Here is a 57,671-nt window from a genome sequence, read left to right as displayed (position 1 = left end):
GTATTAATGGCTCGGTATTGGACTTTCTTAAGTTGAAGCGCCATGAGCCCATATTCATGCTGATTCCGTCTGTGTGATCGATCTCAACGGCATGATCTTGGTAGTGCGATAACACGCAAGCCATGACCTGCTCTGGGTCTGAGACTCTTCGATTGATCTCCCCGGAAGAGGGGAATCTATCTATACTAGTACTCGTTAATTGGTGAAGAGATTGTTGAGTTTTCGACATCAGCTCGATAACCAATAGCCAAGGAATCATGCCTGAATCGCAATATCCAAAATCACGAAAATAATGGTGTGCGCTCATTTCGCCCCCATAGACGGCATTCGTTTCACGCATCTTCTCTTTGATCAGTGCGTGTCCTGCTTTAATTCCAATCGCTTTTCCACCATGCGTTTTTACGATTTCAATTGTGTTCCAGGTCATGCGCATATCGTGCAATACAGTCGTGTTAGGCTGTTTGACCAAGAATGCTTCAGCAAGCAACCCTACAATGTAATAACCCTCGATGTAATTGCCTTGCTCATCAAAGAAAAAGCATCGGTCGAAGTCTCCATCCCAAGCAATTCCAAGGTTGGCAGAATGCTCTAAAACGGCATCTCGAGTGGCTGCTTGGTTCTCTCTAATCAAAGGGTTTGGAATACCATTTGGGAAGTTTCCATCAGGGTTATGATGAACTTTGATGAAGGTGATAGGGACACCGAGTTCGTTAAATTTATTATCTAAAGCATCAATGACATGTCCTGCAACACCGTTCCCAGCATTAACCACAATCTTCATCGGTGACAGCTTTGATGGGGTTATGTACGAGAGTAGGTGCTCGACGTACGGAGCAAGAATACTGTTCGATCTACTAGAGTTACTTGGTTGTGCATGAACGAACGGTAAATTGCAGTTCAGCTCTTGATTAAGTTCTTCAATGCGTCGTTTGATTTCATCTAAACCACTGTTTTTACTGATAGGGCTAGCGTCTACACCGACCATTTTCATGCCGTTGTAATTGATTGGGTTGTGGCTGGCTGTGATTTGTATTCCGCCAATCGCTTTTAGGTAACGAGTCGCAAAGTAGACCTCTTCAGTGCCAGTCATACCTAGATCAATGACGGTAATCCCTGACTCGATTAAGCCTTTGGTCATGGCTTCTTGTAATGACAGGGAGGTTTTGCGGTTATCACGACCAATCACTACCTGCGCCAAACCATCGAGTGAGGTTTCAGGCTTAGCGGATAGGACGTATTCGCCAAATGCCTTACCGAGCAGGTAGGCGAGTGGCTCATTGATTTGTTTACCAATGACGCCGCGGATATCGTTGTTCTTAAAGCAGTTTAGGTCTAATGTTGGTTTCATCGATTTGTCGCTGCTTTATTTCGTTTGGTTGTGCTTTGATGAGTGGACTTGTTGCTTGCGCACGTCTCGCCTATAACTGTCTTGATATCGAATGATGTCGCCTTCACTTAAATGACTGCCTGTTTGTACTTCAATCATCTCGAGTGGGAGATCCCCTGGGTTCTCTAGGCTGTGAATATGACCTAAAGGGATGTAAGTGGATTGATCTTCTTCAACCAGATAGGTTTTCTCATTGTTGGTCACTTTCGCAGTACCCGCCACGACTACCCAATGTTCCGCTCTATGGTGGTGCATTTGTAACGACAACTTGTGACCGGGTTTAACGGTGATACGTTTAACTTTGTCGCGCTTGCCTAGGTCGATAACATCGTATTTACCCCAAGGTCTAAACACCTCACGATGATGCACATGTTCTGTGCGACCCGCTTGATTTAGTTGACTGACAATCGATTTAACACCCTGAACCTTGTCTTTATTTGCAACCAATATAGCGTCTTTGGTTTCGACAATAATCAGGTTGTCGACACCTACCGTCGCAACCAGCTTATTTTCAGCATGGATGTAGTTGTGTTGAGAGTCGACGGTTAACACATCACCTTCAATGACGTTATTGTGCTGATCTTTTTCGCTTACATCCCAGATCGCGGACCATGAGCCAATATCGTTCCAGCCGACATCCATCGGGATCACCGCGGCGTGCGAGGTCTTTTCCATCACGGCGTAATCGATTGAATCACTTGGACTGCTTTTGAATGCTTCAGCGTCTATACGGATAAAGTCGAGGTCGGTATTTTGCGTTGCAAGAGCGAGTTTACAAGCCGCTACTATCTCAGGGTGGTGTTCGGCGAGTTCTTCAACATAGCGTGATGCCTTAAACATGAACATGCCACTGTTCCATAAGTATTGTCCTGAGCGGATGTACTCTTCGGCTGTTGCTGTGTCTGGCTTTTCTACAAAGCATTCTATGGCGAAGGCGTGATTGATTGGCTGCTCTGTTCCATTAGTATCAGTTTGAGCACTGGAGGAAAGAGGCTCTCCCTGCTTGATATAGCCATAGCCAGTCTCTGGGGAGCTAGGTGTTATACCGAATGTCACCAGCTTGCCTTGTTTTGCATAATCAACACCACGACTAATCGCTTGTTGGAATTCAGAGGTTTTCGCGATGTGATGATCAGCAGCCAGCACTAACAAGATAGGGTCGGATGCGCTTTGTTCATTAAGCGGTGGTTTACTTAAAGCCTTTAGGGCGGCAAGCGCAATGGCTGGGGCTGTATTTCTACCGACTGGCTCTAGCAGAATACCACTATGTTGAATGTTAGCTGATCGAGCTTGTTCAGCGGCAATAAAGCGATGCTCTTCATTACAGATAATGAATGGGGCATCGCATTTACTATCCATCAAGTGCTCTTCAAGGCCTTGCAGGCGTTGAAGTGTGTGCTGAAGCATTGACTGGTCGCCGGCAATATTGAGAAATTGCTTAGGGTAAATCTCGCGAGACAGTGGCCAGAGACGACTTCCGGAGCCGCCGGCTAGAATGACAGGTAAAATCATAGCGTGGTAATTAGGTGCATTAGAATACTGCTATCATATTACCACGCTTCACGCTTATTACTTATCGATAACCAAGAAGGATATGACTATCGATGACCTTCCGTAGGGGAGTTCAACATGTCTTTGGGATCGCTAATATTCTGATTATCACCTAGGCTTTGAACGCTGTTATGATCTTGAACATTAGAAAAGTCTTGAGGGTCAATCTTGAGTGTCTGTGTTGGGAACGCGATGTCTGCATTGTGTTTATGAATAATCGCCAGAACCTGTAACAGAACGTCTTGCTTCACTTTGTGGTACCTGATCCAGTTGACTGTTTTTGTGAAGGTATAGATAAAGAAGTTGAGCGTTGATGGCCCAAATTTGTCAAAGTTAACGATCAACGTCTGTTTGGCATCAATATCTGGGTGGGTCTCGAGCATGGTTCTTACATCATCAACAATGAGCGCCAATTTGTCTGCATCTTGATAACGAAGACCAAAGGTTTCATTGATTCTACGATTCAACATTCTCGATGGATTCTCTACCACAATACTACTGAACACCGAATTTGGCACGTACAAAGGACGCTTATCAAAAGTGCGGATGAGCGTCATGCGCCAACCAATGCGTTCGACAGTGCCTTCGATTTGACGATCGGGAGAACGTATCCAATCACCGACTTTAAAAGGGCGGTCGAAGTAAATCATCATGCCACCGAAGAAATTCGACAGTAAGTCCTTAGCCGCTAAACCGACGATCAAGCCACCAACACCACCAAAGGTGAGTAAGCCGGAAAGACTGAGCCCAAATGCCTGCATAATGGTTAGGCCGCCCATCACCATAAAGAACAAGCGAGCGACTTTCGCTATCGCTTGTACAGTGGTTTCGTCTCTGGTTTTTTGCTCTAAGACATAGGCTTCAGTGTTAGTGATCATTCGTAAGGTAAACCAAACGAATGTACAGATAATCAATATGTGTTTAAACGTTTTTAACCAATTGATTTCATTGCCAAACTGGTCTTGAAGTATTAGCCCGATAGAGACTGTAGCAGGCCAACACCAAAGTAATGTGCTGACAGGGGTTTTTAGTGCTTCTAGCAGTAGATCGTCCCAGTGGAATGGGGTTTTCTGAACCAGAATTTCTAAGCGATTATGGATAATTCGCCAAGCTACCCAAGCGAGAAAACTCGCAATAGTGATGAATAGGACGCTGTTTGCCCAATCACTATGGCTCTGGTTGATGTAGGTTTGTACTTGGGTTATGAATTCATTCATTGTGTGTGCTGCCGCAGAAATTATGAATTGGAAATTAGCAGAAACTCGAGTTGTTCTCTACCTTTATAAATCAAGCGATTATGACAATAGTATAACCTTATTCTTGCAGAACTAACTTTTTTTGAGATAGAAACTAATGTAGGTTTGGCTATCCCGTGTAATTAAAATTTCTAAACAGGATTTCAAATGAGCGACAAACAATATGCAGTTATCGGTTTAGGGCGATTTGGTCTGTCTGTTTGCAAAGAGCTACAAAGTTCAGGGGCACAGGTACTGGCCGTCGATATTGATGAAGAGCGAGTGAAAGAAGCGGCGGCTTTTGTTTCACAAGCGATTGTTGCGAACTGTACAAGCGAGGAGACAGTTAAAGAGTTAAGACTCGACGATTACGACATGGTGATGGTGTCGATTGGCTCTGATGTTAATTCCAGTATTCTGACTACTCTGGTGGTAAAAGAGTCAGGCGCAAAAGCTGTTTGGGTAAAGGCGAACGATAAGTTTCACGGCAAGATTCTCTCTAAGATTGGTGCTGACCATATCATCATGCCTGAACGAGATATGGGCATTCGTGTTGCGCGTAAAATGTTGGATAGACGCGTTCTTGAGTTTATCGATCTTGGCAGCGGTTTAGCGATGACGGAGATTGTTATTGGTTCTAATTTGTTGGGTAAGAAACTTGGCGACCTTAAGCTGTGTAAAGAAAATGGTGTTGAAGTACTTGGCTTCAAGCGAGGACCGAACCTAACTAAAGCTCCAGAACTGGATGTGAGTTTAGAAATTGGGGATGTGGTGATCATCGCTGGGCCGAAAGAGACCTTATCTAGAAAGCTACGCAATTGGTAATTGGCAATAAGGTAACAGTATGAATTCGTTAAAACGAAAAGGTACTTTCTACACGCTTAAGAGTGATAAAAAGCCACGTAAAGGCTCTGAACCTAAGATTATCCTTACGAGCTTCTTAGGCGTACTTATCCCCTCTGCAATATTGTTGACGATGCCTGTATTTTCTGTGACAGGCCTAAGTTTTACGGATGCACTGTTTACAGCAACCTCGGCGATCAGTGTGACAGGATTAGGTGTTGTCGATACCGGTGAGCATTTCACCTTGGCGGGTAAAATCTTACTGATGTTCTTGATGCAAGTCGGCGGGTTAGGGCAGATGACTCTATCTGCGGTACTGCTTTACATGTTCGGTGTTAGGTTAAGCCTTAAACAACAAGCACTCGCGAAAGAAGCGCTTGGCCAAGATCGTAAGATTAACCTTCGTAAATTGGTTAAGAAGATCATCATCTTTGCATTAGTGGCTGAATTTATCGGTTTTGTATTGCTCTGCTTCCGCTGGGTACCTGAGATGGGATGGTCAACGGGCAGTTTTTATGCTCTATTTCATGCGATATCTGCATTCAATAACGCAGGTTTTGCACTGTTTTCAGACAGTATGATGAGTTTTGTTGATGATCCGCTGGTGATCTTCACCTTAGCTGGCTTGTTTATTTTCGGTGGGCTAGGCTTCACAGTCGTCGGCGACCTATCGAGTAACTGGCGTAAAGGTTTTCGACATCTTCATTTACACACCAAGATTATGCTAACCGCCACTCCGACTCTATTGTTGGTAGGTACGGTATTGTTCTGGCTGCTAGAAAGAAATAACTCAGCAACCATGGAAGGGTTATCGACTCAAGGACAGTGGCTAGCCGCATTTTTTCAGTCGGCAAGTGCTCGTACTGCTGGCTTTAATAGTGTGGATTTGTCTCAGTACACACAGCCTGCGTTGCTGGTAATGATTGTACTGATGTTGATTGGTGCAGGTTCTACCTCAACAGGTGGTGGTATTAAGGTTTCGACCTTTGCAGTAGCCTTTGTCGCAACGTGGACCTTCCTCCGTCAGAAAAAGCACGTGGTGATGTTTAAGCGCACTGTGACTTGGCAAGCGGTAACAAAGTCATTGGCCATTATTGTGGTAAGTGGGGCGTTATTAACCACCGCGATGTTTTTGTTAATGCTTACTGAAAAGGCAGCGTTTGATCGAGTCATGTTTGAGGTGATTTCAGCCTTTGCAACGGTTGGCTTAACCGCTGGCTTAACCGCGAACCTGACTGAGCCAGGTAAATACATCATGATTGTTGTTATGGTGATTGGACGTATCGGTCCTTTGACCTTGGCTTATATGCTAGCTCGCCCAGAACCTTCCTTGTTGAAATATCCAGAAGACACGGTGTTGACTGGTTAATTAGGTTCACGGGCTGATAAATAAAGCTCTGTAAATAAAAACAAAGCCAGCGATATGCTGGCTTTGTTGTTATAGGCTGTTCGTTAAATGCTGAATGCTTAGCCCTCAAACATCTCAACGTATTCCTCATAGCCTTCTTCTGCTAATTTATCCGCTGGGATAAAGCGCATTGCGGCTGAGTTCATGCAGTAACGTAAGCCTGTTGGTTTTGGACCATCTTTAAATACATGTCCCAAGTGAGAATCACCAAACTTACTGCGAACCTCTGTTCTTGGGTAAAGCAGTTTGTAGTCAGTAGTTGTGACGACATAAGCCTCGCTGATTGGCTGTGTAAAGCTCGGCCAGCCTGTGCCTGACTTGTATTTGTCTTTTGAAGAGAACAATGGCTCCCCAGTTACGATATCAACGTAAATACCTTCTTGCTTGTTATCCCAGTATTTGTTGTCAAATGGGCGCTCAGTAGCGTCTTCTTGCGTTACATCGTATTGAAGTGCTGTAAGCTTCGCTTTGATCTCTGCATCAGACGGTTTTACGTATGTTTTAGCATTCGCTGTCGCATTCTTACTGTCGATGATCTGACGTAGTGTTTTAGGGTTGTCCTTTCTATCATCACCGAAGATCTTATCTAGGTACTGATCGCGGCCAGAAGCATAGCGGTAGTAGTTATAACGAACCTTACTCTTCTTGTAATAATCTTGGTGGTAATCTTCTGCTGGCCAGAACTTCTCAAATTTTATCAGTTCTGTTTTTAGTGGTGCACCAAAGATATTAGCTTTGTCGATCTCCATCATGAAGTTCTGAGCAACATCTTTTTGTGCTTGGTTATGATAGAAAATAGCCGGTCGATAATGACGGCCTCGGTCTACAAAAGAGCCTTTGTCATCGGTTGGATCGATGTGTCTGAAGAATTGGTCAAGAACCTGTTCATAGCTAACAACATCAGGGTTGTAAGTCACGTTTATCACTTCGATGTGACCCGACTTGCCTGAGGATACTTGTTTGTAGGTTGGGTTTTCTAGTTCACCGCCAGAATACCCAGAGATAACGTCGGTGACGCCTGTCAGCTTTTCTAGGTCGGATTCTGTACACCAAAAACAACCACCCGCGAGTGTCGCGATTTCACTATTACCTGAATTAGCTGTTTTATCCATTGTATTGGCAGTGCCAGTCTGGCTTACAAACAGCGAAATCAGTGGTAGCGCAACCACGAGTGATACCAATATTTTAGATAATTTATTCATAGATACCTCATCTTGACGTTCTTCTCATTCGATTTTGAATGTACGAATAGAGACAGGTTTTAGATGGAAAAAATTGCATCATTCATGAAAAAAATATGTTATCGAGAAAATCTTGCTCATAAATGCCGCCAGTAGTAGGGTGTAGGCATTGATGTAAAATAATAGATAATGATGACGTTTTCGTACATCTAAGGAACAGCATGCAAGCAGAAGTTAAATGGGTCGAAGGTTTTAAATTCTTGGGTCAATCTCAATCAGGCCACTCTATTGTCATGGATGGCAGCGGCGGTGCTACTGCGCCAAGCCCGATGGAAATGGTGTTAATGGCTGCTGGTGGCTGTAGCTCTGTTGATGTAGTGGACGGTTTGAAATCTGCGGGTCAAAGCATCACTGGTTGCAATGCAAAGCTTGAAACCAAACGTCGTGAAACAGCGCCGAAAATCTTTACTGTGATTAATATTCACTTTGAAGTGTCTGGTGACAACCTTGATCCTGAGCAGGTCGCTAAGGTGTGTGCGGATTCATTCGAAAAGTACTGTTCTGTATGTCTAATGTTGGGTGCTGGCGTAGAGATGACTCATAGTTGGGAAATCGTCTAGTCTTCTGGCTGTATAGCTTGGCTTTGAGTCGTTACTTTTCGGCTTATGAGCAAACATAGATAAAGAAAGGGAGGAGCACTTAGCAGTGCTCCTCCCTTGTTATTAAGGAAGTCGTTATTACGTTAGAATACGATTATTCCACTGTTTCAATGATAACTTCTTCAACTTGAACATCTTCTTGGTACTCGAAGCTTGGGATTGTTGCTTCCACACGACGGTTTTGAGCACGACCTTCAGCCGTATCGTTTGATGCGATTGGGTTTTCTTCCCCTTCACCAGAAGCGGTAATGCGATCAGCTTCAATACCTTGCTCTTCGATGTATGCTGCTACTGCTGCCGCACGTTTCTTAGAGATCATCATGTTGTACTCAGCTGCACCTGTTGAATCTGTGTGACCAACAATGTTAACGGTAGACTGAGGGTATGTTTGTAAGACTTCCACAATTGGCTGTATAGCGGCTTTACCTTCGTCTGAAAGTTCTGTGCTGTTAGTCGCAAATGTACCTTGAGAGAAACTCTCAGTTTGCGCTTTGGTAACCACTACCTCCGCTTCCTCTTCAACGACCACAGCTTCTGGCTCTGTGATTGGTTCAGAAGGTGCTTGAGTTACAGCCGCCGCAGAAGCTGCAGCCGCTGATGCGGTTGTATTACCCGTGCCGAAATTGTAGCTAAGACCTACTGTGACAAGGTTGGAGTTTAGGTCTTGGATGATCTTATCGTCAAAATCATCGAAGTATTGGTATTCCACTCTCAGCGCCCAATCGTCTGAAAGCTGTTTCTCGGCACCGATACCTAAGGCTAAAACAACGTCGTCTTCGTCATCGTGCATGATGTAAGCAGGACCTGCTTTAAAGAAGATATCAAACTCTTGTTTAATCGCTAGTCGATACATTGGGCTTAAAGAAATGGCTACGATAGAATCGCTGTATCTTTGAGTCGCTCCGTTGTTGTTAAAGCTGGTGTCATAATCACCTAAGTAATCTGCATTCAATTCTAGAGCAATGTTATCGGTAAAGTTGTAACCACCGTAAATACCGCCCGCCACTGAATCATCTTCACAATCAATGTTGTCGACACAAGCGCTATCTAGCCAACCCATGCCAACTTTTGCGCCTACGTATGTCGTTGCGGCAATTGATGGAGCAGCAGCGAAACCTGAAGCAGCTATCACAGCACACATGATTTTTGACAATTTTTTCATAATCTTATCCTTGGATTAACTCTTATTGTTATCTGAATGAGCCTTTAAAGCGACGACTTACTGATTGGGACACTGCAACAGTAGATCGTTCAAGGCGTAGATTCAGGTCGAACCTATCTTGGAACTGTTATTACATTGTTAGTACAGTTGCTTATTATGGTCAATGAAATTGTTAAAAATTATATATTTAAGGTGCTATTTACAGAGGTTTTTGTCAATTAATTGCTGTCTCAAATGTTGGAAACGAAGAAAACTCGTATCATTTTTAGGCGATACGAGGTTTCATTTTCATGTGTACGGAATGTTTGGTTGGGTAATCTAGGTGATTACCGTTATGGGCGCTCACCAGCTAACAAACGTTTTTCAATATCTGCAATGACACCTGGTAGGTCTGCAATGGTATCGATCAAGTAGTGCGGGTTTGATTCGTTTAGCCTAACGCTTGCTTTTTCACGTGCAGCTGTAAGTGTTGTCTCGTCTGCATCTAAATATTCTTGATACGTTAAGCCTGCTTCGTTACCTGATAGTACAAGGCCTACTGTCCACATACCTGCGTTGTGACCTTCATCGATCCCAGGTGCTGCATCATCCACTTTCACACATGCTGAAACGCTGGTTACGCCAAGGTCGATTACGTTTTTAAGTGCCATAAATGGAGCAGGGCGACCGCCTTGAGGTAGGTCATCGGTTGCTACGATGTTGTCTGGGTGGTAACCGTAATCTGCAGCAGCAGGGATTAGCACATCCATCACTTCACGTGGGTAACCTGAACAAGATCCGATCTTCACGTTCTTCTCTTTTAGGTTATTGACCACTTCTATCGCATTCAAAATAGGTGCTGCGTGATCGGCTACTTTCGCTTTTTGAAGAGGCATGAATGCCGCGTAGATCGCGTCAACGTCTTCACTTGTCATGGAGCGTCCGAACTGAGCCTTCCAACGAGCGTCAACAGCTGGAATTCGACCCACTGCTTGGATGTGGTCCCATTTGCCGATCCCCATAGGTTCACGCGCTTCAGCTAAGTCGATGTCAAAGTCGAAACCTTGTTTGAATGCTTCAACGAAGATGCTAGTTGGAGCAAACGACCCAAAATCAACGATAGTGCCGGCCCAGTCAAAGATAACCGCTTGGATAGGTGATGTTGTATTCATAGTCGTGTCCTATTTCTGTTCTCTCCCAACTCAGGTTGTTCTGGGAGATGAATGATTGTTTTAGGTTATTGGTTACTTGAAATTATTGCTTCAAGGCATGCTTTTAAAGGTGGTTTAAAGGTATTCAAAGTCTTTGCAGATTTTTGCTATCGCTTTTTCGAATACAGACAGAGCGACTTGTAGTTCGCTGCGGCTGATGATCAATGGTGGGCTCAACTGAATCACATTACCTTGTGACACCTTAAAGCTCAGGCCATCGTTTAAACATTGGTAAAGTACTGCTTCCGCTTCATCGAAAGCTCGGGTTTTGGTGATATGATCGGTGACCAATTCCACCCCCCAGAGTAGACCGATGCCGCGAACGTCACCAATGACTGGGTATTTCTCTTTCATTTGAAGCAGTTGTTCACGCACGAATGCGCTGTCCGCTTGTACTTTTTCAAGTAGATTTTCTTGCTCAATCACTTCCATCGTAGCCAGTGCCGCTGCGCAGCCAATAGGACTTTTCTCGTGGGTGTAGTGACCAAGTGATACTTGCGCTGCCGTGTTGTATTTGTCTTTAGTGACCATGGCTGCAATTGGAACCAAGCCCCCGCCAAAACCTTTACCGATACAAAGAATGTCAGGTTCGATATCAAAGGCCTGGTGAGTGAACCATTCGCCACTACGACCCAGACCGTTTGGAATGTCGTCGATGATCAACATGACGTTATGCTTATCGCAGATCTCACGGATGCGCTTCCAGTAAGCTTTGCTTGGAACCTGAACGTCTGTGTTACGCACTGCTTCGGCAATGAAGGCTCCAATGCCACCTTCTTTTTCAATCACATACTCTAAATAGTCGGCATAGTGAACGTCGCATGCAGTTTCGTTTGCATTGACTGCGCTATTCTCGTTAAACGGGAAAGCGCCACGATAAGAGACGGCTGGTGGAATGCGTTCTACGCCAGCCATTAACGGGCCCATGCCTTCGCGGAAACAAGCTTCACCACCCACTGAAATTGCGTCCAGTGACGCGCCATGGAATGAGTCCCACAGTGAAACGACCTTGAAGTTGTTGGTGACATGTCGAGCCAGTTTGAGTGCCATGCCGATAACCGAAGTACCACCCGGTGCAAACAACACGCGGTTCAACTCACCACCGCAGATCTGTGTCAGCTTTTCAGCGCATTGAACGGCTGTTTCATTGGTAAAGCGACGTGGTGAAAACGGCAATGAAGCCATTTGTTGAGTCACTTTATTAATGATATGTGGATGGCCATAACCCAATTGATGAACATTGTTACCGTGAAAGTCCATGTACTTCTTGCCCGTCGCATCTTGAATGTAGATGCCTTCAGCTGCTTCAAGTGTGTTTAGGCAAGGCGTTGACATGGCTTGATGAAGAAACACGTCAGCATCACGCTTTAACATTACTTGAGTCGCATCATCGTTTAGCGACTCGTTCCATTTCTCACGCGCTGGCGTGGTGTTCACATCGCCTTCGCTTCGAAAGTATGTCGCCTTTAGAACAGAATCTTGATTGGCCATCGTCATTATTTGATGTCCCAGTACATAGCATTCTTAATTGCGCCAATTAGAGCTTCAATGTCTGACGGATACACTTCACCGATGTTACCGATTCGGAAGCAGTCGGCGTTTGAAACCTTGCCCGGGTAAATCACAAAACCTTGTTCTTTCAAACGGTCATAGAATTCCTTGAATTGGTAATCGCTATGAGTTGGAGAATAGAAAGAGGTGATAATCGGTGAATGAAGTTCATCATTTAACAGAGGTTCAAAACCAAGAGAGCGCATACCTGCAACCAGTGTGGTTTGGTTTGTTTGGTAGCGATTATGACGAGCTTCGATACCACCTTCCTGTTCCAATTCAAGTAGAGCTTGATAGAAAGCACGCACTGTATGCGTCGGAGAGGTAAAACGCCATTTACCGAGGTTGCTTTCCATGCAGTGCCATTGGTCAAACAGATCAAGGCTTAATGAACGAGCTTGGCCTTTGCACTTTGCCAGTTCAGATTGCTTAGCAATAACAAAGCCGAAGCCCGGTACACCTTGGACGCACTTGTTTGCAGAGCTGATCATGTAATCGATACCTAAGTCAGCGATATCCATAGGGATGCCACCAAAGCTCGACATTGCATCGAGAATGACGGTTTTGTTGTGCTGTTTTGCCAATTTGGCAATGTCTTCAATTGGATTCAGCATGCCTGTCGTGGTTTCACAGTGCACAATCGCAACGTGAGTAATGTCTGAATCCATGGCCAATGCCGTTTCCATTTCGTTCAAGTCAGGCTGTGATGTTTCACCTGGGGAAACGACATGGCATGGAATGTTTAAGTATTCTGCGATTTGAGCAATACGAGCGCCGTACGCACCGTTATCAACAACAAGAAGCTTACCGTTGTTAGAGATAACGCTACCGATTGTTGCTTCTACCGAAGCGGTGCCGCTACCTTGCATTAATACGCTTGTATATCCCGCTTGCTTAGTCGCTAAAGTCACTAGCTTGCTACGAATCACTTCAACAACGTCTTTGTTGTATTCATCATCCCAAGTACACCAATCTTTTAACATCGCTTGGCGAACGGTTTCAGAAGTAGATAAAGGGCCCGGTGTCAGCAGTAAGTATTCGTTTCTCATGTTCAACTCTCGTGATTTTAATTTTTGGACTATACCAATATTTAGGGTTACTTTAACAACCAATTTAAACGGTCGTAAATAGCCCAAACATCATTTTCACAAAAGCTTCATATTAAAAATGGTCACTTGTCTTGAGAAAGTTTTCGATCTTTAAATTGCCATTTTTCGTTCATTTAATCGTCACAAAAGCCAGTTAGCTTAATAATCGAAATCTGGTACATACCAGTGGGAGGGGTGTGTGCCAACAACTGGAATGAATTTTTGAATATAGGTGCCTCTCGATAGGGCTTCTAGCTTTAACAACTTTAACTTTGGCAATTTTTAATTTTGGCAACTTCTCACTCTAGAGTTGGGCCTGACTGGAGAAAATGATGAAAAACCGTTTTATGAAAGGATCACTTGCAGCATTAGTCACACTATTAGCTGGTAACGCTTATGCGGCACAGGAAGTGACGGTTTATACCGCTTTTGAAACTGACATCTTAGCGAAGTACAAAAATGCTTTTGAAAGCGAAAACCCAGACATCAACATCAAATGGGTTCGTGATTCAACAGGAATCATGACGGCAAAATTATTGGCTGAGAAAAACAACCCTCGTGCAGAAGTGGTGTGGGGCCTTGCGGGTTCTTCAATGGCTCTACTTAAGGAGGAGGGCATTCTTAAGCCTTACACTCCTCAAGGTGTAGAAGCGCTGCGCTCAAACCTCAACGATCCGCAATCTACTCAAGCTTGGTATGGCAACGATGCATTCTTCAATGCGGTTTGTTTCAACGAAGCGGTAGCGAAACAACTTAACCTACCAGCACCTAAATCTTGGGATGACCTAACCAAGCCTATCTACAAAGGCCACATTGCGATGCCAAACCCAGCGTCTTCTGGTACGGGTTATATGCAAGTGTCTGCTTGGCTACAAAACATGGGTGAAGACCAAGGTTGGAACTACATGCAGAAGCTAGACCAAAATATTGCTCACTACACGCACTCAGGTTCTAAGCCATGTGTTCAAGCGGGCATGGGTGAAGTCGCTATCGGTATTTCTATGGCGAGCCGTGGCGCTAAGCTGAAAACTCAAGGCGCTCCACTTTCAGTGATTACACCTGAAGGCATCGGCTGGGAATCTGAAGCGGTAGGCCTTGTTAAGCCTTCTGATGCAGCACAACGTGTTATCGATTGGTCTATTTCTAAAGCGGCAAATGAGCTTTACATCGAAATGTACCCAGTTGTTGGTCACCAAGATGTGACAGGCAAAGCAGAGAACTTCCCTAATGTAGAAAAGAACATGGCAAAAATGGACTTCGCTCGCATGGGCAGTGAACGTGCAGACGTTCTTAAAACATGGTCTGAGAAGTTTGACGCTAAATCAGAGCCAAAATCTTAATCTATCGAGCTACTCAGTTAATTAACTATTTAGCTATTTAACTGTTTAGTTCATTAGAAGTTAGAAATCAGTAAAGGAAGGCTTCGGTCTTCCTTTTTTAGTTTTACGCCTTCAGGTTTTAAGTAAGGTACAACAAATGACAAAGCACTACTCATATTGGTTCAAGCAAGCGTTGGAACAAGAGTTCGGCAACATCAATGCGGGGCTAGATTCGGCTAAGCCGCTCCAAAAAGATGTCAACTGTGATATCGCCATTGTTGGCGGTGGCTATACGGGTTTATGGACGGCGATTTTAATCAAACAACAGCAACCCGAAAAGCATGTTGTCGTGATTGAAAAAGGCCTATGTGGTAGCGGTGCTTCTGGTGCGAACGGCGGTTGCATGCTGACGTGGTCAACCAAGTATCCGACGCTGAAAAAGCTCTATGGAAAAGAACAAGCGAAATGGTTGGTTAAGGAATCGGAAAAGGTTATATACGAGATCGAATCCTTCTGTAACGAACACAAGATTGACGCGCATCTATATCGCAGCGGAACTTACTACACGGCGACCAATGAAGCTCAAAAGGGTGGAATGGAGCCTGTTGTTAATGAGCTGGTTAAGCAGGGTATCAATAGCTGGAAGAAGTGCGACAATTCTTTGGCTGATAAAGCGGGATCTGAACGCCATATTGAGGGTTACTACTCAGAAGCTGCGGGTAGTGTGCAGCCAGCGTTATTGGCTAGAGGTTTGCGCCGAGTCGCGCTTGAACTGGGTGTCGAAATTCACGAAAACACAGAGATGACATCACTCGACTATGGCTCTCCCGCTCGAATTCAAACCAAAGGCGGGTCAGTATTTGCGGATAAAGTGATTTTGGCACTCAATGCGTGGATGCTCGATCACTTCAAAGAGTTCAAACGCAGCATTGTGGTTGTCTCTTCAGATATGGTGGTGACCAAGCCCATTCCTGAAAAGCTCAAGAAGTTTGGCCCAGAGAAAGGGGCGGCGGTGGTGGATTCGCGTATCTTTGTCCACTACTACCGAGATACCCAGGACGGACGACTCATGTTGGGCAAAGGCGGCAATAAATTCTCGTTTGCCAATCAAGTTGAAAGCATGTTTAACCAAACGACTAACTACCTGCCGATTCTCAATCAATCGTTCCAAAAACTGTTCCCTAAATTGGAACAAAGTGAATTCGATTACAACTGGTCTGGCGGCTCAGATCGTTCGGTTACCGGATTGCCATTTTTCGGTAACCTAAAAGGCCAAAGCAACATCTATTATGGGCTTGGTTATTCAGGCAATGGCGTTGCTCAAACCCGTATGGGCGGGAAGATTTTGTCAGCAATGGTGCTCGATATCGACAATGCTTGGACACGAAGCGGTTTAACTAAAGGCCCGTTAGGACACTTCCCGCCAGAGCCATTTCGTTGGGTAGGTGCGATGATGGTGCGTGATGCGGTACGAAGAAAAGAGAACGCGGAAGATTCGGGTAACACGCCATTGTGGCTAGATAAACAGTTATCCAAACTCGCAGGTGCGGCGGGCAAAGCCGACAAGGTTGAATCATAGATTAATCTTGCGTTTAAATTAGAAGTTTACATTAAGGCTCTCAGTGATTTATGGGCAAGTCACTGAGGGCTTTCAACGTTGAACGAACTGTTAATGCTGAACAAATAGCAATCCTTAATGCTTATTATATCTGCAATATAACTGTCATTTAGCTACTATAAATTTGTCACTCAACTGCAATATTCTCAGTTTAAATTTGGTATATACCATATAGAGAGTGCTGTAGTATGAGCAACCAAACTTATTTGAATATTGAAAACGTTGTAAAGCAATTTGGCCAATTTACAGCGTTAAAAGACATCTCCCTATCGATAGATAAAGGCGAGTTCGTCTGCTTCCTTGGCCCATCTGGCTGTGGAAAAACCACCTTATTACGTGCGATTGCAGGCCTAGACTTACCAACGTCAGGTTCTATTGAGCAGAACGGTAATGATACGACCTTCTTGCCACCAGAAAAGCGCGACTTTGGCATCGTGTTCCAGTCTTACGCTTTGTTTCCAAATCTCACTGTGGAAGAAAATATTGCGATTGGTCTGAAAAACCAAGGCATGTCGACCAAAGAAGCCCTTGAGACGGTTGAGTCTTGGTTAGAAACCATCGGCTTACCAACGTCTGGTCAGAAATATCCAAATCAGCTATCTGGTGGACAGCAGCAGCGTGTTGCTCTGGCTCGCGCATTGGCGTTATCTCCAGGCTTGTTGCTACTCGACGAACCACTTTCTGCGTTGGACGCGAAGGTAAGAACACACCTACGTGATGAGATCTGCCAACTGCAACGCAAGCTGGGTATCACCACTATTATGGTGACGCACGACCAAGATGAAGCGTTAACGATGGCAGACCGTATTGTCGTGATGAATCATGGTGTTATCGAGCAGGTCGGTGCTCCTCAAGAGATCTACCAAAAACCCGTCAGTCGTTTTGTTGCTGAGTTTGTTGGCAGCATGAACTTTATCCAAGCTTCTGTTGCGGCTCAAGGCAAGATGCGCATTGCTGAGTCAATGCTGCCGTTACCTGGCTTAGATAATCTCACGCCAAATCTGGGTGATGTTTTCGATATTGCCGTTCGTCCAGAGCAAATCCAGTTTGTTGATCGTTTTAGTGAATCCTTGCCAGTGAGAATCGTATCAAGCGAATTCTTAGGGGCGTTTTATCGTATTGAGTGCCAATTGCAACATGACTCAACGGCGAAAGAGATCATCGTTGATGTACCCGTCAAAGAGTTCAACCGATTGAAGCTGCGTCGCAGTGATATTCGTTACGTGGCGTTTGATCAAGAAGGCCTTAGAGCTTACCCATCGAAAAGCCTGCAAGTGATGAAAGACGAGGCGGCGTAAACAATCATGGAATCGACTCAAATGATGCAATCTAAGCTGCTAATTCAACGACGAGTACAACCTTTTCTGGCTCGGTTAAGCAAAGACAACGTAATTCTGTTTGGGCTGTTGGCCTTTTTGTCTGTGGTCATGACGTTGTTTATCCTGATGCCACTGTGGGCGATGTTGAAAAAGAGTGTTCAGAACGCAGATGGCGAATTTGTAGGCTTAGAGAATTTCGCAACGTATTTTGCGTCTCAAAGCTTATGGCAGTCGGTAGGCAATACCTTCACGCTTGGGTTGCTAGTGACAGTTGTCGTGGGCGTCTTGGCGTTTGGTTATGCCTATGCGCTAACTCGTTCATGCATGCCTTTTAAGGGGCTTTTTCAAGTACTGGGTTCTGCGCCTATTCTTGCTCCGTCACTGCTTCCTGCAATCAGTCTTATCTTCTTATTTGGTAACCAAGGTATCGCTAAAGAAGTCTTGGGGGGCAACTCGGTTTATGGTTTGATTGGTATCTCACTGGGCCTGATATTCTGGACGTTTCCACACGCCTTAATGATTTTAACTACTTCATTGAGAACCTCTGACGCTCGTCTTTATGAGGCGGCACGTGCACTCGATACTTCATCGCTAAAAACCTTCTTCATGGTGACGTTACCTGCGGCAAAATACGGTTTGATAAGTACCTTGATCGTTGTGTTTACGCTGGTGGTTTGTGATTTTGGTGTGCCAAAGGTGATTGGTGGTAGCTACAACGTTTTGTCTACCGATATCTTTAAGCAGGTAGTAGGGCAACAGAATTTCTCTATGGGCGCGGTGACTAGCATCCTATTGCTATTGCCTGCGTTGCTTGCGTTTACCGTTGACCGCTGGGTTCAAAAGAAACAAAAGAGCTTGTTTGATACTCGCTCCGTCGCTTACCAACCAGAGCCAAACACTCTACGTGATGGCGTGTGTTTACTCTATTGCACCGTAATTTCAGTGGCTGTTGTTATCGTGCTAGGCATGGCGATATACGGATCTATGGTCACTTTCTGGCCTTGGAACAAAGCGCTGACGCTAAACAACTACAACTTCGCAGAAATGAGTACTTATGGTTGGGCGCCATTCTTCAACTCCTTAACGCTTGGTGCTTGGACTGCGGTTATTGGTACTGTTCTGATTTTCTTAGGTGCATACTGCATTGAGAAAGGTCGCGCCTTCGGTCCTGTTCGTCAAGCGATGCAAATGCTCAGCGTTGTTCCGATGGCCGTTCCGGGTATGGTGCTGGGTTTGGGTTATATCTTCTACTTCAATGATTTGAGTAACCCACTTAACTTCTTGTATGGCACGATGGCGTTCTTGGTGATTAATACCGTGGTTCACTACTACACGGTAGGGCACATGACGGCGTTAACGGCATTGAAACAACTGCCTTCCGAAATTGAAGCAACAGCGGCTTCGGTAAACTTACCGCAATACAAGCTGTTCTTTAAGGTGACGGTACCTGTTTGTCTGCCGGCGATTTTAGATATTGCGACATACCTGTTTATTAATGCACTTACCACGACATCTGCGGTAGTATTCTTGTATTCTACCAATACGATTCCAGCGTCAGTATCAGTACTGAATATGGACGATGCAGGTCAAACCGGTGCAGCAGCAGCGATGGCGGTGATGATCATGATATCTGCAGCGAGTGCGAAGTTGATTCATATGCTAATCAACAAGTTATTCGATAAGCGCACCCAAGCTTGGCGTAAACGCTAGCGAACCACTTATATTGCAGTTGGCCAAGGAGTGGCTGACGACAAGAACAAGAATGAAAGGAAATGAAGTGCAGTACGTAAAAATCAAAGATGTCATCGTAGAGCAGATAGAGTCGGGGATGTTAACACCACGACAGAAGCTGCCTGCGGAACGTAAGCTGGCTGAATCGTTTGATACGACTCGAGTTACCTTACGCGAAGCCTTGTCTTCACTTGAAGCGGAAGGGCGCATTTATCGAGAAGACCGACGTGGTTGGTTTATCTCTCCCGAGCCGCTTCGTTACGATCCAACACAAACGCTGAACTTCACCAATATGGCTCTATCGCAGAATCGACAGCCGAAAACTGAGTTGGTGGCGGCGAAAGGAATGTTAGCAACCAAGGAGGCGACTCGGCTTCTTGAGTTACAACCTTTCTCGGACGTTTATCGAGTAGACAGAGTTCGTTATCTTGAAGATAGGCCGGTTGTGTATGTGACCAACTACATTCGACCAGAGTTGTTCCCTAACTTGCTTGATTATGACTTGTCTAAATCGTTGACGGACATCTACCGCGAACACTTTGGTGTGGTGTATCAGAAGATCCGTTACCGAGTGAGCACAACGTCTTTACTTGGCGAGACAGCGCAAGCCCTGCGTGCGACTTCTGGCTCACCTGCAATGGTTGTTGAGCGTGTTAACTACAATCAAAACGGCGATCTGATTGACTGTGATATTGAGTATTGGCGTCATGACGCGATCAGTATTGAGTCAATCGCGCAGCTAGAGCGCTAGTCATACGTTAGAACGTTAGCATATCTGCAATTATGCAGGATTGCCCAATTGAAAAGTTCAAAGGTCTCTTATTCGGAGGCCTTTTTATCACCTGTTGTCAGCCGTTGTGCTAATTCATCTATAATTTAGGAATGAAATGGAATTCTCTGCCATCGTCATCGTGATAATTTCGGCTCTGCTTCATGCGGGTTGGAATGTTCTAGGTAAATCTAATCAAGGTTCGGGGTCGTCTTTTTTCCTTGCTTCTGGCTTTGCCGCTGCCGCGATCTTGACTCCTTACCTAATTTGGTATGTTGATAACGTTGGATTTTCAAACATCTCATTTCCATTTTGGCAATTGGTTTTGTTGAGTGGGATTTGCCAAATTGTTTATCTAATTGGGCTAGGTGCTGCATATAAACAGGCCGATATTGGGGTGATTTACCCGATGGCACGAGCGCTGCCCGTGTTGATGGTGGGTTTAGGCACGGTGTTGATAGGCTATGAGCTGTCACCTAATCAATGGTTTGGCTTCACCTTGATTACCTTGGGTTGTTTGTTTGTACCACTTAAGAAGTTTTCAGATCTTAGGTTAAAAGCGTATCTCAACCTTGGCGTACTGTGGGCGTTAATCGCGGCCATTGGTACCACGGGCTATTCCATCATTGATAAAGAAGCGCTTCTGTTACTCGATCCTTTGAGCACACCAGTTATAACTAACAAGCACACCGCGATTTTCTACCTAGGTATCCAGTTCTGGGCAATTGTGATTCCGTTGAGTGTTTGGTTATTCGTAACCAACCAAAGAATCGAGTTTACTAATGCTTGGATACTGCGAAAGAAAGCCACGCTTGCAGGCATTATGATGGCTTCGACCTATGGCTTAGTGCTGTTTGCGATGACCATGACTGAAAATGTCAGCTTGGTTGTTGCTCTTAGGCAAGTGAGTATCATTTTCGGCGTAGTGATGGGGATCTACTTTTTAAAGGAAAAGTGGCACGCGACTCGCGGTGTAGGCGTATCTCTAATTATTGCTGGCTTAGTTATCTCATTGACTTAAAAGATCGCCTGAGTGATTGGGGATTTGTGAATAGGTATCTCTATTAAGTTAAATGAAAAAACGCCCTTAGCGAAACAAACTTCGTTAAGGGCGTTTTCTCTTTATCTAGTAAGAAGCTGTAGGTAGTAAAAGACTTACCCCGCTAAATCTTGAGCATCTTGCTGTTTCAACACTTTGTGGCCATCTTCAGTGACACCACGTTTCCAGTAGCTGCTGATGTAGATGTTCTCTTTCGCGACTTCTTTTTCGTTGCGGAAGTATTGTCTTAGCTCACGCATGCTTTCAAATTCACACGCTGTCCATATTGAAACCTGACCTTCTAACCATTCTGTGTTGCGCACGGTTTGTGAAAGTGACTCTGAGGTTTCATCTTCAATCAACCAGGTTACTTTGATACCTTGAGGAGTCTCAAGTACCTGCTTATCTGCTGCTGAGTTGATCTGAATGATAGCGTGCCCCGTTGCTGTTTCTGGGAGCGTTTTTACTTTTGCAGAAAGCGCAGGTAGGGACGTCATGTCTGCAACTAAGAAGAACCAGTCTGACTCTAGGTTAAGCCCCTGAATTAAACCAGGACCAGCCACTGAAATAGTGTCACCCACTTTCGCGTTCATTGCCCACCTTGCAGCAAAGCCACACTGCAAATCTTTAGTGATGTGACGAACGAAATCGACTTCAATCCACTGCTCTACAGGATTGTACTGACGAATGGTGTAGGTACGCATGGTTGGGCGCTCACCTTCGTTTAGCTGGCTTAAATCAGTCGTGCCAAGTGGCGAGAATAAAAGCTTGATGTAGCCGCCGGCACATTCTGTTGGGTATTTACTTAATCCCTCACCGCTAAGCGTTATGCGCTGCATGTTTGGAGTAATTGTTGAGGTTTGAGTAACGGTTAATGTGATAGGGCTAGGCTTGCTCATATAAGGCTCTCTTAGATTTGGATTTCCACATCATAATCCTGAACTAAAAAACACTCAATACTAATAGTTATCATTTACTTTTATTTACACATGTACTACCTAACTTATACGACAGATCCTATTGAGAAACGGATCCTACAAAAAAGAGCCCTTTAGAAAACTAAAGGGCTCTTAGGATTGGTTTGACTCAGGGAACAGAATTAGCTGTTTGCTTGCTCTAGTTCAATCGTTTCTTCAGCGGCTTTCGCAGCTTCTAGCATCTTACGAATAATGAACGATGCTGCCATTGCGATACCTACCATCACGACGGCAAGAACAGTCAGCATTTGGAAGTAATCACCGTAAACCGTTTGCACGATCTCTTGTGTGATCTCTTGACCTTTCTCTAGTGCAATAGACGTTGAGAATACCGCGCCAACAATGCCTGATAGTGCGATAGCAACAGAGAACAAGCTTACTGAGAAGTTTTCAATGTGCTTAGGTGCAACAGACAGGATGAAGGCTACAACCATTGAACCTACAATCACTTCACCGAATGCTAGGAAGAAGTGAATCGCTAGGAAGACTTCTGGGCGGATCAGAACATCGTCACCAACTGTCGTTACTGCCATCGTAAGGATACCGAAAGCGATAGCCGTAAGGATGAAAGAGAAACCGACTTTGGTTGCAGTTGAGAAGTTAATGTTTTTCTTTTCTAGGCTAGAGAAGATACCCGCGATGATAGGACCAGCAACCATACACCATAGTGGGTTCATTGCCATTGAAGCTTCAGGTGCAACAGGGATAAAACCAAATAGATCGCCACGCATTGTGTTGATCGCTACCATTGTCATCGAAGTCATCATCTGACCGTAGTACACGAAGAAACATGTCGTCAGGAATGTGATGATTAAAATAGTGCCCATTTTCAGCATGTCTGATTTCTTCGATTTCAACATCAAAGAAACAAAGTAGACGATTGCTGCACCGCCAATTGCGTATACGATGTTTTGGCCAATATCCATGTTCGAGAACATGAAGAATACCAAGCCAATCATAGCGGCAGAAAGACCAAGGAACGCTGCCCAGTTTTTAGTGCTTACTGGTTTTTGGTCGATTTCAGCACTTGCTTCAACAAGGCCTTTGCGAACAAAGGTCATCATCAGAAGCGCAGCACCGGCTAGAACCGCTGAAAGAAGGAAACCACCGTGGAAACCAACAACAAGTACTAGCATTGGGAACAGGTATTGGCCTAACAGAGCACCAATATTGTTTACTGAGTAGTTGATTGGGTAGCAGTTCTCAAAATCTTCTTGAGTTTTGAACGTGCGTTTGTAAAGACTTGGGTAAGAAGGGGACATCAAACCACGTGCATAACTTGCTAACGCAATACCACATAATGCCATCGGAACATTGGTTGCTGCTGCACCAAGTACCAGTAGAACGTAACCACTTGCGAACCCTAGGAAGGCAATGGTTAAAGATCGGTAAGCGCCTAAAAACTTGTCGGCGATAAAGCCACCTGCGATAGCAAATAGCGGTCCGATTGCAGAGAAAGCACCAACAACCATCATGGTGTCGGCTTCATTGTAGTTCAGATCTTCAAGGAAGAAACGAGTCAAGATCACCATGACGCCATAGAACGAAAGTCCGAACATCATTTGGCAGAACATCATTGATTTGTTTAATCTATTCCACATTATTTTATTCTCACGTTTGTATTAATATGTAGTGTAATTACCCGATTATAATATCATTAGTAGTAATACATAAACTGAAACATCTATCCCAAACAGAACTATACTCGATATATCTTTTCTTATGAGTGCATTCATATTTCTCATGAATGAGATTTGCAACGTTAGATTTTGCAAGTGGATGCATGGCGGTATGAAATTTAGCCATCATCATTTGTGGCTAAGTAATGAACTAATAAAGGGAAAGTTAGAGGTAGTCATTCTGTAAGTTATTTTGAGTGAGTATCACTTTCAATTAGCTGTTGGGCTTTAGCCAATAAAAAAGCCAGCTTGGTGGCTGGCTTTGTTGAGATATTGAAAACTAAGTTTACAAGAATGCTGTCTCTATAGAGGCTTTCTCCACTCGTGTTCCTGTCTTTTATTCACAAGGTGGTGCCATGTGGATCACGGCTAGGCCGCCTAGAGAAGTTTCACGGTACTTCTTGTTCATGTCTTTACCTGTTTGATACATGGTCTCGATAACCTTGTCTAACGAGATAAGACACTTGCTGGTACGTTTCAATGCCATGCGCGATGCATTGATCGCTTTCATTGCACCCATTGCGTTACGTTCGATACATGGTACCTGTACTAGTCCGCCGATTGGGTCGCATGTCATGCCGAGAGAGTGCTCCATCGCGATCTCAGCTGCAATACAAATCTGTTCGTTGCTACCACCACGTAGGGCAGTTAGGCCTGCTGCGGCCATTGATGAAGAAACGCCGACTTCACCCTGACAACCTACCTCTGCGCCAGAAATCGAAGCGTTGGTTTTGTATAAGATGCCGATTGCGCCAGAGACTGCCAAGAAGTCTTTAAGCTGCTTAGTGTCTAGCTCTTTGATGAAACGATGGTAGTACATCAAAACCGCAGGAATAACGCCAGCCGCACCATTAGTAGGTGATGTCACGACCTGACCGCCCGCTGCATTCTCTTCACTCACGGCAAAGGCAAATAGGTTAATCCAATCCATGATCTCCATTGGATCGTTTTCAATCGAGGCATTCGCTTCAAGCTTTTTAAGCAGAGCAGGTGCTCGACGAGTGACTTCTAGGCCGCCATCAAGGATGCCTTCCGTGTCAAAGCCACGCTGCATACACAGAGACATCACCTTCCAAATTTGGTCGGCTTTCTGGTCAATCACATCCATACCTTGGAATGAAACTTCGTTACGTAGAATTAAGCCACCAAGGCTCAGTCCTTGTTGTTCGGATAGTTCAAGCAACTGATCAGCAGAAGAGAAAGGGAACTCAACTTGAGTTTCTGCTTCCTGTTTGCCGTTTTGTAGCTCATCAGCGGTTGCGATAAAGCCACCACCAATCGAGTAGTAGGTTTCCATATCCAGAAGGCTGCCGCTTTCGTTAAAGGCAGAGATAGTCATACCATTTTCATGCAGCGGAAGGTTGGTCTTGTGGAAGAGCAGATCGCTTTCTACATCGAAATAAATTTCATGGTTACCGCTAACCAATAGAGATTTATCTTCAATCGCCTTACGCATTGCTTGGTTAGCACTGGTGATTTTAATGGTGTCGGGGCGGTTACCTAGCAAACCTAACAAGGTCGCTCTGTCTGTGTGGTGACCAATACCCGTCAATGATAACGAGCCGTATAAGTCGATTTGAATACGCTTCACTTGCTTAAGCTGAGCATCAATTTTTTGGGTAAAGTTAAACCCAGCGATCATTGGTCCATTTGTGTGGGAGCTGGATGGTCCAACCCCAATTTTGTAGATATCAAAAATAGACAGCATAGTAACTTCCTGTGAAGACGGTTCGATGGACGAACTCTGTGTAAAATTTGTATTTGGTTAGTTGCACTTCTTTGAGTGAACCTGTTCTGTGGGTGAAACAGTTATGCGATAGAGCGTATTCATTGATTGAAAGGGCTCTTTTATCGACTAGTGCTAACAAGCATAGAGCGATGAAATACAAGAGCGTGCTATGTTTGCTGTAAAGCGACACGTTTATTCTTGTATTACCTAAGATGTCGCTATCAATAGTGAGCATTATTGCGAGCAACATATAAGAATTTCAAAATACTTTTGTTAACAAGTATTGTATACATAATTCACTCCATCTAATCCCCAAAACGAGACTTGAACATAAAATGAGCATTAATCACCTCCTTATTGTGCTGGGTAAGCGACTTAATGAGAATAAATTGACTGATGAAGGAATCAGTCGAGTTGATGCTCTGGTTGAATATCTTGCTGAGCTTTTGGTAGAAGAGTCGAATCAGCAAACTGCGGTTGCATTTTGTGGTGGAGTGACAAAGGGCCAGACAATCTCCGAAGCTGATGCAATGCACGCGTATTTTCGAAATCTGGAAAGTCAATGTGAAGTTCCGTTTATGCTGAGTGCAGTTTTACTAGAACAGCTTTCGACAAATACAGTAGAGAATATTCAAAACCTAGCTTCGGAAATGATTGACAGTGGATTGTTTACTCGTGGGCAGAGTGTACGGGTAACATTCATTTCTAATGACTATCACTTGCAACGTATTTTTGACATCCAGATGTTGATGGACGAGCAAGGTTTGCTTAAGGTTCTAGTCGAGAAGTGTTCTGCACTTGGGGTAGAGCTGCAAATAGATCGTCAGCTAGAGGCTCATGTTGCGGTGCCATATCCTCATCAAAGTACTCAAGGGCAATTGTTTCTATTGATGGATGTACTGACGACCTACCGAGTCTATCTTGAAGGTGTCTCTGCGGGCGCATTTGAGAGAGACTTGGAGTCCGTAAGGCGTGAGCCTGAAAGGTTGTCCTTGGAAGCACTGATAGCCGCAAAGGAACTCGTTGGGCGTTCATCTCACTTTGAAATTGTGGACAGTTTACTCCCAATATTGGAGCGCTGTATCCAGCAAACTCCTGTCGATACTGACATAAAAAAAGTCAGGGAATATCTAGCACTGCTAGATACTAACCTGACTTTATTGAACCGTTATTTAGACCCGGAATCGGATCTCACACATCGCTGGTGGCGATAGGTGATTATTTCTTTCTCGTGATGCCAATAACGGCCTTTAAACTCGCAAAGGCAATCAGACAGTAAGCTCGAAGCTTTGTGCCTTCTTCTGCTCACGCGAACGTAATCACCGCCCGTCACATTGGCCAAAAGGCTCATGTGTTTTTTTACAGTGATTAACTTTGGTTTTCTGAATCTTGCTCATGGTTATTGCGGTAGTACTCCCACTGTTCAATGCGCTCGCCGTCATCGAATACACAGTAAGTTGTACGCTGATTGTTTTCAGTAACCGTGTCTAATTCACCGTCCTGTTGAACACAATAAACCGCTGCTGGGTTAGCGACTGAAACACGTTGGCCCTCGCTATATTCTGCATAGTCGTTTGCACAACCGCCTAATACAACGGCACATACAGCCATCAAACCAATTTTCTTCATGTCTATCTCCTACGTGATAACTCTATAATCGAATGCGTTAAGTTCTACAGAACCAAATGAGAAGCTCTATGAAATTAGTATATTTTAGATTTCAGAAAAGGTTGTCCTAATTTGGTCAAGATATTGAAATAGGTTGATATTTCTTCATGTTTAACGACTTTTTGAGTGTTAGATCAAGCTAAGTGGATTCAAGTTACCGTAGGAATATCTCCGTCCGATCCGTTCTGGTTAGCGGTTGTGAACCTCGAATCTATTGATGATTATGATATGATGCCGCCAAATTCAGTAGAGCAGTCAGAATCATGAGACACCTAAAAACAACCATCCATCCTGATATCGACCATCTAGACAATAAAACGGTCTATAAGCGCAACGCTGCCCGTGCCATTGTGTTAGATGGTGAAGACATTCTGATGCTGTATACAGAGCGTTATCACGACTACACCATTCCTGGTGGTGGTTTGGATGAAGGGGAAGATGTGATCGCAGGTATGGTTCGTGAACTCGAAGAAGAGACTGGCGCGAAGAATATCCATAGCATCAAGCCGTTCGGCATTTTTGAAGAGTTTCGTCCTTGGTACAAAGATGATGCAGACATGATGCACATGATTTCTTACTGCTACTCATGCAAGATCGATCGTGAGCTTGGTGAAACGGCTTACGAAGATTATGAAGTGAAAAATGGGATGAAACCGGTGTGGATGAATATCCATGAAGCGATCGCTCATAACGAAAAGACCATGGCAGAGAGCCCTAAGAAGGGCATGAGTATTGAACGTGAAACCTTTTTGCTGCATTTGATTGCCAAAGAGATGCTTTAGCCGTTATCAATACTAGCCTGCTAAGCTATTTATTTGCCGCCACTTTTGGCGGCAAAGTTGTTTCTAGCAATGCTAAAACTTAATACCCGAAACTAATTATTGAATATGGTTGATATTGTCAACTAAGTGTTTTTGATGTATCTTTACCTCAGCGATGAACCTATCTAGCTTAACTGCCCGGTTATATCGTTAAATCTCGCTGTGAGCCTGCCCTAAACAAAGAATACTATGAATAAAAGACAGTTTATTGCCCATTATCTGCGCATGAATCGCACCTCGTACTTATTGGCGATTGTGTTCATCTTTCTCGTCAACTGGTTACAAGTAGAGATCCCTCGCTATATCCAATTGGCGATAGATTTGATTGATGATGCCTCTTCAACTGGCCACCAACAGCTTCAAACCTATGTTTGGATTGTGGTCGGGATGTCGGTTGCCATGGTGGTGGTGAGAATTCTGTCTCGTATCTATGCGCTTAATCCGGGGCGAATTACAGAGGCCGCACTTAAAAGTACACTTCTACAAAAGTTGAATCGCTTACCGAGCAGCTTTCACGAACGCTTTGCTTCGGGTCGACTGATCTCGATTATCAACAATGACCTTAGTGGCATTCGACTGCTGTTTGGTGTCGGCTTCTTGCAGTTCTTCAATGCCTTGCTTGCGTTGTCGTTGACGCCTCTTTACATGTGGCGTATCTCACCAGAATTAACGCTTTATTCGATCATTCCTATCTCAATCGCTTTTGTGATTTTCCGTGTGGGCTTCAAGCGTATGAAAATACTGCATTTAGAGCACATGAAGCGTCTACAAAACCTGTCTGCTCAGCTAATGAGTTACCTGTCTGGGATTGATCTCATTAAGAGCCAGCAGATGTCACCTTGGGTGAAAGCCGAAACTGAAAAGCTGAACCAGTTATTGCTTGAATGCCGCCTTAAAATTACACGCATTCAAGTCTTCTTTATGCCGGTACTCGACTACGCCAATGACCTGATGAAAATCATCATTCTTGGGCTTGGTGGCTACATGTTAATGAGACAGGAACTCACACTTGGTGAGATTACCGCCTTTCTGACTTACTCGGTTTTGCTCGCTATGCCATTGATGCAACTTGGCAGAATCGCGACCATTTATCAGCGTGGCATGGTAGGTATTCAAAGTGCACAAACCATTCTTAATGCCAAAGTCCCGGAGCTTGATGAAGATAAGCTGACTGAACTAGATGTTGAATCACTGAAGGGAAAAACGTTTTCTGTTCGCAACCTCAGCTTCAGCTATTCAGGTGAAGAACGCGTGATTCTCGATGACATCAGCTTTGATATTCCAACAGGTAAGAAAGTGGGTGTGTTAGGCGGGATCGGAGCGGGTAAAACGACATTAGTGAACTGCTTAAACCACCACTTGGATGTACCACAAGGTTCTGTTTTCCTTGGTGAAAGAGATGTCACTAGCTTCTCACGCAGTGACTTACGCCGTTACGTGAAAACCGTGACTCAAGACCCTTACCTGTTTTCAGCAACCGTCGAAGACAATATCCGCTTTGGTAGCCTAGATACCGATTTGGCAAAGAGTCAGGTTGATGAAGTGCTAGAGCTCAGCCAGTTGGCTAGTGATGTGACACGTTTTGAACACGGCGATCAAACCTTAGTCGGTGAGAAAGGGATCATGTTGTCAGGTGGTCAGAAGCAGCGCTTAAGTATTGCGCGTGCTTTATTGCAACCCACCGACCTGATCATCATGGATAACGTTCTATCGGCTGTCGACTATGAAACAGAACGTAAGATCTTGGAAGGTTTGTTTAAACGTTTGGAAAATCAATCGGTTCTTGTGGTTTCACACCGCGTTAATGCCCTTGAATATATGGATGAAGTCATCGTGTTGAACGAAGGTAAAGTGATCGCGAAGGGCGACCACGCCACGTTATTGAAAACCTGTGATTACTATTACGATACATGGCAACTACAGCAGAATGAAACGGAGGCAGCAGCATGTTAAAAGGTGTTGATCTCAAATACCTCAAGCACTTTTTTAAGTTTGCTAAGAAATACAAAGGCTCTGCGATTCTGGGCATCGCTATGCTTCCTCTTTCTGTCATCACGAGCTTGTTGTTCCCTTGGCTGATCATTCAAGTGATCGATGTTCACCTGAGTCATGGGGATATGGATGGTCTGCTCGAATACGTCTTCTATCTCGTTGCCGTGCTGGTGGCGAGTTATGTGGTGGATACCACCTATTCGTACAACCTTCGTAAAACTGGGCAATACACGATAACTGACATGCGCTCAGTGTTGTTTGCTCGCGTGCTCAAACTGCCACGCAGCTATTTTGATAACACACCGATTGGCGTAACGCTTTCACGATTAACCAGTGATTTGGAAACCATCGGCGAGACGTTTGTTCAGTCGGTTGTCGGGCTAGTTAAAGACAGCATCAATACCATTGCTCTGTTGGTGATGATGTTCTTCATTGATTGGCAGTTAACGATGATTGTATTGATCATTATGCCGCCAGTGATGTATTTGACGGTGTATGTGAGAAACCGACTTCGTGCTCTCTATAAGGTGACTCGTTCTTCTCTCGCTCGCGGTATTGGCTTTTTACAAGAAGTCTTATTTGGCATGAAAACCGTTCAGATGTACCGAGCGGAAGAGCAAGTCGAGCAACGCTACCAAGGCTATACCGATGAGTTTTTAAGAGCGCAGAAGAAGATCAATAAATACGATGCGATTTTGTTCTCGTTTATCTCTGGCATCACCTCCATCACTATCGCGATTATGATCTGGTATGGCTCTGAGCAAGTGTTAGAAGGGGCGCTCACCTTGGGTGTGCTGATTGCGTTCATCAACACCTTAGAGAAAGTGTTTGTTCCGATTCGTGACTTTACTTCGCAGATCGCTTCGATTCAGAGTTCATTTGCAGCGTTTGACCATATTGAAGAGCTGTTTGTTGAGCCGACTGAAGAAGAAGGGCGCAACCTGTTGTCATCTAACAAGGTTGAGAAGCAGCTTGAACAGTTTGTGAGCCTAGAGTTTAAGAACGTAAGCTTCCGCTACAAAGACGACTCTCCCTACGTTCTAAAGAATGTCTCGTTTGTATTGGAGAAAGGGCATCAAATCGCGCTTGTGGGTTCGACGGGCTCGGGCAAGTCGACGATTCTGCGTCTGATCTCTAAAGCCTACCAAGACTATGAAGGCAGCATTTTGTTGAATGGAATAGAGCTGTCACAGATCTCAAGTGAAGACTCTGCTCATTTGTTCTCAATGATGATGCAAGACGTGCACTTATTTGAAGAGACCATCCAATTCAATATCGCGCTGGGCAAAACGCATCTATCTAGAACTGAGGTTGAACAGGCGGCGCGCTATGTTTATGCCGATAAGTTTATTGAACAATTGCCACAAGGTTATGACTTCCACTTGGAAAAGAACGGCTCTAACTTGTCTGTAGGGCAAACGCAGCTTATCTCGTTCGCTCGAGCGGTTGCACAGGGTGGTCAATTGATGATGCTTGATGAGGCGACCAGTTCGGTAGATTCAATCACTGAAGACCTGATTCAAAAAGCAATGCAGCGCCTTTTCAAGGAAAAAACCGTGATTGCGATTGCACACCGTTTGAGTACCGTTCGTCACTCAGATACGATTTTGGTGTTGGAAAAGGGTGAAATTGTTGAGCAAGGTAATCATCAACAGCTGGTGGCACACAATGGTATTTATGCTGGCTTGTTACAAGAATCGATTGTAGAAACGGGCGATTCTCAAGTAACGGTTGCCTGATCACCTCAAATCAGGTTTACCGTTATCGATACTATGAATTGGTGTTGCTTATGTTTCACCAATTTCTATTCTTTTCTAGTATTCCCAGTAGCTTAGGGAAAATAAAACATATTTTACGATTATTAATATGTTATGATCTCCCTACTACTAAAGGGGTGTCTTAGGGCATCGGGATGTATGCAAGCAAAAAGAACCGGCTTGTGTCAGTCACTTTCTGGCGAATATGGAATCGAAAATGTTGTTGGAAGAAGTTGTAGAAATTATCGAATTAACCGACTCAGACCATTTATCTCAAGCAATGGAACTGTTTAACGAGCATGGTTTTGTTGATGCTGAGTCTTTACCTTTTATGAATGTTGTTTTTGAAACAGCACCAGATCAACTTGCGAAGAAGCTGTCGCAGATTGGTTTTAAAGGTTTAGTGCAAGTCGAAAAGAATGAAGATGCATCAGGCTTCACCATTATTGATGCTGACCGTGTTCTGCTAAAAGATTCTGCTTAGTCGAAAGGCTCTGCTTAGCTGCAAGATTCTTCTTAATAACAAGAATAAGATTCAGCTTAGTGAAAAGACTCTATCCAGTTCAGTAACACCCGTTATGATTATTTGAGGTTAACACAGTGACAACAGCAACCGTTTCATCAACAGAACAACATATTTCCAACGAACATGCACTTTTAGGTGCATCGTTATTAGCGTCTCAAAAAGTTGAGTTGGCTCTGTTCAGTGTGATCTCTAAATTAGCTAAAGCCCTATCAAAAGAGCAGCAACAGTCATTAGGTTTGGATTTGGATACCTTTTTAAGGGAGAAGCCAAGTGAACAAGCCTCGACTCTGAGCCGCTACGAAAATACGTTTGGTGAACAACTTCCTTTGAAGGCTAATGAACTCAACGATTTTATTTATCATCGAAACTTGGTCACTCGTGGCTTTTGGCGTGTGACTGGTGCTGATGTTAAAGGCGGTGAGAAACTTGCTAACCCAGAGCTTTATTTAAAAGAGTTCTTGGCTAAATGTGAATACTGGCAAGTGATGATTGATACTCAAACCAAGTAATCAAATTGAAATAAGAAAGCCATAGCGAACATGCTATGGCTTTTTTGTTTGTGCAAACCGTGTTGAATTCTCTGAATCTAGAGCATCATCTTCAATACATAGTTCCTAGAGACAAAGTGGTGTTTAAGTGCGGCACTGATATGCAGCACAATTAAACAGGCTAGGGCAATACAACTGGCACGATGTAAATAGAAAAAGAAGCCGTTGATTGCAGAGTCGGTAATTAGATTATTTACGCTCACTAACCAAAATAAAGAGTACGGTTCTTTTAGCATTAAGTAGCCGGTGCTGAAAACCATAAACATCACAAGATACATCAAAGAGTGTGCAAGCTTGGCAACGCATTTTTGCCCTTCAGGCACAGAGGTTGGCATGCTTGGCGACGAGCGAAAGTGGCTCCAGATATAACGAACCACAAGCAGTGGCGTCGCAACGGTCGCCAATGACATGTTGAGCACTGACAGAAAAGAAAACAGCTCTGGATGACTGGTGACATAGTGCATCACATACCCTGCGATCGTTGCATAGATGATTACAGAAGCCATTACCCAGTGCAGTACACGGCTTACTAAATCGTATCGTGGATTATTCAAATTAACCTCGTTCTGATCGTTATTAATATAAGATTCATCTCGATGCAATAAACCATTTTTCGGTATATTCGCATCGCGAATTAATCATATAGAACAGTATTACGCGGTATTTTTATAATTTAGAAATTAATGATGTTGCTTCAGGTGTTTTATAATTATCAATGATGTTTTAGAGTGTTAATTCCAATATGGACATAGCAAACTTGTCGACTTCCTAGCTTGTATGCCTATTACGAGATACAGTTAGTCTAAATATAAACATATAAGGAATGTATAATGCTTCGAATCTTATTGGTTGCAGTTATCTCGGTGTTCAGCACGATGAGTTTTGCAAGCGAAGATGTTAAGTACTCGGAACAAGAGTATTTGGATAGACCGCTGATGGAACGCTATATCTTGGATGAGTTGAAGCAGCTTCGAATGGAACAGCAGGATCTTGAAAGACGCTTGACCATTCAGATGACTGACCGGGAACTGACTGTGGCAGACAAGTCTCTGAATTACGCCAATGTAACCGTAACCTACTTCTTCTACATTATTGCTGGTGTGGCCTCTCTTATCGCGCTGGTGGGTTGGCAATCCATCAAAGAGCTTAAACACACAACTCAAGACATGGCTGATAAGCGACTTAATTCTATCGCTCAAGACTATGAGAAGAAGTTTAATGTTCTTGAACGGGATCTTAAGCGCAAGACCAGAATCATTTCCGACAACAACCGCGAAATTGAAATTATCAATGAGATTCATAACCTATGGTTGAGAGCACAGAACGCACAAACGGCAGAGCAAAAAATTGAAATCTACGATGAAATACTGAAGGTTCGTCCTGGAGATTTAGAAGCACTTACTGCCAAAGCTGACGCTGCTATGGATATACAGGAATACCACTGGGCAATGAGTCTTTGTAACCGTGTATTAGAAGTCGATGACCAAAATGCTCATGCCTTGTATCAACGTGCTTGCGCCTATGCTCGATTAGGGGCAGAAGGTCAAGCTATCGATGACTTAGAGCGCGCTATTGAAGCCAGTGGGTCCATGAGAGAGCTGCTAACTGAAGAGCCGGACTTTGAGATGCTGCGAGGCTTAGAACGCTTCGAAGTACTTCGTGAAGAGTAATATGAGGTAAAGATCCGTGTTAACTAAGGTGGTGGGCTTTGCATGCTCACCATACTTTCACACCTATCGCGCTATGGTTTCTTACATTTCATTTATTTTTTTGATTTAATTGTTATGTTATAACACTTTCTAAGTTCCTCGTTATAACCGCTAAGTATTTTATGAAGTTCCTCCGTATTGGTCTGATCGTTACTGCGATCAGCGCATTTTCCCTTGCTGCTTTGCTCTCTTTTCACTCCAAACCAGCACCAGAAATCTCTATCAAAATAACACCTTACCAAGGTTCTCAACCTAATGATAAGGAAGTCATCGACTCGCAAGCGACTCCCAACTCTTTGGTTAAGGTCCATTATTTTGTGAAAGTTGGCGATACCCTCAGTAACATATTCGAGTCATGGAATCTGCCTTATGAAACGGTTCATAAGATCATGGAAGCGGATCTTGAATCTTTGAAACTCGATACGATAAAACCTGGTGACCACTTAGAGCTGCTTGTCGATGGTGAGTCCAAACAGCTCGTAGAGTTGGTCTTTCACGAAAGTCTGGTTGAGCAAGCAGCCTTTACTCGAAACGATGATGGTAGCTTTAATTACCAATTCCATGAAATGCCTAGCGAATGGAAAGAAAAGCTCTATAAAGGCACTGTTCATGGCAGTTTTTCAACGTCAGCATACAAAGCGGGATTAACAACCGCCCAGATAGCCAATATTACTCGAACGTTAAGAGACAAGATTAACTTCTCAAAGCAGTTAAGAGCGGGCGATGAGTTTAATGTGTTGGTCAATGAGCAATACACAGGCGACCATCTAACAGGAAAAACAGAGATCCAGGGCATATCGATTAGGTTACGAGGTAAGGAAGTGGCCGCGTTTCTTGCTTCAGATGGACGCTTCTACGACAGAGAGGGTAACAGCCTTGAGCAAGCGTTCAATCGCTACCCAATAGACAAACAATTCCGAAGAATTACTTCGCCATTTAACCCATACCGTAAGCACCCAGTGACCGGACGTATATCTCCGCATAATGGTACTGACTTCGCAACACCCGTAGGGTCGCCAGTTTATTCAACCGGTGATGGTCGAGTTATTGCTATTCGTAACCACCCGTATGCGGGGAAATACATAGTGATTGAGCATAACAGCGTTTACAAAACTCGCTATCTGCACTTGAGCCGATTCTTGGTTAAGAAGGGGCAACAGGTTAAGCGTGGGCAGAAAATTGCGTTGTCTGGCACGACTGGTCGCGTAACCGGGCCGCATTTGCATTTTGAAGTGCTGGTGCGTGGAAGAGCGGTGGATTCGATGAAAGCGAACTTACCTTTAGCAAGTTCTATCTTACCTGAAAATAAAGGTGCATTCTTGGCGAGAGTTGCCTCGTTTGATGACATGCTCTCCGGGCAAAAGGTTGCACGAGTAACATCAAGCTAAGTATCAGCTTATAACTGTTCTAACCCTTTGGTGGCTAGTCATCAAAGGGTTGGAACGAGTTTTCATTAGGCTGCCTGATTGCTCAATAGCTTAATAGATTAAGTGCTCAACATCTTATGTGCCCAAGTGCTCATGTGTTGAGATCTTAAGTGACTAAGTGACTAAGTGACTAAGTGACCAAGCGATTGAGCGACTAGGCGATTAAGCGACGACAACCGCCGTGCCGCTCGCTGATACCATCAACATGCCATTACCCGTCCCTAATACTTCATAATCTATATCGACACCTACCACCGCGTTGGCACCCGCTTCAATCGCTTTTTGCTCCAACTCTTTGAATGCGTAGTTGCGTGCTTTTTCTAATTCTTTCTCGTAGGTGCCAGAACGTCCACCCACAAAGTCACGAATTCCTGAAAACATATCTTTGAAAACGTTCACCCCTAGAATGGCTTCTCCGGCAATAACCCCTTTGTAATCGACAATGCGCTTGCCTTCGACTGATTGTGTGGTGGTAATAATCATAATGGCCTCTTGTAAGCCCGCTGAGCTGTCACTCGCTTATTGATTGATAGTTTGGTCTTGCTCTTGAATGTCATCGTTCAGTGCTGTCTCTGAGCGTGTGAATTCATGTCTTAACCATGTTCTCAGTTTTAGCACACTTTCTTGTTTTAATTTGTTTTTTGGGCAAACAAAGTAAAAATCTTGGTGCGGGTTAGCAACCGGTTTACCCAATTCGACAAGCATCCCATGGCTGATATCATCTTTCACAAACAAGCGATGCGTTACTAGTACGCCTAACGAACGAATTGAAGCTTGCACCGCTTGAATGGAGACATCGAACGTCAGATTGCTATGGAATGTGGGCAGTGGAATTTGGTAATTGTCGCACCACACTTGCCAGTCGTGTTGCCGCCTGAGGTTAAAAACGCCAATGGTCGGGTTTTGTTTGACGAGTTGCTCGACGCTCAATCCGGTCTGGTTTTTTAATAGAGTAGGGCTGCACACCAAGACCAGATCATCGTCGCCCAGTTTCTCGCTGTAATATTGCTCCCACTCATTGGGCTTGCCATGTACGAGCGCAACATCGACCCCTTCCTGTTCAATATCGAAAGGGCCAGTTAGCGTCGAAATACGGATATCAAGTGAGGGAGCGAAAGCTTGGAAGTCGGGAACTCGTGGGATCCACCAGTGCATCGCGAGCGAATTGACCATGTTGAGGGTAATGCGGTGGTCGTTAGGCGTTCTGGCAAGCTCTTCGGTCGCCTCTATCACTTGCTCAAGTGCGGGCGCGACTTTGCGGTAATATCGCTTACCTGCGGCATTAAGAACAACACGACGACCGACTCGTTGAAACAAAGGCTTGTTGACCAGTTGTTCTAACGACTTTATCGCTTGGCTTACCGCAGAGTGACTGACGTACAGCACCCGAGCGGCGTCGGTCATGCTGCCAGTCTCAGCGACAGCAATGAAAGCGTAAACGGCTTTAAGCGGAACGAGTTTTTTCATTGGTAAGTTTTCCTTACAGTTATCGTTAATATTACTCGCTATTTTTCATTACGTCACGCCTCTAAAATAGATGTCATAGGAGGTGATAATTATGTCTGATATTACCAAGGCGACGACTTTCATGTTGTTGTCGACGTTCAGTTTGTCTTTAAGCGGCTTAATGGCCAAGTATCTATCTGAAGTGATGCCCACTTCGTTGCTCAGTTTTGTGCGTTTTTTGTTACCCAGTCTGTTTTTATTTCTTTTTCTGACTTTTTACAAAATCAGCAAGCCGACACGAGAAATGTGGAAACCTTTGGTGATGCGGGCGATCTTTATGGTGGCGTGTCAGTGGTGTTTCCTTACTTCACTGCAAACCTTAACGCTTGTTGAAGGGGTTGTGTTGTTCAGTACGGGGCCTCTGTTTATTCCATTGTTAGAAAAGTTAATATTTAGAACCAAGATTCATACAACGACGATAGTGTGTTTAGCTGTCACCTTTGTTGGCGTAGTGATGATGGCGGGGGATTGGTCGCAGTTTGAGTTGGGTTCGGAGTTCTTTAGACCTGCGCTTCTGCTTGGGCTTCTCGCGGGGGTATTTAATTCTGGCTCGCAAGTGAGTTTGTACCGAGCGTCTAAAACCAGCCTGACTCCGGCAGAGCTTAACGCGTGGACCTTTTTAGTTGCGGCAATTATTGTGATACCAATGGTGGTGTTTACTTCTGTTTCTGCGGTGCCTGATGTACTTGAAAGTGCAGAGAAAGGAACCTTGTCGGCGTTGCTGTCTTTTGACGATTTACGCTGGATTGTTCTCGGATCACTTGGTCTTGCACTGTTTACCATCAATACCCAAATCTTCCGTTCCAAGGCGTATAAGCTTGCAGACAGTGGCTCCCAGTTGGCACCTCTGATTTTTACTAACATGCTGTTTAGCGCGCTTTGGCAGGGCTTGTTCTTTGATGATGTGTTTTCTACACAGCAGATGATTGGCATTAACCTGATTGTCGTGGCGAGCATCACCAATACATTGCTGGCAAAAAGACACAGCAAGGCGAAAGCCAAACAAAAACCGCACACCACAGTGGCTGTAGCGACTGTAGTGGACGTTGCGGTATTGGACTCGGCAGCTAAAAGCTAACCATTGAGCTATGGCTTATCCTCTGAATGGTTAGCTTAAAACTTAGAACAATGAGCGTATGTACTCTTTTACTCGGTCGATGTGTTCGTGCGGGTCAATCTCGCAGCGTTGGTTTGTTTCTAGGAATCGCTCAGCATATTTATCGTAGATTTTGTTTTCCAAAAACAGTAAATACAACTTGGGATCGATATGACCGCTGGTGGCCATGTCGGTCATGATGTTGAGTGATTCGCTTAAGAGTTTACCTTTCTTATAAGGGCGATCACTAGAGGTGAGCGCTTCAAAGACATCAGCAATTGCCATTGCTCTGGACGGCAGAGGTAACTGGTCTTCGTTTAAGCCTCTTGGGTATCCCTTACCGTCGATACGTTCGTGGTGTCCGCTGGCGATATCCGGAATGTTTTGAAGGTAAGGCGGGTAAGGCAACTTGTTGAGCATGGTGAAGGTTTGGATAATATGATCGTTGATCATGAAACGTTCTTCATCGTTTAGCGTACCACGGCGTACTTTCAAATTGTGCAGTTCACCTTGGTTGTATTTAACTTCTCCGGGCTTAAGTACAAACGCTTCTTGCCATACATCGCCAGGGTTAAAGCCATTGTCCCAAGGTATTTTATGCTCCGGTTTGTCTGCAAGCAGAGGCTCCATGACAGGCAAACCCTTTTCCTGACTTGTTGGCTCAGTTCTCTCTTTCTCAACCGACTCTTTTTGGGTGTTAAATCTCTCTTTTTCAGACCAAGACAAACCCAATTGATCATCCAGTGTACGTTTCCATTGGCGTTTGGCTATTTGATCTAAGCGTTCTAGCTGCTCTTCCGTCATAGATTCGCCGCCAAGATTACACTCAGCAACGAAGGCAAACTCCTCATCCAGTTCAGACAGGCTTTGTTCGAGTATTTTGAGTTGTTCTTCTTGTAGTGCACCGTTCGCCATCGCTTTCCAGTAATCGGTTTCCGCTTGCTGTTTCAACAACTCAAAACGCATTCGCACTTCGTGGATTCGGTCGTAAATGGTTTCCAGTTTTGTTGCCTTATCTACCACATATTCAGGCGTGGTCACCTTGCCGCAGTCATGAAGCCAAGCGGCGAGCATCAACTCTTCCCACTGTTTACTGTCCAATGAGAATTGCGGGTAATAGCGGTCATCATCTATGGTTGCTTGAGTTAGCCATTTGGTGAGCTCAGGCACTCGTTGGCAATGCCCGCCCGTATAAGGTGACTTGGTATCAATCGCCGATGCAATCAGCTCAATAAAGGCATTAAGCATGTCTTTTTGTTGCTGCATTTGGTCGATGTTGTCTTTCGCTATTTCCGCAAAGCTGAGCAACTCTCTTAAAAAGGCGTGCTTGTCTGCCTGCATCTTGGTAATTGGTCTCTCATAGCCAATTGCCACAATCCCTACCAACAGTTTCTCTCGGTTTAATAGTGGAAATAGGTACAGGTCTGAATTGAAGATCGAATCTTGGTAATAGTTGAGAACATTGTCTTTTCGGTTCAAATGGATCGTCTCACCAGACTTAAGCTGACACAGCAACCAAGGCGTGTGTTTGATGAAGTCATTGATGTCGGCTTTAAAAGGGAGAATGGCAAGGTTAGCTGCCGTATCAAACACGTCTTTCTCTTTGGATTGAGTGAAAAGGACAATAGTTTCTGCTTTGGTAATTAAATAGCTTTGATGAGCAATGTTCTTGGCTAAGATCGAAAACTCCTGATTCCCGGCGGTGTCTCGAAGTAGGGTAATCAGATCATGAAGCGTGTGTTCCATTAGCTCAATCGAGTGGGCGAGGTTAGCCACTTCTTGAATCATGCTTTTGGGATAATGAGTACGCCTGAAGTCGAACCGAGCGATGTTGTCGGTGAGTTGCATCAGCGTATTGAGCGGCTGAGACAGTCGATTAGCAACAAACCATACGATAGCGAAGCAGATGAACAACATCCCAATCGCGACCGCAACTTGCTTGTCTCGCATCGAGATAAGATCAGCGAGCAGCTCATTGTGTGGCGTCGCTTCTGCCAAGTATAAGGTGACATTTTGAGTCAGTTGAACCGGCGTTAGCGTTAGTGCCCAAGTGTTTAAGTTGTACTCAACGTTTTTTAGATTGAGGTTAAACTTCTCTTCATCAGAGATAAGCGGCGCAATAACGGACGCTTTCAATGCTTCCATCTGTTCACGTTTGGGCACATTAAAGAAGCTTTGGTCTTGCTCACTGCCAGAGAGATTCCCCGTCGTTTGGTTGTTCGTTTGCTCAGTTTTACTTGTGTCATCAGATTGGGAGTCAGGCTTGGGTACTGATAGCTCAAGTTGATGCTGACCGAGAAGATTAAAATGTTGATCGAACAAGGCGAGTCGGGTTTGCGGAGAATAAGCTAATTCACTGATCTGAGAAGAGAGGGAACTCAACGTAAAGTCGGCACCAACCACATGCTTGCCATCGGCAGAACGCCTAGAGAGCGTAATACCATTGGTTTGCAGGAAATAGAACAGATAGGGTTCAGAGAGTTGTATTGAGCCATCAGGCTTTGCGTTACGAAACCAAGGACGAGTGGTGGGGTTGAACTTACTCTCTGCTTGTCGAGTACTGATCACTTGATGTGCGCCATCAAGATAGGTAATAAAGTTTTCACCGTCTAGATTGGTGCTGCTGACCATCATGGTCGCTTTAGCGGGCGCGCTGTTTTCGGCTCTCTGTTTATTGGTGCTTAATGGACGAAAGATTCTGAAGTCACCATCTTCAGAACCATAAAATAGAGCGACCAAATTGGTGTTTTGCTTGAAGATGATATCGACCGAAGCAAGCCAAGAGTCTTTTTCGACAGCGGAAGCTTGATGAGCAACAAACGGGCTCACCGCCATCACATTTAAGGTTGTGATAACAGGGGCAATGGCTTGTTTAAATACTGATTCCAGTTTGTCGCGGTGCTCATTACTGATCTCGCGCACTGTGCCTAGCAGCAGCTCTTGGGAGTGCCGATAACTAATCGAAATCAATACCGCACCGACAAGTGTTGTCAAAATTAGGAAAAGGCTAGTGATGTGGATACTCAGCGGATATCGTCTTCTTCTCATCTAACACTCCAGTTTGTAGGCTGGTTTAAGTATTGACGAACTTGGGTAGGTTGCAAAAAATTGGCGCAATTACCGAGTGTGTGCGGTTCGACTTAGATAAGACCAAGCGCTGGCTGGCTCTGGTTAGCCACGTATTCCCGTGTCGTGTAAATGAACCAGTAATAAACCTTTATGTTTGGGTGCTAATTGTCACTTTCAGCTGATAAACTGGCCGAATTGTTGCCATTAGGCATTCATTTTCTGAAGTATTCTTTTCCTGAAAGAGATTCAGAGTTACTTTCTGAAAAACGTATTTTGACCGAGCGAAGAGGGCATTGATTCATGGAACTCAAAGTAGATACTCACACCCACACATACGCAAGTGGTCATGCTTACAGCACATTGATCGAAAACGCCAAGTCGGCAAAGCAAAATGGTTTAGCCATGTTTTGTACTACTGATCATTCAGAATCAATGCCGGGCGCGCCACACTATTGGTTCTTCAGCAATCAGCGTGTGCTCCCTCGTTTTATTGAAGATGTCGCAATTATTCGAGGTGTTGAGTCAAACATCATGAACACACAGGGTGAAATCGACATTCATCCGAGTGTGGATAAGAACTTGGATTGGGTGATCGCGAGTTTTCATGAGCCAGTATTTCGCCCATCGGATGTCGCTACCCATACAGAAGCATTGTTGAATGTGATTAAGGGCGGTCGAATTGATGCGCTTGGTCACTTAGGCAATCCTAATTTTGATTTCGATTTCGAAGCCGTTATTCAATGTGCGGTTGAGAACAACGTGGCGATTGAGATCAACAACACCACACTCAAAGGCAATAGCCGAGTTGGCAGTGTTGACCGCTGCTATGAGATTGCAAGAATAGCGAAAGCGAAGGGTGCATTTATTACAACAGGCAGCGATGCGCATTTCTGTTTAGATGTCGGTGGCTTAGACTTAGTCGCAGCATTGTTAGATGAAGTGGGCGTAGATTCGAGTAAAGTGATTACCCATTCGCCAAAGCAGTTCCTAGCCTTTTTGGCCTTGCGCGGTCGTAATGAAATCCCAGAATATTCAGATCTTGTTTAAGAGAATGTCGGCGGGTTTGCATTTCGACACAATCAATTTTTGTGCCTGAAAGATTTTTGTATACACTAGCCGAAAATAATAAAGTCGAAGTGCCACAGTAATGACGGCTCTAACTTCAAAGACACCGCTTCACTTGGAGAAACAATGAAAACTCGCTCAATCCTTTTATCTGGCTTAATCGCTGCTGCGTTATTGTCTGGCAACGCATTTGCTAATGTCGATCTTAAGAAAAATATGCAAGAAATGAAGCTTGCATTCAAACAAGCGGCTGAAGCTCAAAGCATCGAAGAGATGCAAAAGCCTATAGTACGTATCGACACGTTAGTTGCTGAGCTGAAAACGGGTGTTTACCCAATTGAAAAAGAAGAACACTTCATGGAAGGCTTCAAAAAAATTAGTGTATCAATTGATAGCATTGAGCAGAAGCTAGACCAAGGTGACTTTGAATCTGCACAGCAAGAACTTCGTACTATTGACGGCCTTCGTGAAGAGTATCACGAGAAGCGTAATCCGAGTATTTGGAGCAAGATCTTCGGTTAAACAAACCAAGACTAAAAACAAGTAACGTATATAGCGCCGACTTACATCTCCTTCTTGAGAGGACGAAGTAAGGCGGCGTTTTTTATTGCCTATTTTCCCGAAGGCTTACTGCAAAGAAATACGCAATACTTTCTTAGCTCTGATGCTGTAACCGGTTTATAACGAAAAAGAGTGTGCGTTAGCTTCAATTTTTTAACCTGATGTTAATCTTTACGTGTACCTATATTCCAAGTGCCTCATAATAAGGGAAATTTATAAAAATTTGGAATGATGCGCCGAACCTCGTTCAACTTCTCTATGTTACTTGCAACAGCACTAAGCTGGGCGTTGGTAACATTAATGCCTGTTATCAATGCTCATGGTAATAGTGCGGGAGTATGGGCGTCGTTATGTACGGTCAATGGCTTTGAATTGGTTCAAATCGAAGAAGGCGAACCTAATACTCATAAAGGAAAGCCGTGTCCGTTTAGCCATTTTTCCACGTTTCACCAAGATGAACTTCCCACTACACTACTGACAACTCGACTGAGTTCTATTGTCTCCGACAGCTACGCTTTTTTGGCTCTAAGCGAACGCTACACGAGGCAAGCCCCGCGCGGCCCTCCCTTTGTTATTGCTTAAACCTAACCCATTAAAATAATTAAAAAATAAAGTATTAAGTAAAGTTAAACATGCTCAGATTACTTTCTGATTTTTCAGAAGGTATGTTTGCGTGTGTCAAAGGAAATTATAATGTTGAGAAATGAATCTCAAACCCCTGCGAAAGCACAAGCAACTTCGCAGTCTAAAAGCAGTGCAACAACCGGTTCGGAAACCAATATAAAAAGCAAAGACCGCAATAAAACCCTCTATTTCCTCACATGGCGCTGGCACTTCTATGCTGGGCTATTTGTTATCCCGTTTATGTTAATGCTGAGCATTACAGGTTTGGTGATGCTGTTTGATGATGAAATCGAATTGACTTTCCACCACGAAGCCCTAGAGATTGTTGCATCGGGCGAGCCGATTAAAGTGTCACAACAGTTAGCTGCAGTACAACTTCAATACCCACAAGGTTCGGTTACCCAGTTTGTTCCGAGCAAAGCTCCTGATCTGGCTAACCGCTTTTCGGTAGCACTTGTAGACGGCACATCGGTCTTCGCCACGGTAAATCAATATACGGGCGAAGTGGTCGGAGAGATTCCGCGTAGCGACAGCCTGTACCAACTCGCGAATGACATTCACGGCACTTTGTTGATTGGTGATTGGGGTGATTATCTAATTGAAGTCGCAATAAGCTTGTCTATTCTGTTGCTCATCAGTGGTATTTACTTATGGTTACTTAGAGATAACGCGAGCCGCGCTGGTTTTCTTAAGCTTCGATTTGGTTCAGGAACGCGTATTTTAATGCGTGATCTGCATGCGAACATTGGAGGTGTGTTATCGCTCGTTCTGTTGTTGTTTATTCTGTCTGGATTGGCATGGACAGGTTTTTGGGGCGGTAAGCTTGTTCAAGCATGGAGCACTTTCCCTGCTCAAATGTGGGACGATATTCCGTTGTCTGATAAGACGCACGCTTCCCTCAACCATGGCTCAGAAGAAGAGCTACCTTGGAACTTGGAGCAAACACTATTGCCTTTGTCTCAAGATAAGCCAGCAGAACACGTTCATCATGTGGAAGAGGCGACGGAACCTCATGATCACTCTAAGATGGGTGAAGATCACTCTCAACATGTGTTGTTAGCAAGCAACTTCGACATTGATGACGTTACTGAAAAAGCATACTCACTTGGCTTTACACGATACAAGGTGAATTTCCCGCGTTCAGAAACGGGTGTTTACACGGTCACAGCCAACACTATGGGCGGTGACATCATTGATCCAACGCAGGACCGTACTACGCACCTCGACCAATACTCAGGTCGTATTCTGGGTGAGGTGACATGGCAAGATTATAACTTCATTGCCAAAACGTTAGCGGTAGGTATTTCATTGCATCAAGGTGACATCAACATCATTAACAAGCTTCTAAATGCTTTGTTTTGTTTGGCGTTCATTGTTGTGTCCGTGACTGGCGGTGTGATGTGGTGGATACGTAGACCTTCAGGTCAAAGAAAGCTTGGCACGCCACCGAAGTTTGGCGATGCAGGGCTTTGGAAGACAGGTTTAGTGATCGTGATAGTTATTTCAGTACTGTTTCCACTGGCGGGAGCGACGATCGTGACAGCAATGCTGCTGGATTGGTTACTATTTTCACGCGTTGAGAAATTCAAGACGGCATTGAGTTAATTGATATACAAACTGACCTCCTTTTTGAGGAGGTCAGTTTCATTATTCAGATGACATGCTCTGTTTATTAAGAAGACGTTAGACTTGTACAGCTCTATATTTGATAAAGCTCTAGATTTCATAAAGCTCTAACGGAAGCCCGTCAGGATCGGCAAAAAAAGTAAATGCTTTACCTGTAAATTCATCAATTCGGATCTGTTCGACTTCGATTCTTTGTTCTTCCAAATAGCTTTTGATTTGTTGAACGTCATCAACACAAAAAGCTAAGTGTCTTAGCCCTTGAGCTTCAGGAAAGCTAGGCCTTTCTGGCGCGTTAGGGAAGCTGAATAGTTCTATTTGAGCACCATTAGGTAGCGCTAAATCAAGTTTGTACGACTGGCGAGCCTCACGATAGTTTTCGGCAATTATCTCAAGTTTCAAAATCTCAGTGTAAAAGTGTTTCGACGCGTCGTAGTTTGAACAGATTATGGCCGCGTGGTGTATTCCTTTCAGCATCAGTTTATTTCTCCTGCCAACTTGTCACCTAAGTGCTTCATGGCGTAATCAATGAATACACGCAGTCGTGCGGGCATATACTTGGTTTGAGCAAATTGCATCGCGATAGCACCATGGTAGTTACTCTTGATGGTCCAATCTTCCAACACTTGTACCACGGAGCCTTCAGCCAACGCATCTTGAATCACGAAGTCATGGAAAATACCTACACCTAGACCTTCTTTCACACCTTTTAGTCGCATTTGCGAATGGTTAACTGCGTAACGTCCACTGACGGGTACTGTGTGAAATTCATCATCTTTAAGAAAATCCCAAATGTGATCTTTGTCTGTCTCTGCAAGATACAAACAGTCGTGTTCAGACAGCTCGGTAGGGTGGTGAGGAATCCCCTTGGCATCTAAATAGTCAGGGCTTGCACACAACACGAGGTTTGTTTTTCCTAACTCTTTCAATACTAAGCTTTCGTCGGGCTTATCAGTCAGGCGGAAAGCAATGTCGATGCCTTGACGTAAAATATCGATGTCGCCGTCAGCCGCTCTCAATTTAAGTTGGATTTCTGGATACTGATTTAAGAATGGAACAACGAAAGGCTGCAATACCGAATTCAAGAAGGCTTCAGGCGCCGCTACCGTTATCGAGCCTGCAGGTTCGGTATGGTCGGAGGTAGACAGTTCAACGGCTTGTTGCGCTGCGTTGATCATCACCACACTCTGATCATAAACCAATTGACCCGCTTGCGTAATGATAAGGGTACGAGTGGTACGCTCAAACAGTTTCACCGATAGCGCTTTTTCCAAGCGGGTGATGAGCTTACTCAAGGCTGATGGTGTCACGCCTAACTGTTTTGCTGCAGCCGTAAAACTACCTTCGTTAACCACCAAAATGAACGAGGCGAGATCCGGAAGCAGGGCGATGAGTTTTGGGTTAATCATAAGTATCCAGTTAAGCTAGTTTCAACGATGAACTTAATGGTCATTGTGAGCGATTTACTTTGATTTGTGAATCAATTTCATTAATTGATTGACGTGATTGCTCTGATAGGTTGTTGTGTTTGAAGCTCATCTGTATAGCGGCGTTGCTGCTGCGCATTCTGAGATGAAAAATTGAGATTTGATATGAAAGCGAAATTAGACGGAAATTATAGCTAATTTGGCGTTTAAAAAAGCAGGTGAAGGGCGTTAATGTGCCCTATGTCACTGGGATGAACTATTATTAGTGCCTGTGATTCATTAATGTTTTTCCAACTAAAGGGATAATCGGAACGGGGATGTTAAACTAGAATATAGGCATAAGTTTTACAGTGTAAATGATCGTGTTGAGATCGTTTACATCCCTACATAAAGCGGCGCGCGATGCTGCTAAATTATAACTAGGAAGGAATGAGACAATGTCTTCTGCATTTTACCAACAGATTCAAACTCAAATCGAAGAAGTTAAAGAAGAAGGTCTTTACAAGTCTGAGCGCATTATTACTTCTGCACAAAAAGCAGCGGTTTCTATCTCGACTGGTGAAGAAGTACTAAACTTCTGTGCAAACAACTACTTAGGTCTTGCTAACCACCCAGCTCTTATCGAAGCAGCTAAAGATGGTATGGATCAGCACGGTTTTGGTATGGCTTCAGTACGTTTCATCTGTGGTACTCAAGATTCTCACAAAGAACTAGAGCAAAAGCTTTCTACGTTCCTAGGTAAAGAAGACACTATCCTTTACACATCTTGTTTTGATGCAAACGCTGGTTTGTTCGAAACAATTCTAGGTAAAGAAGACGCAATCATCTCTGACGCACTAAACCACGCATCTATCATCGATGGCGTTCGTCTGTGTAAAGCAATGCGTTTCCGTTACTCGAACAACAACATGGAAGAGCTAGAGCAGCAACTTATCGCTGCTAAAGAAGCTGGCGCTCGTCACACACTAATCGTAACTGACGGTGTGTTCTCAATGGACGGCGTAGTGGCTAACCTTCCTGCTATCTGTGACCTTGCAGACAAGTACGATGCACTAGTAATGGTTGATGACTCTCACGCAGTGGGCTTCATGGGCGAAAACGGAGCGGGTACTCACGAGTTCCACAACGTTGTAGACCGTATCGATATCATCACTGGTACTCTTGGTAAAGCAATGGGTGGCGCTTCAGGCGGTTACACTTCTGGTAAGAAAGAAGTGATCGACTGGCTACGTCAGCGTTCTCGTCCATACCTATTCTCTAACTCTGTTGCTCCTGCAATCGTATCTGCGTCTATCCGCGTTCTAGATCTTCTTGCGGAATCTGGCGACCTACGTACTCAACTATGGGAAAACTCTGCTCACTTCCGTACTCGCATGGAAGAAGCTGGCTTCACTATGGGCGGTGCAGACCACGCAATCATCCCAATCATGCTTGGTGATGCAAAAGTAGCGGCTGAGTTCGCTGAGCGCGCACTAGAGAAAGGCATCTACGTTGTAGGTTTCTCTTTCCCTGTAGTACCAAAAGGTCAAGCTCGTATCCGTACGCAAATGTCTGCTGCACACTCTCGTGAGCAACTAGACCGCGCAATCGATGCGTTCATCCAAGTTGGTAAAGACATGGGTATCATCTAATTTTAAAGGGGTGCCACGAGCATCCTTTAATTAGATAGAACAACACCCAGTAGAACATATAGATTTTTGATTCTCGCCTTACAGTTAGGCGAGATGAACTAGGTAACATTATGAAAATTAAAGCACTTTCTAAGCTAAAGCCTGAAGAAGGCATTTGGATGACCGAGGTTGAAAAACCTGAAATGGGTCATAATGATCTTCTTATTCGTATTAAGAAAACCGCAATTTGTGGTACTGACGTACATATCTACAACTGGGATGAGTGGTCACAAAACACAATCCCAGTACCTATGGTAGTAGGTCACGAATACGTGGGTGAAGTTGTTGGCATTGGCCAAGAAGTTCGTGGTTTTGAAATCGGCGACCGTGTATCTGGCGAAGGTCACATCACATGTGGTCACTGTCGTAACTGTCGTGGCGGCCGTACTCACCTTTGTCGTAACACAACAGGTGTTGGTGTTAACCGCACTGGTGCGTTCTCTGAGTTCCTTGTGATCCCTGCGTTCAACGCATTTAAGATCCCTGCAGAAATCTCTGACGATCTAGCTTCAATCTTTGACCCGTTTGGTAACGCAGTACACACAGCACTTTCTTTCGACCTAGTTGGCGAAGACGTGCTAATTACTGGTGCTGGTCCAATCGGTATCATGGCTGCAGCTGTTGCTAAGCACGTTGGTGCTCGTCACGTTGTAATCACTGACGTAAACGAATACCGCCTAGATCTTGCTAAGAAAATGGGTGTGACTCGCGCAGTAAACGTGATGGAAGAGAAGCTTGAAGACGTAATGTCTGATCTTGGCATGACAGAAGGCTTCGATGTAGGCCTAGAAATGTCTGGTAACCCATCTGCGTTCAATAGCATGCTAACTAACATGAACCACGGCGGTAAGATCTCTCTACTAGGTATTCCACCATCAGACATGGCGGTAGACTGGAACCAAGTAATCTTTAAAGGCTTGGTTATCAAAGGTATCTACGGTCGTGAGATGTTCGAAACTTGGTACAAGATGGCTTCATTGATTCAATCTGGCCTAGATCTAACACCAATCATTACTCACCACTACAAAGTGGACGACTTCCAGAAAGGCTTCGACATGATGCGCTCTGGTATGTCAGGTAAAGTAATTCTTGATTGGGAATAAGCTTTAGCTGAGTAACAAGATATTAGAAAGGCGACAGTTTTTACTGTCGCCTTTTTTACATCTCGGAACTCAAGAAAATGGGCGATATGATCAAGGTTCAGTTGCCCATTTTTTACAGCAATGAGTTGTTAACCCAATGCAGCAGCCTGCATGATTAGGCCACAGATGTAAGCGCCGTATGTACCGAGAGCGTAACCCAATACCGCCATTAGGATACCTACTGGTGCCAATGCTGGGTGGAATGCAGCCGCGACGATAGGTGCCGATGCAGCGCCGCCTACGTTTGCTTGGCTACCTACAGCCATGAAGAACAATGGTGCACGAATTAGCTTCGCCATTACAATCATCAGAAGGGCATGAATAGTTAACCATGTGATACCAATGAAGAAGTAACCTGGGTTGTCTAAGATAGCTGTCACATCCATTTGCATACCGATAGTTGCAACTAGGATGTAGATGAACGCTGAACCAACTTTAGACGCGCCGCTGTGCTCAAGGCTGCGTGTAGATTTGAAGCATGAAGCGATCAGCGCGAACGTTGTCACCATTACGATCAGCCAGAAGAAGCCAGATGTTAGGCTGTATTTCGTAAGCTCTGGCGCGTTGGTTGAGATCCACGGTGCAATCATGTCACTGAATAAGTGAGCCAAACCTGTTAAACCGAAGGCAATTGCCGTGATCTTCATGAGATCGGTTGTGGTTGTTGGGCGAGCGTTCTCTTCTTGGTACTTAGATACCGTCTCTTTTAGCTCTTCGATAGATGATGTATCTGCTTTTAACCATGCATCAATCTTCTTCTGGCGACCAGCCATGATAAGTAACACTGCCATCCAAATGTTCGCACAGATAACATCAACCGTAATCATTGCAGAGAAGAGTTGGTCATCAACCTCGAACACTTCTTTCATTGCTGCTTGGTTTGCACCACCGCCAATCCAAGAACCTGCCACCGTTGTTAGACCACGCCATACATCACCCGATACAAGGCCAGGATTTATTTGGTCGATGATCAAGATAGCCAATGGGCCGCCAATGATAATACCGACAGTACCGGTTAGGAACATGATGACGGCTTTTGAACCTAGTCCAAAGATCTTGCGCAGATCTGCAGAGATGATCAGTAGAACGAGTGCACTCGGAAGTAAGTAACGGCTTGCAACAAAGTACAGTTTAGAATTCGAAGCATCGATTATGCCGAAGCTGTTTAATAAAGAGGGAACAAAGTAACAAAGCAATAGACCCGGAACGAACGAGTAGAATTTTTTCAGTGCGCTATTTTGGCTACTTTCCGTGATAAAAACACCGCCAAGAATAACAGCTAACATGCCCATTATTACAGCATCATTAGTAATCATTATTATATCTCCTTTAAGGTGAGCGCAGAGGTCTCACTTTTTGAATTGCAGGACTATACCGATAACCGCTATTCGTTACAAATTGTAACGATAGACATGTTTTGAAATGTTTATGTTAATTTTAACGGGTTGAATTTGTGAATGCGGCGCAATACTTATTTGCGTGGTGAATGGTTGGGTTAGGGCTTGTGCAGCGTATTTAGATATATGCAATGTAACTCAAGCCTTAGAGGGTGGTCGCTATGAATTGGGGCGATGATTGAACGACTTAAATGAGTGCATATATAGCCATGTTTATGGTGTGGTTTATGCGAGGTTGGAATGTTTCAATAATGTAAAAAGTGAATTCACTTTTGCCATGTGGTCAGAAATTAAAAATTTTAGCTAGATCACATAAATCTTTCGGATTACGAGTTCTAGCACCCGCTACTCATGCTCATTTGACGCTTTGTAGGGGGGTAAATGAAAGAAAAAGCGGCTTAAATAGCCGCTTTTGATGCTTGAATAGCATGGTTATCTAGAGCTGTAGTCTAGATTCTGCTTAAGACTCTTCTTCCTCAAAGCCATCTGCATAACCTTTCGGTGGAGGTGTCCAACCACGTTCAGAACGAGAGTGTTTGTCTGAACGGTCTTTTTTCATATCTTCTTTCATTGCTTCTTCAAGGTGAATGAAGATTTGTCGGTAGTTGTTGTCGTAGCGCGGGTTCTCTTCCGCTTCAGACCAAGCTTGGTAGAGCTTTTCAGACTTACGGCTTTCAACACGTTGATACGTCGATTTCTGTTGTTCAACGAAGAATGGGTGATGACCCAAAGAACGCAAGGCTTCTGCACCCATTTCAAGAGCAGAATGGTAGGTCTCTGATTCCACGAAGTCTGCACCTGCTTCTCTTAGGCGATAACTATGACCACGGTCGAATGCACGCGCTAAGATTTTCACTTTAGGGTAGTTGTGTTTAACGTATTTGACCAATTCAACACTTGAGTCTTGGTTGTCGATAGCCACAACCAACATTGCGGCTTCTTCGATACCAGCGGTATGTAATAAATCATGACGAGTCGCATCACCAAAGTAAGATTTGATGTTGATTGAACGTAGCAAGTCGACTTGATTAGCTTGATGATCCAAAACCACAGTATTGACATCATTCGATACCAATAAGCGGTTAACAATCTGACCGAATCGGCCAATACCAGCAATGATCACCGTGCCTTTCTCTTCGATGGTATCTTCTTCGCGATCGTTAGACTTTTGCTCGTAACGAGGAAGTATCACTTTATCAAACAGAATGAACAGACCAGGAGTTAAGAACATAGAGAGGGCAACAACCAGTGATAGTGTTTGAACAATATCCGCAGGTAATACATGGTTCTGTGCTGAGAAGCTGAGTAGTACAAAACCAAATTCCCCCGCTTGAGCCAAGCTCAATGTAAATAGCCAGCGGTCGCTGTTTTTGATTCTGAAGATTAAAGCCAGTGTAAACAACACCAAGGCTTTCAGCGCCATCACGCCAAGAGTTAAGCCAATGATGAGTGCGAAATCGTTAAATAGAACGCCAAAGTTGATACCTGCGCCTACCGTGATAAAGAACAATCCAAGCAATAACCCTTTAAACGGGTCGATGTTAGATTCCAGTTCGTGCCTGAACTCACTGTTGGCAAGTACCACACCTGCTAAGAAAGTACCTAGGGCAGGCGACAAACCAACAAGGCTCATTAGCGCGGCAATACCAATCACCAACATCAGTGCAGTTGCAGTGAAGATCTCGCGTAAGCCAGAGCTCGCAACAAAACGAAACAGTGGCCGACTTAGATAATGTCCACCGACGACCACAATCGCAATTGAAGCCGTAATAACAAGTCCGTATGCCCAACTTGGCAAACCTGCAACTAAACTGAGTTCATCATGGTGTGCAGCGGTTTGGGCGGCACTTTCTGCCAAAGCAACCAATTCAGGAAGAGCCAACAAAGGGATGAACGCCAGCATTGGGATAACGGCAATATCTTGGAACAAAAGTACCGAGAAAGCGTTTTTACCGCCTTCCGTTTTAGACAGGCCTTTCTCATTGAACGTTTGTAGAACAATGGCTGTCGATGAAAGCGCAAAGATCAAACCGATAGTTAAAGCAATCGTCCAAGGTTGACCAAAGAACTGTGCAATTCCCATCACGATAGCGGTCGTACCACCAACTTGAAGGCCACCAAGCCCCATCAATCGGTTTCTCATCGCCCATAGCATCTTAGGTTCAAGTTCAAGCCCGACTAAGAACAGCATCATCACTACACCGAACTCGGCAAAGTGCTGGATGGTTGTTGTCTCTTCGCCAACCAATCCAATGATGGGACCAATCACAACGCCAGCGATTAAGTAGCCGAGAACTGATCCAAGTCCAAGTCTTTTGGCAATAGGGACCGCAATCACGGCTGCAATTAAATAGATAAATGCTTGTAGAAAGTATCCCGTCATTATTTAACCTCTGCCATCAATTCTTCCACAATATGGTTCAACTTTTCTGCCTTGTTGGCTCTTTTGATGTTGATATCACCTGCAACCAAGGCCTGTAAAAGCGTTCTGTAGCTATCGACATGTTGTTGAATACGGTTTTCTTCTAAAGCGGTACGAGATCCAAAAAGCGCAAAAGGCGCAAGATAGTTCATCCCACATAAAGACGCGGTTTGTTCAATTGGGTGAAGCAGTTCTCGAATAGTGAAGTGGTTGTAGCCATCACTTTGGTAAGCATCCTTTTTACCGCCAGCAGTGATGCAACACAGTAAGCTCTTACCTTGTAACTCGTTGCCATCGGTTCCATAGGCGAAGCCATACTCTAGAACGAGATCTTGCCACTCTTTGAGAATTGCCGGTGTGGAGTACCAATATAAGGGGAACTGAAAAATGATGATGTCATGGTCCAATAGGCGTTTTTGCTCACGATCGATGCTGATCTTGAACGTTGGATATTCGGCATAGAGGTCGACGCACGTGACACCGTCAACGCGTTTTGCTTGCTCAAATAACGGTTTGTTAGCTTCAGAGCGATGCTGAGAAGGGTGGGCGAATAGCACCAAGACTCGATTTTTCGACATATAGCCCTCTTTGTCCATTAACGAATAATATTTATTGGAATTATAGATATACAATAATAGAAGAATGGTTGAACAACAACGAATTAGCCCATACTTATCTATTTAGATGCGTGTGTTTTTAGGTACTTAATTGTATAAAACATCCGTCAATTTGAGTATTTCCGGCACAAGCCGCCGATGACTGAGTAAAACTAATTATTCACGAATAGTAAAAGCGAATATAGGCATTTTATGTCACCGTTGGTGGGTAACGTAAATAATCCAATAACCCTACATAGAACAACAATGAATAAAGGAAAAACTATGAGCATGGACTTGCGTCAACAATGTGATTTGTTGCTTTCCGGTCACCTAGAACCGACTCCAGCACAAACATTCGCTCAGATGGCTGAATGGTGTGAGACACACAATGTGAGCCATGATAGCTACGGCGATGGTGAGTTTATCGAGAGCTTCGAAAACAAAGTCGCGGAACTGCTAGGTTATGAAGCGGCTGTATTTGTGATTACCGGCACCATGAATCAACCCACAGCATTAGAAATTGCGTGCCAAGAGAAAAGAAACCCAGTAGTAGCGATGCATGAGTCGAGTCATATCATGCGTCATGAACGCCAAGGGTATCAGCTCCAAAATCGATTCAACGTGCTTCCGGTCGGCAACGTATTTCGCACTTGGAATGTCGACGACTTAAAGGCTTGGCCTGATGAGATTGCCGCGGCATTGTATGAACTACCGATGCGAGAGATTGGTGGTCAGCTGCCTGAGTGGGAAGAGCTTGAAGCGATAAAGCAGTACTGCAAAGAACAATCGATTCATCTGCATATGGATGGTGCGCGTTTGTGGGAGTGCGGCGCGTATTATCAAAAGCCATACAGCGAGATTGCTAAGGGGTTCGATACGGCTTATGTTTCGCTGTACAAAGGGTTAAACGGTCTTGGGGGGTCACTCTTATTAGGTGACAAGGCTTTCGTAGCAAAAGCGTCGGCATGGATGAAGCGTCAGGGCGGAAATGTTTATCATCGCACGCCTTACGTGGTTTCGGCAGCAATGCAGTTTGATGAGCGATTAGAACTGATGCCTGCTTTATACGAACGCACCAAACAGGTTTATCAAATCCTACAAGATTACCCTCAGTTTACGATTAACCCGCAACAACCGCAGGTCAACATGCTTCACCTCTATTTACCTGTGAGCTATGAAGACGGCATTATTGTGAGAGATAACATAGCGAAGAAACACAAGATTTGGATAGGAAACCCAGCGATCAGTGAGTTGCCAAACCAATGTAAGATTGAATGGTATGTAGGGGATAACCTACTAAATTTGCCTGATCATGAGCTGATAGACATTCTAGATTTTATTAGCGAAGAGCTGATTTGATTAACGAAGAGCTGGCTGAAGAAGAACTGATCTAATTGGAACTGAAATGGATACAGGAAAGGGTTCTTATATCCATTTATATAGCTAGGATGTCCGGCTCTGTTACATATACTGGTTGATGTACACATCAACTAAGAACATGAACACTGGAACAGTGCTGAGAAGTCCGAAGAAGACGATTGGCACCCAGTTTTTCATTTTCTTTTTAGGTTGCTCAGTGTTATTCATAAATTCGGCCTTAAATTCGTTGTTGAGTCTGTTTAGCTTTTTGGTACTAAAAATCTAAGTGTATGGTATCAAATAAATGGGTTTAGCCCTATGTAGATTTAGAGAACCGTGGTGTATATCAATCACATAAAATGTAAGTGATTCATAAACGGTTCATAAAGGTTCAACAATAATGAACCTATTACAACAATCATTGCCTTACTCGGCATATTAAATAAATAGCATTCAAAGATTTGGAGAATACAGAATGAAAACAATAGGAAACATCATTTGGTTTCTGTTCGGTGGCGTATTTATGGGACTAGCTTGGTGGTTCTTCGGACTGCTCGCATTCCTAACCATCGTTGGTATTCCATGGGGTAGAGCATGTTTTGTTATGGGTAACTTCTCATTCTTCCCATTTGGTCAGGAAGCGATTTCGCGTGATGAGCTAACCAATGAAATGGACATCGGCACGAGCCCGCTAGGTGTGATTGGTAACGTTATTTGGTTCTTATTTGCGGGGATCTGGTTGGCGATTGGTCACATCATGTCAGCAGTAGCGTGTTTCATTACTATTATAGGTATTCCGTTTGCGATTCAGCACCTTAAGCTCGCGGTTATCTCATTGGCGCCAATCGGTAAAACCGTTGTCGACAAGCGTGAAGCAGAAGCGGCACGAGTAAGAAACTACAAGGGTTAAGACTACAGTTTAAGCCTTATATAGAACTGAAAAAGCACATCACATGATGTGCTTTTTTGTGCCTCGTTTTCTATCTAACGCTGCCCGAAGGGTTCGGCTAAAAGCGTTTTACTCTTTGTTGAGGGGGATTTGCTTAGAATGACTAGGCTACTTCCCCCTCGCCGCGATTAAAACGCTTTTATTTCGAACAAAATTTAACCGCGAAAGGTCAACACGCCCTAGACATTGTTGAACAAGACTTCAAGCCTAAGGGTGATGTTGGCTTCTTCGGTGTGTTTCTCATGAGGTTCTCGTTCCCATTGATAACGAGGGATGAGTTCGTAGAACAGCCACTCTTTCCATACGTTTTGTCGGTAGGTAACCGAAACCTGAGCGTATTCGTAATGATTATGAGGCTCATCCGTTGCATTAATCGTGGCGCTATATTGAAGTGCTTGGTCTTGGGCAAGGTAGTGATACAAGGTTAGCCCTGTACCATAGTTCCAACCTTTAAGGTCGTCGTTATATCCTGCAAAGCTTGACCATCGAGCCAAGAAATCATCACTTAAAGAAAGATCAAAGTCGATGTCGGTGATCTCACCAGTCTCTTGTTTTTCTTGATATACACGTTGGGTCAGCCTGAATACTGCATCTGTGGTGAGCGGGTAGGTAAAACGATAGCGAGCCTCTATTCTTGGGCGTAATGTCGCTTTGATATTGAAACTACTGTAACCCTTGGCATAGGCGTCATAACGAAGGCCAAGTGCATTCTCTAACTCTTCAGAATCTTGTGGGAAGAAGTCTAAGAATTCTTCATCGCCAACAGACTCGTAGATTAGCTTAAGCCTTTTGCTGACAAAGGGTAAATGCAGGCGTGCGTTGAGCTTGGTGGAATAATCCACGTCACCGCCCTCAGAATAGATGAAATCATTATACCAACGTACAGAGGTTCCGGCTCTGGCGTCCTCGGTAATACGGTCATCCACAAAGAAGTTATCGAACCATATTGCGGGCTGACAAAACTTGCTGTTTAGGTAGTGGTAAGCTTTTTCGACGCGCGTGTCTTCTAACGGTTGGCTGTGACACTCATCCTGTTCCTCCGCGAAGGCAGAGTGGGAAACGAGCGATGCTAATAATGAGGAGTTAACTATCCAACGACTCAATGGAACCTGTTTGTCATTCTATGTATCAATAGTTTGACTATAACTAAGCAGTTATGACAATGCGACTTTTAAAGAGATTTATCTTAATCAGTGGCTATTCAAAACAGAGACTTGAATAACATATGGCAGGTAAAGAAAACGGGCTCAGTAGGTGAGCCCGTTTGTCGATAAGTTTA

The 57,671-nt window shown here is 44.3% G+C and carries 49 protein-coding genes (1 of these 49 only partly in view); 26 read left to right on the top strand and 23 right to left on the bottom strand.

Annotated features, from left to right (window positions below; genetic code table 11):
* The 3 genes from AB6D06_RS11140 to AB6D06_RS11130 all read right to left on the bottom strand — a co-directional run.
* A protein-coding gene (locus AB6D06_RS11140; protein ID WP_065585021.1) for a phosphomannomutase/phosphoglucomutase crosses the window boundary here: on the bottom strand, positions 1–1,348 show its 5' portion. It extends 77 nt beyond the left edge of the window; 1,348 of the gene's 1,425 nt are visible here — the first part of the coding sequence; the start codon lies at positions 1,346–1,348; its stop codon lies beyond the left edge, outside the window.
* Between the two features lie 15 nt (positions 1,349–1,363).
* A complete protein-coding gene (locus AB6D06_RS11135) occupies positions 1,364–2,899 on the bottom strand; it encodes a mannose-1-phosphate guanylyltransferase/mannose-6-phosphate isomerase (RefSeq protein ID WP_372100068.1) in 1,536 nt (511 codons plus the stop codon).
* A gap of 86 nt (positions 2,900–2,985) precedes the next feature.
* A complete protein-coding gene (locus tag AB6D06_RS11130) occupies positions 2,986–4,155 on the bottom strand; it encodes a mechanosensitive ion channel family protein (protein ID WP_372110211.1) in 1,170 nt (389 codons plus the stop codon).
* A 186-nt stretch (positions 4,156–4,341) separates the two neighbouring features.
* Between AB6D06_RS11130 and AB6D06_RS11125 the strand changes: the two genes are divergently transcribed.
* On the top strand, positions 4,342–4,998 hold the full coding sequence (locus AB6D06_RS11125) for a TrkA family potassium uptake protein (RefSeq protein ID WP_017065605.1): 657 nt from the start codon (positions 4,342–4,344) through the stop codon (positions 4,996–4,998).
* A gap of 19 nt (positions 4,999–5,017) precedes the next feature.
* Positions 5,018–6,385, top strand: a complete 1,368-nt coding sequence (locus AB6D06_RS11120) for a TrkH family potassium uptake protein (RefSeq protein ID WP_017065604.1) — start codon at positions 5,018–5,020, stop codon at positions 6,383–6,385.
* Between the two features lie 98 nt (positions 6,386–6,483).
* Here the strand turns inward: AB6D06_RS11120 and msrB are convergent, their stop codons facing one another.
* Positions 6,484–7,626: a peptide-methionine (R)-S-oxide reductase MsrB gene (msrB, locus tag AB6D06_RS11115; RefSeq protein WP_017061740.1), complete on the bottom strand. Its 1,143-nt coding sequence runs from the start codon at positions 7,624–7,626 to the stop codon at positions 6,484–6,486.
* A 200-nt stretch (positions 7,627–7,826) separates the two neighbouring features.
* Here msrB and AB6D06_RS11110 point away from each other — a divergent pair, with 200 nt between their 5' ends.
* Entirely contained in the window at positions 7,827–8,225 is a 399-nt protein-coding gene (locus AB6D06_RS11110; protein ID WP_372100072.1) for an OsmC family protein, read from the top strand.
* A gap of 133 nt (positions 8,226–8,358) precedes the next feature.
* Here AB6D06_RS11110 and AB6D06_RS11105 read toward each other — a convergent pair whose 3' ends face one another.
* From AB6D06_RS11105 to phnW, 4 genes are all read right to left on the bottom strand, one after another.
* Positions 8,359–9,426, bottom strand: a complete 1,068-nt coding sequence (locus tag AB6D06_RS11105) for an OmpA family protein (protein ID WP_102428795.1) — start codon at positions 9,424–9,426, stop codon at positions 8,359–8,361.
* 332 nt (positions 9,427–9,758) lie between these two features.
* Positions 9,759–10,577: a phosphonoacetaldehyde hydrolase gene (phnX, locus tag AB6D06_RS11100; RefSeq protein ID WP_372100075.1), complete on the bottom strand. Its 819-nt coding sequence runs from the start codon at positions 10,575–10,577 to the stop codon at positions 9,759–9,761.
* A gap of 114 nt (positions 10,578–10,691) precedes the next feature.
* Entirely contained in the window at positions 10,692–12,113 is a 1,422-nt protein-coding gene (locus AB6D06_RS11095) for an aspartate aminotransferase family protein (protein WP_372110210.1), read from the bottom strand.
* Positions 12,113–13,216: a 2-aminoethylphosphonate--pyruvate transaminase gene (gene phnW / locus AB6D06_RS11090; RefSeq protein WP_108150347.1), complete on the bottom strand. Its 1,104-nt coding sequence runs from the start codon at positions 13,214–13,216 to the stop codon at positions 12,113–12,115. The genes AB6D06_RS11095 and phnW overlap by 1 nt, the downstream gene beginning before the upstream one ends.
* Positions 13,217–13,584: 368 nt before the next feature.
* Here phnW and AB6D06_RS11085 point away from each other — a divergent pair, with 368 nt between their 5' ends.
* The 6 genes from AB6D06_RS11085 to AB6D06_RS11060 all read left to right on the top strand — a co-directional run bounded on the left by AB6D06_RS11085 (position 13,585) and on the right by AB6D06_RS11060 (position 21,032).
* Positions 13,585–14,595: a putative 2-aminoethylphosphonate ABC transporter substrate-binding protein gene (locus AB6D06_RS11085; RefSeq protein ID WP_108193676.1), complete on the top strand. Its 1,011-nt coding sequence runs from the start codon at positions 13,585–13,587 to the stop codon at positions 14,593–14,595.
* A gap of 136 nt (positions 14,596–14,731) precedes the next feature.
* On the top strand, positions 14,732–16,153 hold the full coding sequence (locus AB6D06_RS11080; RefSeq protein ID WP_102397932.1) for an FAD-dependent oxidoreductase: 1,422 nt from the start codon (positions 14,732–14,734) through the stop codon (positions 16,151–16,153).
* 227 nt (positions 16,154–16,380) lie between these two features.
* Positions 16,381–17,490: a putative 2-aminoethylphosphonate ABC transporter ATP-binding protein gene (locus AB6D06_RS11075; RefSeq protein ID WP_136999162.1), complete on the top strand. Its 1,110-nt coding sequence runs from the start codon at positions 16,381–16,383 to the stop codon at positions 17,488–17,490.
* 21 nt (positions 17,491–17,511) lie between these two features.
* A complete protein-coding gene (locus AB6D06_RS11070) occupies positions 17,512–19,221 on the top strand; it encodes a putative 2-aminoethylphosphonate ABC transporter permease subunit (RefSeq protein ID WP_372110209.1) in 1,710 nt (569 codons plus the stop codon).
* A gap of 67 nt (positions 19,222–19,288) precedes the next feature.
* Positions 19,289–19,993 (top strand): phosphonate utilization transcriptional regulator PhnR, encoded by a 705-nt coding sequence (gene phnR, locus AB6D06_RS11065; RefSeq protein WP_029235340.1) that lies wholly within the window; start codon positions 19,289–19,291, stop codon positions 19,991–19,993.
* Positions 19,994–20,129: 136 nt separating this feature from the next.
* Positions 20,130–21,032, top strand: a complete 903-nt coding sequence (locus tag AB6D06_RS11060) for a multidrug transporter (RefSeq protein ID WP_102397929.1) — start codon at positions 20,130–20,132, stop codon at positions 21,030–21,032.
* 134 nt (positions 21,033–21,166) lie between these two features.
* On the opposite strand, the gene AB6D06_RS11055 is transcribed toward AB6D06_RS11060, so the two are convergent.
* The 3 genes from AB6D06_RS11055 to AB6D06_RS11045 form a co-directional block, all read right to left on the bottom strand.
* A complete protein-coding gene (locus AB6D06_RS11055; protein WP_102332033.1) occupies positions 21,167–21,949 on the bottom strand; it encodes a siderophore-interacting protein in 783 nt (260 codons plus the stop codon).
* 200 nt (positions 21,950–22,149) lie between these two features.
* On the bottom strand, positions 22,150–23,628 hold the full coding sequence (locus tag AB6D06_RS11050; RefSeq protein WP_372110208.1) for a peptide MFS transporter: 1,479 nt from the start codon (positions 23,626–23,628) through the stop codon (positions 22,150–22,152).
* 415 nt (positions 23,629–24,043) lie between these two features.
* Positions 24,044–25,414 (bottom strand): L-serine ammonia-lyase, encoded by a 1,371-nt coding sequence (locus tag AB6D06_RS11045; RefSeq protein ID WP_017059518.1) that lies wholly within the window; start codon positions 25,412–25,414, stop codon positions 24,044–24,046.
* Between the two features lie 356 nt (positions 25,415–25,770).
* Here AB6D06_RS11045 and AB6D06_RS11040 point away from each other — a divergent pair, with 356 nt between their 5' ends.
* Positions 25,771–26,649, top strand: a complete 879-nt coding sequence (locus tag AB6D06_RS11040; RefSeq protein ID WP_102428804.1) for a YdcF family protein — start codon at positions 25,771–25,773, stop codon at positions 26,647–26,649.
* A gap of 154 nt (positions 26,650–26,803) precedes the next feature.
* Here AB6D06_RS11040 and AB6D06_RS11035 read toward each other — a convergent pair whose 3' ends face one another.
* Positions 26,804–27,064 (bottom strand): DUF333 domain-containing protein, encoded by a 261-nt coding sequence (locus tag AB6D06_RS11035; protein WP_017059521.1) that lies wholly within the window; start codon positions 27,062–27,064, stop codon positions 26,804–26,806.
* 302 nt (positions 27,065–27,366) lie between these two features.
* On the opposite strand from AB6D06_RS11035, the gene AB6D06_RS11030 reads away from it, so the two are divergent.
* The 5 genes from AB6D06_RS11030 (at position 27,367) to AB6D06_RS11010 (ending at position 32,708) form a co-directional block, all read left to right on the top strand.
* Positions 27,367–27,885, top strand: a complete 519-nt coding sequence (locus AB6D06_RS11030) for an NUDIX hydrolase (protein WP_017059522.1) — start codon at positions 27,367–27,369, stop codon at positions 27,883–27,885.
* A 228-nt stretch (positions 27,886–28,113) separates the two neighbouring features.
* Complete coding sequence (locus AB6D06_RS11025; protein WP_102332038.1) at positions 28,114–29,877, top strand: ABC transporter ATP-binding protein; 1,764 nt, start codon at positions 28,114–28,116, stop codon at positions 29,875–29,877.
* Positions 29,871–31,655, top strand: a complete 1,785-nt coding sequence (locus tag AB6D06_RS11020) for an ABC transporter ATP-binding protein (protein ID WP_372100090.1) — start codon at positions 29,871–29,873, stop codon at positions 31,653–31,655. Before AB6D06_RS11025 ends, AB6D06_RS11020 begins: the two co-directional genes overlap by 7 nt.
* Positions 31,656–31,890: 235 nt before the next feature.
* Positions 31,891–32,157: a hypothetical protein gene (locus AB6D06_RS11015; protein WP_017059525.1), complete on the top strand. Its 267-nt coding sequence runs from the start codon at positions 31,891–31,893 to the stop codon at positions 32,155–32,157.
* 116 nt (positions 32,158–32,273) lie between these two features.
* Entirely contained in the window at positions 32,274–32,708 is a 435-nt protein-coding gene (locus AB6D06_RS11010) for a hypothetical protein (protein WP_017064806.1), read from the top strand.
* A 77-nt stretch (positions 32,709–32,785) separates the two neighbouring features.
* On the opposite strand, the gene AB6D06_RS11005 is transcribed toward AB6D06_RS11010, so the two are convergent.
* Positions 32,786–33,301, bottom strand: a complete 516-nt coding sequence (locus AB6D06_RS11005; protein ID WP_082151303.1) for a cytochrome b — start codon at positions 33,299–33,301, stop codon at positions 32,786–32,788.
* A gap of 276 nt (positions 33,302–33,577) precedes the next feature.
* Between AB6D06_RS11005 and AB6D06_RS11000 the strand changes: the two genes are divergently transcribed.
* On the top strand, positions 33,578–34,417 hold the full coding sequence (locus AB6D06_RS11000; RefSeq protein WP_017067625.1) for a tetratricopeptide repeat protein: 840 nt from the start codon (positions 33,578–33,580) through the stop codon (positions 34,415–34,417).
* A gap of 161 nt (positions 34,418–34,578) precedes the next feature.
* Positions 34,579–35,844: a peptidoglycan DD-metalloendopeptidase family protein gene (locus tag AB6D06_RS10995; RefSeq protein ID WP_372110207.1), complete on the top strand. Its 1,266-nt coding sequence runs from the start codon at positions 34,579–34,581 to the stop codon at positions 35,842–35,844.
* 201 nt (positions 35,845–36,045) lie between these two features.
* Here the strand turns inward: AB6D06_RS10995 and AB6D06_RS10990 are convergent, their stop codons facing one another.
* Together AB6D06_RS10990 and AB6D06_RS10985 are read right to left on the bottom strand one after the other, a co-directional pair.
* Complete coding sequence (locus AB6D06_RS10990; RefSeq protein WP_004730185.1) at positions 36,046–36,366, bottom strand: heavy metal-binding domain-containing protein; 321 nt, start codon at positions 36,364–36,366, stop codon at positions 36,046–36,048.
* 36 nt (positions 36,367–36,402) lie between these two features.
* Positions 36,403–37,350, bottom strand: a complete 948-nt coding sequence (locus tag AB6D06_RS10985; RefSeq protein ID WP_372110206.1) for a LysR substrate-binding domain-containing protein — start codon at positions 37,348–37,350, stop codon at positions 36,403–36,405.
* 91 nt (positions 37,351–37,441) lie between these two features.
* Between AB6D06_RS10985 and AB6D06_RS10980 the strand changes: the two genes are divergently transcribed.
* The gene (locus AB6D06_RS10980; protein WP_017059531.1) at positions 37,442–38,467 is read left to right on the top strand and encodes a DMT family transporter; all 1,026 of its coding nucleotides are present in this window, start codon (positions 37,442–37,444) and stop codon (positions 38,465–38,467) included.
* 42 nt (positions 38,468–38,509) lie between these two features.
* Here the strand turns inward: AB6D06_RS10980 and AB6D06_RS10975 are convergent, their stop codons facing one another.
* A complete protein-coding gene (locus AB6D06_RS10975; protein WP_372110205.1) occupies positions 38,510–41,533 on the bottom strand; it encodes an HD domain-containing phosphohydrolase in 3,024 nt (1,007 codons plus the stop codon).
* Positions 41,534–41,854: 321 nt separating this feature from the next.
* Between AB6D06_RS10975 and AB6D06_RS10970 the strand changes: the two genes are divergently transcribed.
* From AB6D06_RS10970 to AB6D06_RS10955, 4 genes are all read left to right on the top strand, one after another.
* On the top strand, positions 41,855–42,601 hold the full coding sequence (locus AB6D06_RS10970; protein ID WP_017059533.1) for a phosphatase: 747 nt from the start codon (positions 41,855–41,857) through the stop codon (positions 42,599–42,601).
* Positions 42,602–42,745: 144 nt separating this feature from the next.
* Positions 42,746–43,141, top strand: a complete 396-nt coding sequence (locus AB6D06_RS10965; protein WP_010428861.1) for a cytochrome b562 — start codon at positions 42,746–42,748, stop codon at positions 43,139–43,141.
* Between the two features lie 270 nt (positions 43,142–43,411).
* Positions 43,412–43,762 carry a hypothetical protein gene (locus AB6D06_RS10960; protein WP_048612954.1) on the top strand — a complete coding sequence of 117 codons (351 nt, stop codon included), beginning with the start codon at positions 43,412–43,414 and terminating at the stop codon, positions 43,760–43,762.
* A 111-nt stretch (positions 43,763–43,873) separates the two neighbouring features.
* Positions 43,874–45,409, top strand: coding sequence for a PepSY-associated TM helix domain-containing protein (locus tag AB6D06_RS10955; protein ID WP_372110204.1), 1,536 nt, complete (start codon positions 43,874–43,876; stop codon positions 45,407–45,409).
* Between the two features lie 111 nt (positions 45,410–45,520).
* Here the strand turns inward: AB6D06_RS10955 and AB6D06_RS10950 are convergent, their stop codons facing one another.
* Together AB6D06_RS10950 and AB6D06_RS10945 are read right to left on the bottom strand one after the other, a co-directional pair.
* Positions 45,521–45,904, bottom strand: coding sequence for a VOC family protein (locus AB6D06_RS10950; protein ID WP_017069423.1), 384 nt, complete (start codon positions 45,902–45,904; stop codon positions 45,521–45,523).
* Positions 45,904–46,836: a LysR family transcriptional regulator gene (locus AB6D06_RS10945; protein WP_065584581.1), complete on the bottom strand. Its 933-nt coding sequence runs from the start codon at positions 46,834–46,836 to the stop codon at positions 45,904–45,906. The genes AB6D06_RS10950 and AB6D06_RS10945 overlap by 1 nt, the downstream gene beginning before the upstream one ends.
* Positions 46,837–47,291: 455 nt before the next feature.
* Between AB6D06_RS10945 and AB6D06_RS10940 the strand changes: the two genes are divergently transcribed.
* On the top strand, positions 47,292–48,485 hold the full coding sequence (locus tag AB6D06_RS10940) for a glycine C-acetyltransferase (RefSeq protein ID WP_017064793.1): 1,194 nt from the start codon (positions 47,292–47,294) through the stop codon (positions 48,483–48,485).
* A gap of 110 nt (positions 48,486–48,595) precedes the next feature.
* Positions 48,596–49,627, top strand: a complete 1,032-nt coding sequence (tdh, locus tag AB6D06_RS10935) for an L-threonine 3-dehydrogenase (protein ID WP_017059546.1) — start codon at positions 48,596–48,598, stop codon at positions 49,625–49,627.
* Between the two features lie 128 nt (positions 49,628–49,755).
* On the opposite strand, the gene AB6D06_RS10930 is transcribed toward tdh, so the two are convergent.
* From AB6D06_RS10930 to AB6D06_RS10920, 3 genes are all read right to left on the bottom strand, one after another.
* On the bottom strand, positions 49,756–50,982 hold the full coding sequence (locus AB6D06_RS10930) for a DUF819 domain-containing protein (RefSeq protein WP_372110203.1): 1,227 nt from the start codon (positions 50,980–50,982) through the stop codon (positions 49,756–49,758).
* Between the two features lie 541 nt (positions 50,983–51,523).
* On the bottom strand, positions 51,524–53,446 hold the full coding sequence (locus AB6D06_RS10925) for a monovalent cation:proton antiporter-2 (CPA2) family protein (protein ID WP_372110202.1): 1,923 nt from the start codon (positions 53,444–53,446) through the stop codon (positions 51,524–51,526).
* Positions 53,446–54,063 (bottom strand): NAD(P)H-dependent oxidoreductase, encoded by a 618-nt coding sequence (locus AB6D06_RS10920; protein WP_010428887.1) that lies wholly within the window; start codon positions 54,061–54,063, stop codon positions 53,446–53,448. Before AB6D06_RS10920 ends, AB6D06_RS10925 begins: the two co-directional genes overlap by 1 nt.
* Positions 54,064–54,366: 303 nt before the next feature.
* On the opposite strand from AB6D06_RS10920, the gene AB6D06_RS10915 reads away from it, so the two are divergent.
* A complete protein-coding gene (locus AB6D06_RS10915) occupies positions 54,367–55,443 on the top strand; it encodes a low specificity L-threonine aldolase (protein ID WP_372100287.1) in 1,077 nt (358 codons plus the stop codon).
* Positions 55,444–55,545: 102 nt separating this feature from the next.
* On the opposite strand, the gene AB6D06_RS10910 is transcribed toward AB6D06_RS10915, so the two are convergent.
* A complete protein-coding gene (locus tag AB6D06_RS10910) occupies positions 55,546–55,671 on the bottom strand; it encodes a hypothetical protein (protein WP_017060906.1) in 126 nt (41 codons plus the stop codon).
* Between the two features lie 247 nt (positions 55,672–55,918).
* Between AB6D06_RS10910 and AB6D06_RS10905 the strand changes: the two genes are divergently transcribed.
* The gene (locus AB6D06_RS10905) at positions 55,919–56,353 is read left to right on the top strand and encodes a YccF domain-containing protein (RefSeq protein WP_004730224.1); all 435 of its coding nucleotides are present in this window, start codon (positions 55,919–55,921) and stop codon (positions 56,351–56,353) included.
* Positions 56,354–56,571: 218 nt separating this feature from the next.
* Here AB6D06_RS10905 and AB6D06_RS10900 read toward each other — a convergent pair whose 3' ends face one another.
* Positions 56,572–57,495 (bottom strand): hypothetical protein, encoded by a 924-nt coding sequence (locus AB6D06_RS10900; protein ID WP_029235256.1) that lies wholly within the window; start codon positions 57,493–57,495, stop codon positions 56,572–56,574.
* Positions 57,496–57,671: the final 176 nt, after the last annotated feature.

Source organism: Vibrio sp. 10N.239.311.G01 (genome assembly GCF_041465805.1).
Lineage (GTDB): Bacteria > Pseudomonadota > Gammaproteobacteria > Enterobacterales > Vibrionaceae > Vibrio > Vibrio crassostreae_C.
This window is presented reverse-complemented; position numbering and strand designations above follow the sequence as displayed.

Bases quoted from the DNA above. Each gene is read 5' to 3' on its own strand.
- AB6D06_RS11135 (WP_372100068.1), bottom strand. From the start codon at position 2,899: ATGATTTTACCTGTCATTCTAGCCGGCGGCTCCGGAAGTCGTCTCTGG.
- AB6D06_RS11130 (WP_372110211.1), bottom strand. From the start codon at position 4,155: ATGAATGAATTCATAACCCAAGTACAAACCTACATCAACCAGAGCCAT.
- AB6D06_RS11125 (WP_017065605.1), top strand. From the start codon at position 4,342: ATGAGCGACAAACAATATGCAGTTATCGGTTTAGGGCGATTTGGTCTG.
- AB6D06_RS11120 (WP_017065604.1), top strand. From the start codon at position 5,018: ATGAATTCGTTAAAACGAAAAGGTACTTTCTACACGCTTAAGAGTGAT.
- msrB (WP_017061740.1), bottom strand. From the start codon at position 7,626: ATGAATAAATTATCTAAAATATTGGTATCACTCGTGGTTGCGCTACCA.
- AB6D06_RS11110 (WP_372100072.1), top strand. From the start codon at position 7,827: ATGCAAGCAGAAGTTAAATGGGTCGAAGGTTTTAAATTCTTGGGTCAA.
- AB6D06_RS11105 (WP_102428795.1), bottom strand. From the start codon at position 9,426: ATGAAAAAATTGTCAAAAATCATGTGTGCTGTGATAGCTGCTTCAGGT.
- phnX (WP_372100075.1), bottom strand. From the start codon at position 10,577: ATGAATACAACATCACCTATCCAAGCGGTTATCTTTGACTGGGCCGGC.
- AB6D06_RS11095 (WP_372110210.1), bottom strand. From the start codon at position 12,113: ATGACGATGGCCAATCAAGATTCTGTTCTAAAGGCGACATACTTTCGA.
- phnW (WP_108150347.1), bottom strand. From the start codon at position 13,216: ATGAGAAACGAATACTTACTGCTGACACCGGGCCCTTTATCTACTTCT.
- AB6D06_RS11085 (WP_108193676.1), top strand. From the start codon at position 13,585: ATGATGAAAAACCGTTTTATGAAAGGATCACTTGCAGCATTAGTCACA.
- AB6D06_RS11080 (WP_102397932.1), top strand. From the start codon at position 14,732: ATGACAAAGCACTACTCATATTGGTTCAAGCAAGCGTTGGAACAAGAG.
- AB6D06_RS11075 (WP_136999162.1), top strand. From the start codon at position 16,381: ATGAGCAACCAAACTTATTTGAATATTGAAAACGTTGTAAAGCAATTT.
- AB6D06_RS11070 (WP_372110209.1), top strand. From the start codon at position 17,512: ATGATGCAATCTAAGCTGCTAATTCAACGACGAGTACAACCTTTTCTG.
- AB6D06_RS11060 (WP_102397929.1), top strand. From the start codon at position 20,130: ATGGAATTCTCTGCCATCGTCATCGTGATAATTTCGGCTCTGCTTCAT.
- AB6D06_RS11055 (WP_102332033.1), bottom strand. From the start codon at position 21,949: ATGAGCAAGCCTAGCCCTATCACATTAACCGTTACTCAAACCTCAACA.
- AB6D06_RS11050 (WP_372110208.1), bottom strand. From the start codon at position 23,628: ATGTGGAATAGATTAAACAAATCAATGATGTTCTGCCAAATGATGTTC.
- AB6D06_RS11045 (WP_017059518.1), bottom strand. From the start codon at position 25,414: ATGCTGTCTATTTTTGATATCTACAAAATTGGGGTTGGACCATCCAGC.
- AB6D06_RS11040 (WP_102428804.1), top strand. From the start codon at position 25,771: ATGAGCATTAATCACCTCCTTATTGTGCTGGGTAAGCGACTTAATGAG.
- AB6D06_RS11035 (WP_017059521.1), bottom strand. From the start codon at position 27,064: ATGAAGAAAATTGGTTTGATGGCTGTATGTGCCGTTGTATTAGGCGGT.
- AB6D06_RS11030 (WP_017059522.1), top strand. From the start codon at position 27,367: ATGAGACACCTAAAAACAACCATCCATCCTGATATCGACCATCTAGAC.
- AB6D06_RS11025 (WP_102332038.1), top strand. From the start codon at position 28,114: ATGAATAAAAGACAGTTTATTGCCCATTATCTGCGCATGAATCGCACC.
- AB6D06_RS11020 (WP_372100090.1), top strand. From the start codon at position 29,871: ATGTTAAAAGGTGTTGATCTCAAATACCTCAAGCACTTTTTTAAGTTT.
- AB6D06_RS11015 (WP_017059525.1), top strand. From the start codon at position 31,891: ATGTTGTTGGAAGAAGTTGTAGAAATTATCGAATTAACCGACTCAGAC.
- AB6D06_RS11000 (WP_017067625.1), top strand. From the start codon at position 33,578: ATGCTTCGAATCTTATTGGTTGCAGTTATCTCGGTGTTCAGCACGATG.
- AB6D06_RS10995 (WP_372110207.1), top strand. From the start codon at position 34,579: ATGAAGTTCCTCCGTATTGGTCTGATCGTTACTGCGATCAGCGCATTT.
- AB6D06_RS10990 (WP_004730185.1), bottom strand. From the start codon at position 36,366: ATGATTATTACCACCACACAATCAGTCGAAGGCAAGCGCATTGTCGAT.
- AB6D06_RS10985 (WP_372110206.1), bottom strand. From the start codon at position 37,350: ATGAAAAAACTCGTTCCGCTTAAAGCCGTTTACGCTTTCATTGCTGTC.
- AB6D06_RS10980 (WP_017059531.1), top strand. From the start codon at position 37,442: ATGTCTGATATTACCAAGGCGACGACTTTCATGTTGTTGTCGACGTTC.
- AB6D06_RS10975 (WP_372110205.1), bottom strand. From the start codon at position 41,533: ATGAGAAGAAGACGATATCCGCTGAGTATCCACATCACTAGCCTTTTC.
- AB6D06_RS10970 (WP_017059533.1), top strand. From the start codon at position 41,855: ATGGAACTCAAAGTAGATACTCACACCCACACATACGCAAGTGGTCAT.
- AB6D06_RS10965 (WP_010428861.1), top strand. From the start codon at position 42,746: ATGAAAACTCGCTCAATCCTTTTATCTGGCTTAATCGCTGCTGCGTTA.
- AB6D06_RS10960 (WP_048612954.1), top strand. From the start codon at position 43,412: ATGCGCCGAACCTCGTTCAACTTCTCTATGTTACTTGCAACAGCACTA.
- AB6D06_RS10955 (WP_372110204.1), top strand. From the start codon at position 43,874: ATGTTGAGAAATGAATCTCAAACCCCTGCGAAAGCACAAGCAACTTCG.
- AB6D06_RS10950 (WP_017069423.1), bottom strand. From the start codon at position 45,904: ATGCTGAAAGGAATACACCACGCGGCCATAATCTGTTCAAACTACGAC.
- AB6D06_RS10945 (WP_065584581.1), bottom strand. From the start codon at position 46,836: ATGATTAACCCAAAACTCATCGCCCTGCTTCCGGATCTCGCCTCGTTC.
- AB6D06_RS10940 (WP_017064793.1), top strand. From the start codon at position 47,292: ATGTCTTCTGCATTTTACCAACAGATTCAAACTCAAATCGAAGAAGTT.
- tdh (WP_017059546.1), top strand. From the start codon at position 48,596: ATGAAAATTAAAGCACTTTCTAAGCTAAAGCCTGAAGAAGGCATTTGG.
- AB6D06_RS10930 (WP_372110203.1), bottom strand. From the start codon at position 50,982: ATGATTACTAATGATGCTGTAATAATGGGCATGTTAGCTGTTATTCTT.
- AB6D06_RS10925 (WP_372110202.1), bottom strand. From the start codon at position 53,446: ATGACGGGATACTTTCTACAAGCATTTATCTATTTAATTGCAGCCGTG.
- AB6D06_RS10920 (WP_010428887.1), bottom strand. From the start codon at position 54,063: ATGTCGAAAAATCGAGTCTTGGTGCTATTCGCCCACCCTTCTCAGCAT.
- AB6D06_RS10915 (WP_372100287.1), top strand. From the start codon at position 54,367: ATGAGCATGGACTTGCGTCAACAATGTGATTTGTTGCTTTCCGGTCAC.
- AB6D06_RS10910 (WP_017060906.1), bottom strand. From the start codon at position 55,671: ATGAATAACACTGAGCAACCTAAAAAGAAAATGAAAAACTGGGTGCCA.
- AB6D06_RS10905 (WP_004730224.1), top strand. From the start codon at position 55,919: ATGAAAACAATAGGAAACATCATTTGGTTTCTGTTCGGTGGCGTATTT.